This is a genomic window from Spirillospora sp. NPDC048823 (assembly GCF_043198445.1).
GTDB lineage: Bacteria > Actinomycetota > Actinomycetes > Streptosporangiales > Streptosporangiaceae > Spirillospora.
This window is the reverse complement of sequence record NZ_JBICUT010000026.1, coordinates 1-55,331: the sequence shown is the minus strand read 5'-3', so window position 1 is coordinate 55,331 and position 55,331 is coordinate 1. Positions and strand designations below refer to the sequence as shown.

At 71.7% G+C, this 55,331-nt stretch carries 55 protein-coding genes, 1 pseudogene and 1 riboswitch (1 of these 57 running past the window's edge); of the genes and pseudogenes, 25 read left to right on the top strand and 31 right to left on the bottom strand.

Annotated features, from left to right (window positions below):
- Both ACGFK0_RS36525 and fdhA read left to right on the top strand, forming a co-directional pair.
- Positions 1 to 544: the 3' portion of a response regulator gene (locus ACGFK0_RS36525; RefSeq protein WP_392913123.1), read on the top strand. The gene continues 113 nt to the left of window position 1, outside the view; 544 of the gene's 657 nt are visible here — the last part of the coding sequence; the start codon falls outside the window, past its left edge; it ends in the stop codon at positions 542 to 544.
- A gap of 89 nt (positions 545 to 633) precedes the next feature.
- On the top strand, positions 634 to 1,848 hold the full coding sequence (gene fdhA / locus ACGFK0_RS36520) for a formaldehyde dehydrogenase, glutathione-independent (protein ID WP_392913122.1): 1,215 nt from the start codon (positions 634 to 636) through the stop codon (positions 1,846 to 1,848).
- 50 nt (positions 1,849 to 1,898) lie between these two features.
- On the opposite strand, the gene ACGFK0_RS36515 is transcribed toward fdhA, so the two are convergent.
- The 5 genes from ACGFK0_RS36515 to ACGFK0_RS36495 all read right to left on the bottom strand — a co-directional run bounded on the left by ACGFK0_RS36515 (position 1,899) and on the right by ACGFK0_RS36495 (position 7,475).
- A complete protein-coding gene (locus ACGFK0_RS36515; protein WP_392913121.1) occupies positions 1,899 to 3,707 on the bottom strand; it encodes a GMC family oxidoreductase N-terminal domain-containing protein in 1,809 nt (602 codons plus the stop codon).
- On the bottom strand, positions 3,704 to 5,074 hold the full coding sequence (locus ACGFK0_RS36510; RefSeq protein WP_392913119.1) for a hypothetical protein: 1,371 nt from the start codon (positions 5,072 to 5,074) through the stop codon (positions 3,704 to 3,706). Before ACGFK0_RS36510 ends, ACGFK0_RS36515 begins: the two co-directional genes overlap by 4 nt.
- Complete coding sequence (locus ACGFK0_RS36505) at positions 5,071 to 5,775, bottom strand: FadR/GntR family transcriptional regulator (protein ID WP_392913118.1); 705 nt, start codon at positions 5,773 to 5,775, stop codon at positions 5,071 to 5,073. The genes ACGFK0_RS36510 and ACGFK0_RS36505 overlap by 4 nt, the downstream gene beginning before the upstream one ends.
- Positions 5,776 to 5,891: 116 nt before the next feature.
- A complete protein-coding gene (locus tag ACGFK0_RS36500; RefSeq protein ID WP_392913117.1) occupies positions 5,892 to 7,004 on the bottom strand; it encodes an FAD-binding protein in 1,113 nt (370 codons plus the stop codon).
- 9 nt (positions 7,005 to 7,013) lie between these two features.
- Positions 7,014 to 7,475, bottom strand: a complete 462-nt coding sequence (locus ACGFK0_RS36495; RefSeq protein WP_392913116.1) for a MarR family winged helix-turn-helix transcriptional regulator — start codon at positions 7,473 to 7,475, stop codon at positions 7,014 to 7,016.
- Positions 7,476 to 7,601: 126 nt separating this feature from the next.
- On the opposite strand from ACGFK0_RS36495, the gene ACGFK0_RS36490 reads away from it, so the two are divergent.
- Both ACGFK0_RS36490 and ACGFK0_RS36485 read left to right on the top strand, forming a co-directional pair.
- On the top strand, positions 7,602 to 8,057 hold the full coding sequence (locus tag ACGFK0_RS36490; protein WP_392913115.1) for a DoxX family protein: 456 nt from the start codon (positions 7,602 to 7,604) through the stop codon (positions 8,055 to 8,057).
- A 257-nt stretch (positions 8,058 to 8,314) separates the two neighbouring features.
- Positions 8,315 to 9,748, top strand: coding sequence for a trehalose-6-phosphate synthase (locus ACGFK0_RS36485; protein WP_392913114.1), 1,434 nt, complete (start codon positions 8,315 to 8,317; stop codon positions 9,746 to 9,748).
- On the opposite strand, the gene ACGFK0_RS36480 is transcribed toward ACGFK0_RS36485, so the two are convergent.
- Positions 9,681 to 10,364: an ATP-binding protein gene (locus tag ACGFK0_RS36480; protein WP_392913113.1), complete on the bottom strand. Its 684-nt coding sequence runs from the start codon at positions 10,362 to 10,364 to the stop codon at positions 9,681 to 9,683. The two genes, ACGFK0_RS36485 and ACGFK0_RS36480, sit on opposite strands and share 68 nt — an antisense overlap.
- 194 nt (positions 10,365 to 10,558) lie before the next feature.
- Here ACGFK0_RS36480 and ACGFK0_RS36475 point away from each other — a divergent pair, with 194 nt between their 5' ends.
- Positions 10,559 to 10,789: a DUF397 domain-containing protein gene (locus ACGFK0_RS36475; protein WP_392913112.1), complete on the top strand. Its 231-nt coding sequence runs from the start codon at positions 10,559 to 10,561 to the stop codon at positions 10,787 to 10,789.
- Positions 10,790 to 10,862: 73 nt separating this feature from the next.
- Positions 10,863 to 12,398, top strand: a complete 1,536-nt coding sequence (locus ACGFK0_RS36470; RefSeq protein ID WP_392913111.1) for an acyl-CoA synthetase — start codon at positions 10,863 to 10,865, stop codon at positions 12,396 to 12,398.
- A 100-nt stretch (positions 12,399 to 12,498) separates the two neighbouring features.
- Here ACGFK0_RS36470 and ACGFK0_RS36465 read toward each other — a convergent pair whose 3' ends face one another.
- Positions 12,499 to 14,034 (bottom strand): DHA2 family efflux MFS transporter permease subunit, encoded by a 1,536-nt coding sequence (locus ACGFK0_RS36465; RefSeq protein ID WP_392913110.1) that lies wholly within the window; start codon positions 14,032 to 14,034, stop codon positions 12,499 to 12,501.
- Positions 14,035 to 14,404: 370 nt separating this feature from the next.
- Between ACGFK0_RS36465 and ACGFK0_RS36460 the strand changes: the two genes are divergently transcribed.
- Positions 14,405 to 15,430 (top strand): methyltransferase, encoded by a 1,026-nt coding sequence (locus ACGFK0_RS36460; protein WP_392913109.1) that lies wholly within the window; start codon positions 14,405 to 14,407, stop codon positions 15,428 to 15,430.
- Here the strand turns inward: ACGFK0_RS36460 and ACGFK0_RS36455 are convergent.
- On the bottom strand, positions 15,427 to 16,062 hold the full coding sequence (locus ACGFK0_RS36455) for a hypothetical protein (protein WP_392913108.1): 636 nt from the start codon (positions 16,060 to 16,062) through the stop codon (positions 15,427 to 15,429). The genes ACGFK0_RS36460 and ACGFK0_RS36455 overlap by 4 nt on opposite strands.
- 460 nt (positions 16,063 to 16,522) lie before the next feature.
- On the opposite strand from ACGFK0_RS36455, the gene ACGFK0_RS36450 reads away from it, so the two are divergent.
- Positions 16,523 to 17,395: a helix-turn-helix domain-containing protein gene (locus ACGFK0_RS36450; protein ID WP_392913107.1), complete on the top strand. Its 873-nt coding sequence runs from the start codon at positions 16,523 to 16,525 to the stop codon at positions 17,393 to 17,395.
- Between the two features lie 27 nt (positions 17,396 to 17,422).
- Here ACGFK0_RS36450 and ACGFK0_RS36445 read toward each other — a convergent pair whose 3' ends face one another.
- Both ACGFK0_RS36445 and ACGFK0_RS36440 read right to left on the bottom strand, forming a co-directional pair.
- Positions 17,423 to 17,623 carry a DUF397 domain-containing protein gene (locus ACGFK0_RS36445; RefSeq protein WP_392913106.1) on the bottom strand — a complete coding sequence of 67 codons (201 nt, stop codon included), beginning with the start codon at positions 17,621 to 17,623 and terminating at the stop codon, positions 17,423 to 17,425.
- A gap of 349 nt (positions 17,624 to 17,972) precedes the next feature.
- Positions 17,973 to 18,107, bottom strand: a complete 135-nt coding sequence (locus ACGFK0_RS36440) for a hypothetical protein (RefSeq protein WP_392913105.1) — start codon at positions 18,105 to 18,107, stop codon at positions 17,973 to 17,975.
- A gap of 120 nt (positions 18,108 to 18,227) precedes the next feature.
- Between ACGFK0_RS36440 and ACGFK0_RS36435 the strand changes: the two genes are divergently transcribed.
- Together ACGFK0_RS36435 and ACGFK0_RS36430 are read left to right on the top strand one after the other, a co-directional pair.
- Positions 18,228 to 19,028 carry an MBL fold metallo-hydrolase gene (locus tag ACGFK0_RS36435; protein WP_392913104.1) on the top strand — a complete coding sequence of 267 codons (801 nt, stop codon included), beginning with the start codon at positions 18,228 to 18,230 and terminating at the stop codon, positions 19,026 to 19,028.
- Between the two features lie 226 nt (positions 19,029 to 19,254).
- A pseudogene (locus ACGFK0_RS36430) lies at positions 19,255 to 19,475 on the top strand (VOC family protein).
- Positions 19,476 to 19,481: 6 nt separating this feature from the next.
- Here the strand turns inward: ACGFK0_RS36430 and ACGFK0_RS36425 are convergent.
- Positions 19,482 to 19,877 (bottom strand): ATP-binding protein, encoded by a 396-nt coding sequence (locus ACGFK0_RS36425; protein WP_392913103.1) that lies wholly within the window; start codon positions 19,875 to 19,877, stop codon positions 19,482 to 19,484.
- A 187-nt stretch (positions 19,878 to 20,064) separates the two neighbouring features.
- Between ACGFK0_RS36425 and ACGFK0_RS36420 the strand changes: the two genes are divergently transcribed.
- From ACGFK0_RS36420 to ACGFK0_RS36400, 5 genes are all read left to right on the top strand, one after another.
- Positions 20,065 to 20,913, top strand: coding sequence for a helix-turn-helix domain-containing protein (locus ACGFK0_RS36420; protein WP_392913102.1), 849 nt, complete (start codon positions 20,065 to 20,067; stop codon positions 20,911 to 20,913).
- Positions 20,910 to 21,125 (top strand): DUF397 domain-containing protein, encoded by a 216-nt coding sequence (locus ACGFK0_RS36415; RefSeq protein WP_392913101.1) that lies wholly within the window; start codon positions 20,910 to 20,912, stop codon positions 21,123 to 21,125. The genes ACGFK0_RS36420 and ACGFK0_RS36415 overlap by 4 nt, the downstream gene beginning before the upstream one ends.
- A 97-nt stretch (positions 21,126 to 21,222) precedes the next feature.
- On the top strand, positions 21,223 to 21,705 hold the full coding sequence (locus tag ACGFK0_RS36410; RefSeq protein WP_392913100.1) for a MarR family winged helix-turn-helix transcriptional regulator: 483 nt from the start codon (positions 21,223 to 21,225) through the stop codon (positions 21,703 to 21,705).
- Between the two features lie 126 nt (positions 21,706 to 21,831).
- Positions 21,832 to 22,746: an LLM class flavin-dependent oxidoreductase gene (locus ACGFK0_RS36405; RefSeq protein WP_392913099.1), complete on the top strand. Its 915-nt coding sequence runs from the start codon at positions 21,832 to 21,834 to the stop codon at positions 22,744 to 22,746.
- 87 nt (positions 22,747 to 22,833) lie between these two features.
- A complete protein-coding gene (locus ACGFK0_RS36400) occupies positions 22,834 to 23,427 on the top strand; it encodes a class I SAM-dependent methyltransferase (protein ID WP_392913098.1) in 594 nt (197 codons plus the stop codon).
- A 248-nt stretch (positions 23,428 to 23,675) separates the two neighbouring features.
- Here ACGFK0_RS36400 and ACGFK0_RS36395 read toward each other — a convergent pair whose 3' ends face one another.
- Positions 23,676 to 24,023, bottom strand: coding sequence for a hypothetical protein (locus tag ACGFK0_RS36395; RefSeq protein WP_392913097.1), 348 nt, complete (start codon positions 24,021 to 24,023; stop codon positions 23,676 to 23,678).
- Positions 24,024 to 24,032: 9 nt separating this feature from the next.
- On the bottom strand, positions 24,033 to 24,818 hold the full coding sequence (locus ACGFK0_RS36390) for an FkbM family methyltransferase (protein ID WP_392913096.1): 786 nt from the start codon (positions 24,816 to 24,818) through the stop codon (positions 24,033 to 24,035).
- 88 nt (positions 24,819 to 24,906) lie between these two features.
- Here ACGFK0_RS36390 and ACGFK0_RS36385 point away from each other — a divergent pair, with 88 nt between their 5' ends.
- Both ACGFK0_RS36385 and ACGFK0_RS36380 read left to right on the top strand, forming a co-directional pair.
- Positions 24,907 to 25,422 (top strand): SigE family RNA polymerase sigma factor, encoded by a 516-nt coding sequence (locus ACGFK0_RS36385; RefSeq protein WP_392913095.1) that lies wholly within the window; start codon positions 24,907 to 24,909, stop codon positions 25,420 to 25,422.
- Positions 25,412 to 26,647, top strand: coding sequence for a hypothetical protein (locus ACGFK0_RS36380; protein WP_392913094.1), 1,236 nt, complete (start codon positions 25,412 to 25,414; stop codon positions 26,645 to 26,647). Before ACGFK0_RS36385 ends, ACGFK0_RS36380 begins: the two co-directional genes overlap by 11 nt.
- A 70-nt stretch (positions 26,648 to 26,717) precedes the next feature.
- Here ACGFK0_RS36380 and ACGFK0_RS36375 read toward each other — a convergent pair whose 3' ends face one another.
- The 4 genes from ACGFK0_RS36375 to ACGFK0_RS36360 are packed head-to-tail and all read right to left on the bottom strand — an operon-like array spanning position 26,718 to position 32,375.
- Positions 26,718 to 27,866: an acyl-CoA dehydrogenase family protein gene (locus ACGFK0_RS36375; protein ID WP_392913093.1), complete on the bottom strand. Its 1,149-nt coding sequence runs from the start codon at positions 27,864 to 27,866 to the stop codon at positions 26,718 to 26,720.
- A 2-nt stretch (positions 27,867 to 27,868) separates the two neighbouring features.
- On the bottom strand, positions 27,869 to 28,813 hold the full coding sequence (locus ACGFK0_RS36370) for a hydroxymethylglutaryl-CoA lyase (protein ID WP_392913092.1): 945 nt from the start codon (positions 28,811 to 28,813) through the stop codon (positions 27,869 to 27,871).
- A gap of 2 nt (positions 28,814 to 28,815) precedes the next feature.
- On the bottom strand, positions 28,816 to 30,753 hold the full coding sequence (locus tag ACGFK0_RS36365) for an acetyl/propionyl/methylcrotonyl-CoA carboxylase subunit alpha (RefSeq protein ID WP_392913091.1): 1,938 nt from the start codon (positions 30,751 to 30,753) through the stop codon (positions 28,816 to 28,818).
- A gap of 8 nt (positions 30,754 to 30,761) precedes the next feature.
- Positions 30,762 to 32,375, bottom strand: coding sequence for a carboxyl transferase domain-containing protein (locus tag ACGFK0_RS36360; protein WP_392913090.1), 1,614 nt, complete (start codon positions 32,373 to 32,375; stop codon positions 30,762 to 30,764).
- A gap of 78 nt (positions 32,376 to 32,453) precedes the next feature.
- On the opposite strand from ACGFK0_RS36360, the gene ACGFK0_RS36355 reads away from it, so the two are divergent.
- Positions 32,454 to 33,080, top strand: a complete 627-nt coding sequence (locus ACGFK0_RS36355; RefSeq protein ID WP_392913089.1) for a TetR/AcrR family transcriptional regulator — start codon at positions 32,454 to 32,456, stop codon at positions 33,078 to 33,080.
- On the opposite strand, the gene ACGFK0_RS36350 is transcribed toward ACGFK0_RS36355, so the two are convergent.
- A complete protein-coding gene (locus tag ACGFK0_RS36350; RefSeq protein WP_392913088.1) occupies positions 33,077 to 34,447 on the bottom strand; it encodes an extracellular solute-binding protein in 1,371 nt (456 codons plus the stop codon). The genes ACGFK0_RS36355 and ACGFK0_RS36350 overlap by 4 nt on opposite strands.
- Before the next feature lie 11 nt (positions 34,448 to 34,458).
- Complete coding sequence (locus tag ACGFK0_RS36345) at positions 34,459 to 36,546, bottom strand: hypothetical protein (protein ID WP_392913086.1); 2,088 nt, start codon at positions 36,544 to 36,546, stop codon at positions 34,459 to 34,461.
- A gap of 224 nt (positions 36,547 to 36,770) precedes the next feature.
- Between ACGFK0_RS36345 and ACGFK0_RS36340 the strand changes: the two genes are divergently transcribed.
- Positions 36,771 to 38,318 (top strand): AMP-binding protein, encoded by a 1,548-nt coding sequence (locus ACGFK0_RS36340; protein WP_392913085.1) that lies wholly within the window; start codon positions 36,771 to 36,773, stop codon positions 38,316 to 38,318.
- 88 nt (positions 38,319 to 38,406) lie between these two features.
- Positions 38,407 to 39,678 carry a chromosome segregation ATPase gene (locus ACGFK0_RS36335; RefSeq protein ID WP_392913083.1) on the top strand — a complete coding sequence of 424 codons (1,272 nt, stop codon included), beginning with the start codon at positions 38,407 to 38,409 and terminating at the stop codon, positions 39,676 to 39,678.
- A 107-nt stretch (positions 39,679 to 39,785) separates the two neighbouring features.
- Here the strand turns inward: ACGFK0_RS36335 and ACGFK0_RS36330 are convergent, their stop codons facing one another.
- The 7 genes from ACGFK0_RS36330 to ACGFK0_RS36300 all read right to left on the bottom strand — a co-directional run bounded on the left by ACGFK0_RS36330 (position 39,786) and on the right by ACGFK0_RS36300 (position 45,723).
- A complete protein-coding gene (locus ACGFK0_RS36330) occupies positions 39,786 to 40,508 on the bottom strand; it encodes an adenosylcobinamide amidohydrolase (protein WP_392913082.1) in 723 nt (240 codons plus the stop codon).
- Positions 40,505 to 41,275 carry an ABC transporter ATP-binding protein gene (locus ACGFK0_RS36325; protein WP_392913081.1) on the bottom strand — a complete coding sequence of 257 codons (771 nt, stop codon included), beginning with the start codon at positions 41,273 to 41,275 and terminating at the stop codon, positions 40,505 to 40,507. Before ACGFK0_RS36325 ends, ACGFK0_RS36330 begins: the two co-directional genes overlap by 4 nt.
- Complete coding sequence (locus ACGFK0_RS36320) at positions 41,272 to 42,330, bottom strand: FecCD family ABC transporter permease (RefSeq protein ID WP_392913080.1); 1,059 nt, start codon at positions 42,328 to 42,330, stop codon at positions 41,272 to 41,274. The genes ACGFK0_RS36325 and ACGFK0_RS36320 overlap by 4 nt, the downstream gene beginning before the upstream one ends.
- A 58-nt stretch (positions 42,331 to 42,388) precedes the next feature.
- On the bottom strand, positions 42,389 to 43,303 hold the full coding sequence (locus ACGFK0_RS36315) for an ABC transporter substrate-binding protein (protein ID WP_392913079.1): 915 nt from the start codon (positions 43,301 to 43,303) through the stop codon (positions 42,389 to 42,391).
- A 75-nt stretch (positions 43,304 to 43,378) separates the two neighbouring features.
- Positions 43,379 to 43,501, bottom strand: a riboswitch (cobalamin riboswitch).
- 175 nt (positions 43,502 to 43,676) lie between these two features.
- Positions 43,677 to 44,588, bottom strand: coding sequence for an LLM class F420-dependent oxidoreductase (locus ACGFK0_RS36310; protein WP_392913078.1), 912 nt, complete (start codon positions 44,586 to 44,588; stop codon positions 43,677 to 43,679).
- 113 nt (positions 44,589 to 44,701) lie between these two features.
- Entirely contained in the window at positions 44,702 to 45,334 is a 633-nt protein-coding gene (locus tag ACGFK0_RS36305; protein ID WP_392913077.1) for a hypothetical protein, read from the bottom strand.
- Between the two features lie 56 nt (positions 45,335 to 45,390).
- Positions 45,391 to 45,723 (bottom strand): hypothetical protein, encoded by a 333-nt coding sequence (locus ACGFK0_RS36300; RefSeq protein WP_392913076.1) that lies wholly within the window; start codon positions 45,721 to 45,723, stop codon positions 45,391 to 45,393.
- A 299-nt stretch (positions 45,724 to 46,022) separates the two neighbouring features.
- On the opposite strand from ACGFK0_RS36300, the gene ACGFK0_RS36295 reads away from it, so the two are divergent.
- Positions 46,023 to 46,766, top strand: a complete 744-nt coding sequence (locus ACGFK0_RS36295) for an alpha/beta hydrolase (protein ID WP_392913075.1) — start codon at positions 46,023 to 46,025, stop codon at positions 46,764 to 46,766.
- A gap of 219 nt (positions 46,767 to 46,985) precedes the next feature.
- Here the strand turns inward: ACGFK0_RS36295 and ACGFK0_RS36290 are convergent, their stop codons facing one another.
- Positions 46,986 to 47,339 (bottom strand): hypothetical protein, encoded by a 354-nt coding sequence (locus ACGFK0_RS36290; RefSeq protein ID WP_392913074.1) that lies wholly within the window; start codon positions 47,337 to 47,339, stop codon positions 46,986 to 46,988.
- A gap of 428 nt (positions 47,340 to 47,767) precedes the next feature.
- Here ACGFK0_RS36290 and ACGFK0_RS36285 point away from each other — a divergent pair, with 428 nt between their 5' ends.
- Together ACGFK0_RS36285 and ACGFK0_RS36280 are read left to right on the top strand one after the other, a co-directional pair.
- Positions 47,768 to 48,703, top strand: a complete 936-nt coding sequence (locus ACGFK0_RS36285; RefSeq protein ID WP_392913072.1) for a PDR/VanB family oxidoreductase — start codon at positions 47,768 to 47,770, stop codon at positions 48,701 to 48,703.
- A gap of 118 nt (positions 48,704 to 48,821) precedes the next feature.
- On the top strand, positions 48,822 to 49,391 hold the full coding sequence (locus tag ACGFK0_RS36280) for an HU family DNA-binding protein (RefSeq protein ID WP_392913071.1): 570 nt from the start codon (positions 48,822 to 48,824) through the stop codon (positions 49,389 to 49,391).
- A gap of 80 nt (positions 49,392 to 49,471) precedes the next feature.
- Here ACGFK0_RS36280 and ACGFK0_RS36275 read toward each other — a convergent pair whose 3' ends face one another.
- Entirely contained in the window at positions 49,472 to 50,068 is a 597-nt protein-coding gene (locus ACGFK0_RS36275) for a CBS domain-containing protein (RefSeq protein WP_392913070.1), read from the bottom strand.
- Between the two features lie 149 nt (positions 50,069 to 50,217).
- A complete protein-coding gene (locus ACGFK0_RS36270) occupies positions 50,218 to 51,069 on the bottom strand; it encodes a DUF72 domain-containing protein (protein ID WP_392913069.1) in 852 nt (283 codons plus the stop codon).
- Between the two features lie 145 nt (positions 51,070 to 51,214).
- Between ACGFK0_RS36270 and ACGFK0_RS36265 the strand changes: the two genes are divergently transcribed.
- Complete coding sequence (locus ACGFK0_RS36265; protein ID WP_392913068.1) at positions 51,215 to 52,318, top strand: S1 family peptidase; 1,104 nt, start codon at positions 51,215 to 51,217, stop codon at positions 52,316 to 52,318.
- Here ACGFK0_RS36265 and ACGFK0_RS36260 read toward each other — a convergent pair.
- Positions 52,315 to 52,779 carry a hemerythrin domain-containing protein gene (locus ACGFK0_RS36260; protein ID WP_392913067.1) on the bottom strand — a complete coding sequence of 155 codons (465 nt, stop codon included), beginning with the start codon at positions 52,777 to 52,779 and terminating at the stop codon, positions 52,315 to 52,317. The genes ACGFK0_RS36265 and ACGFK0_RS36260 overlap by 4 nt on opposite strands.
- A 209-nt stretch (positions 52,780 to 52,988) precedes the next feature.
- On the opposite strand from ACGFK0_RS36260, the gene ACGFK0_RS36255 reads away from it, so the two are divergent.
- Positions 52,989 to 53,870: a universal stress protein gene (locus ACGFK0_RS36255; RefSeq protein ID WP_392913066.1), complete on the top strand. Its 882-nt coding sequence runs from the start codon at positions 52,989 to 52,991 to the stop codon at positions 53,868 to 53,870.
- A gap of 87 nt (positions 53,871 to 53,957) precedes the next feature.
- Here ACGFK0_RS36255 and ACGFK0_RS36250 read toward each other — a convergent pair whose 3' ends face one another.
- Entirely contained in the window at positions 53,958 to 55,328 is a 1,371-nt protein-coding gene (locus ACGFK0_RS36250) for a wax ester/triacylglycerol synthase family O-acyltransferase (protein ID WP_392913134.1), read from the bottom strand.
- Positions 55,329 to 55,331: the final 3 nt, after the last annotated feature.

Here is a 55,331-nt window from a genome sequence, read left to right as displayed (position 1 = left end):
CGAGGCGGTCGCCGGCGGCCCGCCGGACGTCGTGGTCGTGGACGTGCGGATGCCGCCGACCCACACCGACGAGGGGCTGCGCGCCGCGCTGGAGATCCGGCGGCGGTGGCCGGACGTCGGCGTCCTCGTCCTGTCCCAGTACGTGGAGCGGCGCTACGCCACCGAGCTGATCAGCGCGGACACGACCGGGGTCGGCTACCTGCTGAAGGACCGGGTGGCGCAGGTGGACGAGTTCCTCGACGCCCTCGACCGGGTCGGTTCGGGAGGCGCCGCGTTCGACCCCGAGGTGGTGCGCCGGCTGCTGGCCGCGCACGGTACGCGGACCGACCCGCTGTCCCGGCTCACCCCCCGCGAGCGTGACGTCCTGGACAACATGGCTCAGGGGCATACCAACGCCGCGATCGGCGCGAACCTGTTCATCTCACAGAGCGCCGTGGAGAAGCACGTCAACGCGATCTTCGACAAGCTCGACCTGTCGCACACGGCCGGGTACAGCCGCCGGGTCCTCGCCGTCCTGCGGTACCTGGGGTCGGCGACCCGCTGAGCCCGACAGCCGCCGCCGTGAAATCGGACTAACGGGCACGGACGGGGTATGGGAGTCACAAGCCGACTCTCAACGTGGAGGGAGGGGTCGTGGCGGACACCAACCGAGGCGTCGTATACCAGGCACCGGGCAAGGTCACGGTCGAGGAACTGGACTTCCCCAGGCTCGAACTGGCCGAGCAGAACGGCCGCAAGCTGGAGCACGGCGTCATCCTGAAGGTACTCGCGACCAATATCTGCGGTTCCGACCAGCACATGGTGCGCGGCCGGACCACCGCACCCGCCGGGCTGACGCTCGGCCACGAGATCACAGGCGAGGTGATCGAAACCGGCAGGGACGTCGAGTTCGTCAAGACGGGCGACCTGGTCAGCGTCCCGTTCAACATCGCCTGCGGCCGCTGCCGCAACTGCAAGGAGCGCCACACCGGCGTGTGCGAGAACGTCAACCGGGACCGTCCGGGCGCGGCGTACGGGTACGTCGACATGGGCGGCTGGCACGGCGGCCAGGCCCGGTACGCCGTCGTCCCGTACGCCGACTTCAACCTGCTGAAGTTCCCCGGCGACCGGGACACCGTGATGGCGAAGCTGCCCGACCTCGCGATGCTGTCGGACATCTTCCCGACCGGCTACCACGGCGCCTACACCGCGGGCGTCACCACCGGCTCCACCGTGTACGTGGCGGGCGCGGGCCCGGTCGGCCTCGCGTGCGCCACCGCCGGCCTGCTGCTCGGCGCCGCCGTCGTGATCGTCGGCGACATGAACCCGCGGCGGCTGCAGCAGGCCCGCGGCTTCGGGTGCGAGACGATCGACCTGTCCCGGCACGGCGACGTGCCCGAGCAGATCGAGCAGATCCTCGGCACCCCGGAGGTGGACGCGGCCGTCGACTGCGTCGGGTTCGAGGCGCGCGGCCACGGCCCCGAGGGATCCGCGGGGGAGCAGCCCGCGACCGTCCTCAACACGCTGATGGACATCACCCGCGCCGCCGGCGGGCTCGGCATCCCCGGCCTGTACGTCACGGGCGACCCGGGCGCGGCGGACGAGAACGCCAAGGCGGGCCGGCTGGGCTTGGACTTCGGCACCGGCTGGGCCAAGTCGCACTACTTCGTCACAGGCCAGTGCCCGGTGATGAAGTACAACCGGCAGCTGATGATGGCCATCCTGCACGGCCGGGTGGAGATCGCGCGGAACGTCAACGCGTCGGTCCTCCCGCTCGACCAGGCGCCCGAGGGCTACGCCGAGTTCGACCGCGGCGCGGCGGAGAAGTACATCCTCGACCCGCACGGCCTGGTGGGAGCCGGGGTCTGATCCCCGGCGCGGCGAGCCCGCGGACGGGCGTGCCCGCGGGCCCGCCGCCTTTACCGGATCCCCTCGGCGATGCCGAGGGCCATCGCCATGATGGTGAGCTGCGGGTTCACCTCGGGGCAGCTCGGCAGGACGGACGCGTCCGCGACATGCACGCCGCGTACCCCGCGGAGCCGCCCGGACGGGGCGACCGGCGCCCTGTCCTCGTCCGCGCCGAGTTTCGCCGTGCCGGTGGGATGGAACGCGGCGAGGTGCAGGTCCGCGGCGGACGCCATGGCGACGGCCCGGGTCAGCTCCGCCTCGTCCCGGGCGACGGGGCGGCGGGCCAGGCCGGTGAGCACCTCCTCGGCGCCGGCGGCGAACAGCACCCGGCCCATGGCGACGAGCGCGCGGCGCAGGCGGGCCGCGTCCTCGCGGGCCAGGTCGTAGCGGAGCACCGCCCGGTGCCGGGAGCCGTGCACGCGGCCGGACGGGGCGTCCGCGATCATCGCCCCGAGGACGGCGAGCCGGTCGGCGCCCGCCAGTTCGCGCCGCAGGTTCCGGCCGAGGCCGGGCAGCGGGAACGAGCTCATGCCGGGCGGGGTGGCGGTCGCCTCGATGAGGATGCCGTCGGCGTGCAGTTCCTCGATGCCGACGCTCTGCATGACGCCGGACCACGACACGACCGGTTCGGCGAAACGGCCGGCGATGTTCGTCGCAGGGTGGACGGCCATGCCGCGCCCCAGCTCCGGATGCCCGCCGAGGCCGGAGCGCCGCAGGAGCAGGGGCGTCTGGGTGGCGCCCGCGGCGACGACGACCCGCGGTGTGAGGATCTCGAAGAACGTGCCGTCGGGGCGGCGCGCGCGCACACCGGTCGCCTTGCCGCGTTCGACCAGAATCCGTTCGGCTCTGGCCTCGGCGACGATGCGGGCACCCGCTTCGCACGCCTGCGGCAGCGCGTTCAGGTGCACGCCGTACTTGGCGTTGTGCGGGCATCCGACGGCGCACTGCGCGCTGCCCACGCAGCCCGGCGCGTTGCGGCGCAGCGGCGCGGCGCGCCAGCCGAGCCGTTCCGCGCCGGCGAGCGCGAGCAGCCCGTTGCGGCCGAGCGGTCCCATCGGCTGCGGTGCGACCCGCAGCGTGGCCTCCACCTCGTCGAGACGCGCGCCGAACCCGTCCACGGGGGCACCGGCGTCCGCCCACCGCCGCAGGACGTGCCCCGGCGTCCGGTAGCAGGTGCCGCTGTTCACCACGGTCGAGCCGCCGACCGCCCTGCCCTCGGGCAGCAGCACGGGCGGCCGGCCGAGCGCGACGGTGGCGCCGCCGTCCCGGTACAGGCCGAGGAAGCGTTCGAGCGGCGGGCGCTCCCGGAACTCGCGGGAGGTGAACCGCCGCCCCTCCTCCAGGACGATCACCGACATGCCGCGCCGGGCGAGGGTCCTGGCCGCCATCGCGCCGCCCGCGCCCGACCCGATCACGACGGCGTCGGCGGTCGTGCAGCCGGGCCACTGCGCCGAGGGCGCGCAGTCCAGCGCGGGATCGGGGCGGGCCAGGCCGTGCGGGGGCGGCGGCGCGGGCAGCAACTCGGTCCCGGCGGCCAGCAGCAGCGGGATCTTCATCAACTCGGCGATCCTGGCCGTGGACGGCCGTGCGGCCACCCGTGCGCAGAACGCGTCGCGGCCGTCGGCGTCCAGGCCGTCGAGGGCGTGCCCGGTGGTGAGACGCGCCAGCACGTCCAGCGTCCCCGCGCCGGTGCGCAGGCCGAGCCGCGCGGACGCGGGCAGCGACCCCGCGATGGTCTCGGCGCCGGCGGTGACGCGGGCGAGGTCCCCGGCGTCCTCGATGCCGAGCAGCGCCGCGACCGTCCCCGTCAGGGCGCTCATCGCAGCCCCACCTCGGCGTGCCCGGTTCCGTCCAGCCGCCATTCCCGTTCGGTCTCCCAGCCGCGCCCGGCCCGCCGGGCCAGGACGATGCGGACGTCGGCGCGCTCGGAGTTGTGGCACACGGCCGGGGCGCCGTCCGGGTCGGCGTAGTCCACGGCGACGGTCTCCTCCGGGCGCTGCGTCACCTCGACCCGGATGCCCCGGTCACCGAGGCGGCCGTGCACCGTCCAGGTCGGCAGGCCGATGTCGGCCCGCAGCCGGAGGGCCGCCAGGAGCGGATCCCCGGACGGCAGGTCGGCGCCGTCCACCCGCAGCCGGACGAACGGCAGCGGAGGCAGCCGGTTCATGCCGGGCCGGGTCGAGACCGCCGCGACGATCTCGCACACGTCGCCGCCGCCGAGATCGGCGTGCAGCCACGCCCAGCGGCGCGCGTTGCCGTGCCCGTAGATGCGGGCGGAACCGCCGGAGGCGCCGTCCAGTGCGAGGACCCGGTCACCGAACCGGACCTCTCCGTCATACGTCGCGACCGGCTTCGGGACGATCTGCGCCGCGGGCAGCAACTCCGATTCCCACGCCCAGCGCGGGAACGTGTGAATCGGCCGTCCGCCGCCCGTCTCACGCAGATCCCACGTGATGTTCCCCGCGGTGCCGGTGAGCCTGTCATCGGTCTGCGCGACCGGACCGGCCGCGAACGCGGCGTCCTCAGGACGGCTCCACCCGAAGGGGCCGAAGCGTGCGAACACCGGGGTCTCGCCCGGCGGGAAGACGGCGGCCCAGCCGTGCGTGCGCGCCCCGCCCCCTTCCGGTGCGACCAGTTCATGGTGGATCCAGACGCCCGTGCCGGTCGCCGGGTCGGTCAGCGTCGTGTACCAGACTTCGAGCCGGCCCGGTCGGCCCCGCCACCGCGACCGCATCGGATCCGGCCCCGGGAACCGGGCGCCCGCGACGAAGCGGACCAGGTCGCGGCGCAGGTCGAAGCGCAGCACGCCTTCGCCGGCCACGGTCCCGTCCTCGTCGGTCACCGTGACCGGGAGGGTCGTCATCGAGCGGACGGGCCGGCGCGGATCGACCGACTTCCAGCCGTCCAGCCGCAGCCGCCGCCCGTCGAGGGCGGTGAAGTCCATGGTGTAGCGGATGCGGCGGGCGGTGAGCGGCGCGACCCGGAGCCGTCCCGTCGCCGCCCGGTCGTCCGCCCAGCCGGGCACGTGCACCCGCCCGGCCAGATCGCCCTCGGTGTCGCGCCACGGCCGCAGCACCTCCGGCAGGTCGACCGACAGCTCCAGCCGCAGCCGGCGTTCGCCGTCCTCCCCGGCGAGCCGGAACGCGCCCTCCATGACCTCGTCGAACACCGTGCGCCGCGCGCTCATCGCGTCCTCCCCGGCTCCGCGAGCATGATCGCCTCGGTCTCGGCGAAGTACGCGGCCGCCACCGCGTGCGCCCGTGCGGCGTCGCCGGCGCACACCGCGTCGATCAGCGGCGCCATGCGGTCCGCCGCCGCGGCGGGGTCGGCGAACGCGTGCGTGAACCCCTCCCGGACGGCCATGTAGGCGTTCAGCAGGGCGTTGACCATGAACCCGTACACGCGGTTGCCGGTCGCGCGGCCGATGACGCGGTGGATCTCGCACTCCACCAGCTGCGCCGCGTCGGCGCCGCCCGCGTCCCGCAGCTGGGCCGCCAGCTCCCGCAGCCGGTCGCGCTGCCCGGGTGTGGCGTTCGCCGCCGCCTTGGCCGCCACCTGCGCGCCCACCTCCCGCCGCGCCTCGAAGATCTCCCGCATCCAGGCCGGTCCGACCGTGCTGACCAGCATCGGCAGCAGTTCGGGGCCGCCGAGCCGCTCGTAGTCGCGGACCCGGGTCCCGACGCCGTGCCGCGTCTCCAGCAGCCCCGCCTGGGCGAGCCGGACGATCGCGTGCTTCAGCGACGTCCGGGTGACCTCGTAGCCGGCGGCCAGCTCCCGCTCGGGCGGCAGGTAGGTGCCGGGCGGATAGCGGCCGCCCAGCACGTCGTCGCGCAGCCGGTCGACGAGGGAGTCCACCACGGTGTCGCGGGGGATCGGCGAGGACGTCATCGGAACTCCTCTGTGGACTAGTGGATGAGCCACTGGACCACGTCCGGTCCGTCGACGTCAAGACCCTGTGGCAGGGGTGGGGAAGGGAACACGGCGACGCTCTGACCGGCGGCCGTTCAGGCAGGGATCGAGCCGGCGGCGTAGGGGGTGCCGCCCACGGCGCGGGCGCGGTCGAGAAGGGCGCGGTTGCCGGCGAGCATCTCCGGCACGGACGCGCAGCCCGGTGAGGCGGTCCGCAGCACGCTGAACAGGACGGGGTCTTCCGGGGCGGCCAGCACCGGGACGCGGCCGATCCGCAGGGCCTTGATCAGGATGACGCCGCTGAGCCCGAGGCCGTCCGCGGTCAGGGTCGCGAGCGTCGACTCGATCACGGCGGCGGCGCGGGACGCGGGCAGGAAGACCATCCCCCACGGATGCGGCCGCGCCCACTCGCCGAGCGCGATCAGTTCCTCCACGTCGGGACGCATGCGGTCGCAGAAGTCGAGATAGGGGAGTTCCTCGGTCTCCGCCGTCCCGGGCGGCGGCTCGCCGCCGTCCCCGTGCAGGACGGCCTTCACCTCGAAGACCCACCCGTCCTCCGACGGCTTGGCCTGGGCCGAGACATCGTCGGCCCGCACCTCGCGCTGGACGCGGAGCACGTCCTCGGCGTCGCGGCACGGAATGGTGCAGCACAGCACGCGCTCCGGAGCGGGGACGAGCCGCAGGACGGCCCCCGTGATGACGCCGTGCCGGCCGAGCCCGCCGCGGACGGCGTCGAAGAGATCGGGCCGGACGGCGGGGGAGCAGGTCACGGGCTCCCCGCCGGCGACGACGTCCAGGGCCAGGACGTTGTCCGCCTGCGTCCCGTGGACGTGCGACGTCCCGCCGACGCCGCCCGCCGAGATCGTCCCGCCGACCGTCACGTCGAGGTAGTCGGTGAGCACGGGCGGGGTCAGGCCGTGCGGCAGCGTCGCGGCGAGGACGTCCCGCCAGCTCGTCCCCGCGGCGGCGGACGCCTGCCGCGCCCCCACCTCGACGCCGGTGAGCCCGCGCAGATCGAGGGACACACCGGCGGTCAGCGACTGGCCGTACGTCGAATGCCCGAGGCCGCGCGGCACCGCGTCCAAGCCCTGCGCGGCGGCCTCGCGGACGGCGTCCGCGACCGCGCCCGCCGACCCTGGGCGGACCACGCGGACGGGCGAGCGTTCCACGATCCCGCCGAAGTCGCGCATGCCACCAGCTTCCCGCATGCCCGCCGGCTACCGCCCGCGCAGCCGGCCGGCCACGCGGCTGAGCGCGTCGCCGAGCAGGTCGATCTCCTCCGGGGTCAGCACCTCGATCAGTGCCCGCCGGACGACGCGGCGGTGCCCCGGCCGGACCCTGGCGAGCGCGGCGGCGCCCTCGTCGGTCAGTTCCGCCCACACCGACCGGCGGTCCGACTCGCAGGCGGTCCGCTTGACGAAGCCGGCCCGTTCGAGCTGGGTGACCTGGTAGGTGAGCCGGCTCTTGGACACCATCACCTCGCGCGCCAGGTCCGACATGCGCAGCCGGTTGCCCTCCGCGCCGCGCAGCTTGACCAGCACCTCGAACTCGGGGTGGGAGAGCCCGCCGTCCCGTTTGAGCTGCTGTTCGATCTCGTGGTCGATCAGGTGGCCGGCGGCCAGGAAGGCCATCCAGGCGCGCAGTTCCCGTGGTTCCAGGGCGTCGCCCACGTCGCTCATGGCGGTGATTCTAGTTGGCGTGAAAGATGGCTTGAATTTTCTAGATGGTCTGAATTTGAATCATTTCTGCCGGCGTCCGCGTTCCGCCGGTTCGAAATCGAACGCTCAACCGGAGGAGTCGAGGCAATGCTCCCACCCCGCCGCCACCCCGCCCTGCCCGACGCCGGGCTGCTGATCGGCCGGCTCGCCGTGGGCGTGATCTTCATCGCGCACGGCTGGCAGAAGCTCACCGGCACCGGGCACGCCGGGGTCGCCAGGTCCTTCGGGGAACTGGGCATTCCGCTGCCGGGCCTGGCCGCCCACTTCACCACCTGGGTCGAACTGCTCGGGGGCGCCGCGCTCATCGCCGGCGTCCTCGTCCCGATCGCGGGTGTGCTGATCGCGCTGAACATGGCGGGCGCGTTCTGGTACGTCCATATGGACAACGGCCTGTTCTCCCGCGACGGCGGCTACGAGTACGTGCTCGTCCTCGGCGCCACCACCCTGCTCTTCGCCCTCGTGGGCGCCGGTCGCTTCTCGCTGGACGCCGTCCTCCGGAGCCGCCGCGAGGAGGCCCCCGAGCGGGGCTCCGCACCCGCCTGACCCCGCCACGCGGACGGCGAGATGTGATCTGGGCAACATTTCCCGGCCCGGCCCCGCCCCTCGTGACCGCCGGGTAAACATCGGTTACCTGCCCGGAAAGGAATATGGCCCGCTCCAATCCCCGTGAGATGCCGCCCCGCACCCCTGACATCGCCCTTTGCGGGTCACCCGCCTTAACGTCGAAGTGACAAGATGTTCCCGATGACCGTTTCTGGGCATGAGTGATCGCTGAGGGTTCCTGGAGAGGCGGGTCGCAGGTGTCGCGCGGTAGTGAGTTCGTTGTGGTGGCCAATCGGCTTCCGGTCGACCGGACCGTCGGAGCGGACGGGGTTCCGCGCTGGCGACGCAGTCCGGGCGGCCTGGTCAGCGCCATCGCCCCGGTGATGCGGCGCAGGAAGGGCACCTGGATCGGCTGGACCGGCGCGCCCGACGAGGAACTGGAGCCGTTCGAGGAGGACGGCATGTCGCTCCACCCCATCGCGCAGTCCGCGCAGGAGGTGGAGCTCTACTACGAGGGCTTCTCGAACGCCACGCTCTGGCCCCTCTACCACGACGTCATCGCCCCGCCCGTCTACGACCGCGCGATGTGGGACGCCTACGTCCGCGTGAACAGGCGGTTCGCGCAGGCCGCGGCGAAGGTCGCGGCCGAGGGCGCGATCGTCTGGGTGCAGGACTACCAGCTCCAGCTCGTTCCGCGGATGCTGCGCGAGCTGCGCCCCGACCTGCGCATCGGCTTCTTCCTGCACATCCCGTTCCCGCCGCTGGAGCTGTTCTGGCAGCTGCCGTGGCGGCGGCAGATCCTGGAGGGGCTGCTCGGCGCCGACCTGGTCGGCTTCCAGCTCCCCGGCGCGGCGGCCAACTTCGTGCGGCTCTGCCGGCGGCTCCTGGACGCCCGGTACGTCAAGCAGGACGTCTTCTGGGACGACCGGACCGTGCGGGCCCGCGCGTTCCCGATCTCGGTGGACGTGGGCGAGCTGAACGATCTGGTCGGGCGTCCGGAGGTCCAGGAGCGGGCACAGGAGATCCGGACCGACCTCGGGGACGCGACCGTCCTGCTGGGCGTGGACCGGCTCGACTACACCAAGGGCATCACGCAGCGGCTGCAGGCGTTCGGGGAGCTGTTCGAGGACGGGCACCTCAAGCCGGGGCAGGCCGTGTTCGTGCAGATCGCCACGCCGAGCCGCGAGCGGGTCGAGCAGTACCAGCTGCTCCGGGAGGAGATCGAGCAGCAGGTCGGGCGGATCAACGGGGAATACGGCGAGATCGGATTTCCGGTCGTCCACTATTTGCACAGTTCGTACGACCGCCCCGAGCTGACCGCGCTGTACCTGGCGGCGGACGTGATGGTGGTGACCCCCCTGCGGGACGGCATGAACCTGGTCGCCAAGGAGTACGTGGCGTGCCGCAAGGACCTGCGCGGGGCGCTCGTGCTCAGCGAGTTCACCGGTGCCGCGGCAGAGCTCAAGCGGGGCGCGTTCCAGGTCAACCCCTACGACATCGACGGCCTGAAGGGCACGCTGCTGTCCGCGCTGGCCGCCGAGCCCGCCGAGCAGGCGCGGCGGATGCGCTCGATGCGCCGCCGCGTGATCGAGAACGACGTGGACCGCTGGGCCCACGCGTTCCTCAGCGAGCTGGAGCGTCCGGAGCGCCAGGTCCAGGTTCGGCCGGTTCCCGCGGCGACGGAGGGCTGACCCGCCGGTCGAAGGCCGCCCAGACGGCCTTGCCGCCGGTGGCGAGCCGCGCCCAGCCCCACGCGTCGCTGACCGCGCCGACGACGAGGAGGCCGCGGCCGCCCTCGATGAAGCGGTCCGGGTCGCTCGGGAGGGCCTCGGGAGGCCGTCCGCCCGGGTCGGTCACCGAGACGACCAGGCGCCTGGGGTGCCCGATGAGGACGAGCTGGATCGGGCACAGGGGCAGCGGCTGGGGGAGTCCCTCCATGCCGTGCCGGAGCGCGTTCGTGGCCAGTTCCGACACCGTGATCACGACGTCCTCGACGCCCCCGGTCAGACCCCAGCCGCCGAGCGTGGCCTCGGTGAACTCACGCGCCGACCGGGGCGTGGTGATCTCCGCCGGGAACACGCGCCGCGCCATGCGCGGGGTGCCGGCGTGCGGCGCGGGCCAGAGCCCGGCCAGGCCCGGTGCGACCACCGGGACGGTCGCGGGCCCGTTCGCGGGGCCGTGCGGGACGTCGGGGCCGTCAGGCGCCGGAGGCGCGTCCGGCCAGGGATGAAGGGCCGCGGCGTGCCGCGGCCTGCCGCCTCCCATGGCGGCGGGAGCTGCGACTTCGTCTGCCTGGTCAACGGTCATGGTCAAACCTCAGAGGCGTGCGGGGTCGGTCACCGGCGAGCGTTCGCTATCTTGCTCCCCAAGTCGTGCAGATGCAAGACCGTCTGCATGAACGAATGCAAGAACGAATGCACGTGCATCTCGTACCATTGTGTGGGGTGGGGCGAGATCGCGGCCTTCCTTCGGGGAGGCTGAGACGCCTAGAGGGGGCAACGATGGACGGCCAACCGATGTCGGACGTCTGGCGCAACGGGCTCGTCTGGCAGAAGAGCCGGCGCAGCAATCCGTCCGGGAACTGCGTCGAGATGGCGGAACTCCCCAGCGGGGAGATCGCCGTGCGCAACTCCCGGGACCCCGAGGGGGCGGTGCTCGTCTACACGCGCGAGGAGGTGGAGGCCTTCGTGGGAGGAGCCAAGGACGGCGACTTCGACCACATGCTCGTCTGACCACGGCTGATGACCATGGCGGATGAAACCGAACGGGATTCCATTCCGTCGTCCGGCCCGGTAGCGTGCGGCCATGCACCTGGGGCAGATCGCCGCACAGACGCCCGACAAGCCCGCCGTCGTCATGGCGGGCTCCGGGCGTGTCGTCACTTATCGGGAACTGAACGAGGAGTCCAACCGGCTCGCGCAGCTGCTCCACGCGGAGGGGCTGCGTCCGGGGGACCACATCGCCTTCATGCTGGAGAACCATCCGCTGTACCTGGCCATCGCCTGGGCGGCCCAGCGTTCGGGGCTCTACTACACCGCCATCAGCACGCGGCTCCAGCATGAGGAGCTCGCCTACATCGTGGAGAACTGCGAGGCCAAGGCCTTCATCACCAGCGAGTCGATGGAGACCGCCACGCAGAACCCGCCGGACGTGCCGCTGCGCCTCATGCTCGGCGGCACGGCACCGGGCTACGACTCGTACGAGGAGCGCGTCGCCCAGCACCCGCCCACGCCGATCGAGGACGAGTGCGAGGGCGTGGACATGCTCTACTCGTCCGGTACGACGGGCCGCCCCAAGGGGGTGAAACCGGCCCTGTCCAAGGCGGCGATGGGTGAGCCCGGGCCGCTTTACCAGCTGCTGTCGCTGCTCTTCCAGCCCGACGCCGGCTCGGTCTACCTGTCCCCGGCGCCGCTCTACCACGCCGCGCCGCTGCGCTACTGCATCACCATGCACCGCTTCGGCGCGACCGTCGTGGTGATGGACAGGTTCGACCCGGAGCAGGCCCTCGCCGCGATCGAGAAGTACGGCGTCACGCACAGCCAGTGGGTGCCGACCATGTTCATCCGGATGCTCAAGCTCCCGGACGAGACACGCGCCCGCTACGACGTGTCCAGCCTGCGCGCCGCCGTGCACGCCGCCGCGCCCTGTCCCATCCCGATCAAGGAGCGGATGATCGAGTGGTGGGGCCCGATCCTGCACGAGTACTACGCCGGCACCGAGGGCAACTGCTTCGTCTACACCAACTCGGAGGACTGGCTCGCCCACAAGGGCACCGTCGGACGCTGCGTCCTGGGCGAGGTCCACGTCTGCGACGAAGAGGGCAACGAACTGCCGCCCGGTGAGCCCGGAACGCTCTACTTCGGCAACGGCCCCCAGTTCGAATACCACGACGACGAGGCGAAGACCGCCGCGTCCCGGGACCCGAAGGGCCGCGGCTGGAGCACTCTCGGCGACGTCGGCTACGTGGACGGGGACGGCTTCCTCTACCTCACCGACCGCCGCGCCTACATGATCATCAGCGGCGGGGTGAACATCTACCCGCAGGAGGCCGAGAACGTCCTCGCCGTGCACCCCAGGGTCGCCGACGTCGCCGTCTTCGGCGTCCCGGACGCGGAGATGGGCGAGGCGGTGAAGGCCGTCGTCCAGCCCCTGTCCATGGACGAGGCCGGGCCCGAGCTGGAGGCCGAGCTCGTCGCGTACTGCCGCGACCAGCTCGCCCACTACAAATGCCCGCGCTCGATCGACTTCCGGCCCGAGCTTCCCCGGCACCCCACCGGCAAGCTCTACAAGCGGCTGCTGAAGGACGAGTACTGGGCGGACGAGCGTTCCGCGACGGCCTGAGACGGCCCTGAACGGCCGAAACCCCGGCCGGGTCCTCGGGATCCCGGCCGGGATCGGACGTGCGCCAGCGGCGCGCTCAGTGCACCGGCACCGGCGTGCCTCAGTGCATCGGCATCGGCGCGTCGACGGCGGCGGTCTCCGGCTTCTTGCGCGGCAGCAGCAGCGCCGGGATGAACGCCAGGGCGATCAGCGCGGCGCCGTACCAGTAGGTGTGCTGGAACGCGTCCGCCATCGGACCGGCGATCTTCTCCATCACCGCGGGCGGCACCTCCTCGGTGCCGCCGATCTCGCCGCCGGCCCCGCCGCCGAGCTCGGCCGTCAGCTGGCGGGCCAGCAGGACCGCCATCATCGCGGTGCCGATGGACGCCGACACCTGCTGGATGATGTTCAGCATCGTGCTGGCGCGCGGCACCTCGTCGTGCGCGAGGGTCTGGATGGCGGCGGCCATGACCGGCATCATCGTCATGCCCATGCCGAGGCCCATCGTGAACAGCACCGCGCCGAGCGCCCAGTAGGACGTGTCGGCCTCCAGGATCGCGGCGAAGCCCACCACCGACAGCACGACGACGACCAGGCCGCTCAGCACGACCCGCCCGGGCCCGATCCGGTCGACGAGCTTCCCGCCGATCGGCATGGTGATCATCGCGCCGAGGCCCTGCGGCGCCAGCAGCAGGCCGGAGGCCATCGCGCCCTCGCCGCGCACCGTCTGGTAGTACAGCGGCAGCAGCAGCATCGCGCCCATGAACGCGGTCACGAACAGCACCATCGTGCCGGACGCCGCCGCCACGGACCGGCGCTTCAGCAGCCGCAGGTCGATCAGCGGGCTCTCGGCGGACAGGGCCCGGAACACGAACCCGACCACCAGCACCGCGCCGGCGACCGTGAAGGCGAGCGGCTCGGTCTCCAGGAAGTCCCGGCCCTCGGCGCCCTTGGCCACACCGTAGATCAGCGAGGCCAGGCCGGGGGACAGCAGGAGAAGCCCGATGAGGTCGAGCCGTTCGGCCGGCTTCGGCTCGTCCGGCTTGAGGATCCGGCCGGCCAGCACCAGCGCGACGATGCCGATCGGCAGGTTGATGAAGAAGATCCACCGCCACGAGACGTCGTCGACGAGCCAGCCGCCGAGGATCGGGCCCATGATGGGGCCGAGCAGCATCGGGACGCCGATGATGCTCATCACCTGGCCGACCCGCTGCGGGCCCGCCGCCTGAGTCATGATCGTCATGCCGGCCGGCATGATCATGCCGCCGCCCAGGCCCTGCAGGACCCGGAAGAAGATCAGGGATTCGGCCGACCACGCCAGCCCGGCGAGCGTCGAACCGAGCACGAACAGCACCAGCGAGATCATGTACAGCCGCTTGGTGCCGAACCTCGCGGAGGCCCATCCGGTGATCGGGATCACCGTGGCCAGCGCCAGGGTGTAACCCGTCGCCACCCACTGGATCGTCGCCAGCGAGGTGTTGAACTCCTTGGCGAGGTCGTTGATGGCGACGTTGACGACGGTCACGTCGAGAATCGACATGATCGCGCCGAGGACGACGACCCCGGCCACGGCGAGCACGCCGCGGTCGAGCCCGTCGCCGGCGCCCGATTCCTCCCGTGGGCCGTCCGCCATCTTGGGGGATGCGGGAGCGGTCAACTCTTGTCCAATCGTCAGGGCCGCATGCGGGCACGCAGGGACCGTCGGGCACGTTCTTCGGGATGTCGCAGCAAAATACTGCAGCGACTGACACTTCCGCGAACGGTTAACCTTCGCGGGCTCCGGGAGTATTCCAGCGGAGTACGACGAATTCGCGCTGCTCCACGACGTCCAGCCTCCGACCTCGACCGCGCTCGAGGTCAACCCGGTGTGACCGACGCGACATCGGAACCCCTTCGCCTCCACACGACAGGCAGACCACCTGCACCACGTGAACTCATCGGTGCGCGCAGGGAAAAATTCCGCCGCGCTATAGCCACTCTTCGTACGTATATGAATACTTAGAGTGGTCGAGTCATTTGGAGGCGTGATGTCAACCGAGGTAACCGAGAACCCGCTCGCCGTGTCGATGATGGGCCTGCTCACCGGCGGCTGGGTCGCCCAGGCCGTCGGCGTGGCCGCCCGCCTGAAGATCGCCGACCAGCTGGTGTCCGGTCCCCGCTCCGCCGACGACATCGCCCGCGCCGTGGACGCGCACCCGCCCACTTTGCACCGCCTGCTCCGCGCCCTGTCCGACGTCGGCGTCGTCCAGGAACGCGAGGACGGCCTCTTCAGCGGGACGCCGCTCGGCGAACTCCTCCGCAGCGACGTGCCGTCCCTGCGCGGCTACGCCCTGCTGACCGGGTCCTCCTTCCACCGGGAGGCCTGGAGCGCCCTGGAGTACAGCGTCCGTACCGGCGAACCGACCTTCGCGCACGTCCACGGCCAGGAACTCTTCGACCATCTCCGCGACAACCCCGCCGACGGCGCCGTCATGAACGAGGCCATGATCGCCCTCTCCGGCGAGTTCATCGCCCCCGTCGTCGCCGCATGCGACTTCGAGCGCGGCCACACGATCGTGGACGTCGGCGGCGGCCACGGCGCCGTCCTCGCCGAAATCCTCACCGCCAACGCCGGCACGAAGGGCGTCCTGTACGACCTGCCGGGCGTCGTCGACGACGCCGAAGACGGCCCGCTCCGCCCGGCCCTCGACGACGGCCGCTGCCGGGTGATCGCCGGATCCTTCTTCGAGTCCGTCCCGTCCGGTTGCGACACCTACGTCCTCTGCCACATCGTCCACGACTGGGACGACGACCGCGCCGTCCGGATCCTCACCAACTGCCGCAAGGCCATGAGGCCCGACAGCCGCCTCCTCCTCGGCGAAGGCCTCCTCCACGAAGGCCCGAGCCCGTCTCGTATGAAGTGGCTCGACCTCGAAATGCTCGTGATGACCTGCGGCGGCCTGCAACGCACCCAGTCCCAGTACGAGGGCCTCTTCCAGCGCGCGGGCCTGCGCCCCACCGGCATCCCCGCCCAAGGCCCCACCTTCAGCGTCCTGGAAGCCCGTCCCGGCTAGGCGACGTGTTCCTGCAACGCAGCCGCGTCCGCCGTCCTGAGCTGCAGCACGGAAGGCACATGCACGTATCCCTGACGACGGCGCCCGCCGACGGAGATCCTCAGATCCGGCCGGTACGCGCTGGGACAGATCCCGTCGTATCCGTGCCTCACGATCCCCCAGTAGATGTCCTCCGACACCACGAGAACCAGCGGGGCCGGGCTCTCCCGCAGCCCCTGCTTCAGCTTCGGCGAGTCCAGAAGCCGGCACGCCAGATCGACGGCCTCCCCGAAGCACCCGTTCTCGTCACGGTGGACCTCCCCCGCATGCACGACGACCCGCACCCGCAGCCCGAGCCGGGGACGTTCGGCGGACGCCAGCCCCGCGTTGTATTCGACGAGCTGATGCGCGAGCTTCGGCACCAGCCTCGACAGCAACAGCGTCTTGGGCAGCTCGTCCACCGGATGCAACAGCACGAGCACCCCGTCGCCCCGGTCCTCGAACGGATCACACCAGCGCGCGTCTATCCCCGCGTGGCCCATCGCCACACCGAGCATGCGGTAGACCTGCGACCGCAGCTCCTGCCTGATCGGGTTCGTCCGCGCGGCCGCCGTCGATCCCTCGATGTCGATGACAAGGATGCTCCTGTGCACTGGCTGACAACTCACCGGTGCGACCCCAATCCCGCACGGCCCGTCCGCCGGTACGCCCGCATCCCGGATGACTCGGGGATGTTCGGCCGCGCGAATAACAGCTGGAATACGTCCGTACCGAGACGCGACCGCCTCAGCGGACCTGAACGCGCAGACCATTCGAGTGCGGGGAACCCGGACGGTGGTCCACGAACGGTCGATCTCCTAAGAGGCCGACCGGTCCCAGTCTGCATTCCACAGGGACGGTCTGCAAGATGCACGGCTACGTGCATCACGGCGGTGTATCCGTGAGGGAAGTGTGTCGGCTCCCTTGCGGAACAGGACGATTTCAGTGGGACAAATTCGTCCTGTGCGAGGGCTGGTGGCTCCCGTTTCATGGATATACGCTTGCCCTGCAACTTGCATCATCAGTGAACGTCCGGGCTCTGGGGAGCCGACAGCGAATCCGCTGGGAGGCAAGGTGGCGATAGCGCCGACCGTCCGCCGGCGCCGGCTCGGGGTCGAGCTGCGGCGTCTGAGGGAGCGACTCGGTTCGACGGTCGACGAGATCGCGGCGCGGCTCGACTGGTCGGCCTCCAAACTGAGCCGGATCGAGAACGCCCGCATCGGCGTCCGCGTCTCCGACGTACGCCTGCTTCTCGAGCTGTACGGGGTGGACGAGGCTCACATGGGCGAGATCCTGGCTCTCGCCCAAGCGGCGACGCAGCAGGGGTGGTGGGGAGGCTTCCGGGACGTTCTGCCCGGGAAGTTCGGCACCTTCGTCGCGTTGGAGGACGAGGCCAGTGCCGCGCTGACCTTCGCGACCTATTCCATCCCGGGGCTTCTCCAAAACGGGGAGTACGCGCAACGTGTGCTGGAAAGCGGCCGGGCGATCGCCGTCTCCAGCCCACGCCAGGTCGCGCGTCGGCTGGAATTGCGGTTGCGCCGTCAGGAACTGCTGCTCCGGGACGCCCCCCTCTCCCTCTCCGCCGTGATGGACGAATCAGTGCTACTGAGGGTGGTGGGCGATTCCGGTGTCATGCGGCGGCAGATGCTCAGCCTGTTAGAACTGGCCGCACTCCCACATGTGCAGATCCATGTACTTCCATTAGACGTGCCAAGGGAACCAATATTCTCGGAGTCCTTCACCCTCCTTGAATTCGCTTCGGCCTATGATGTGAACTTCCCGGACGTGGTCTATGTGGACAATCTGTCGACCATGGCAGAATTGCAGGACGACGGCATCACCCATATGTACCGCATGTGCTGGGACGCGCTGAAGTCGATCTCGCTGCCGACGGACGAGTCGATGCGCCGGGTATCCCGTATGGCCGATGAATGGGCGCGCCGCTAGCCGCTCCCGGTTGCGCTGACCTGGCGGTCAAGGATGGCCGACGGGCCGCCTCCCGGTCAGTGCCATGAAGTTCCGACGGGAAATCAGAATGACGTCGGCGGGATTCGCGGAATCCCGCACCACGAGCTCGCCTCCGGGGGTGCGAGCCACTTCCACGCAGTTCGACTCGTTCATGCACGGTGAGCTCCGACGCCATATGAGCGCCTCTTCACCTGTTGATGCGGGCATGCCGGATGTCCTTCGAGGCGATGGGGGTCTGCCGGATGAACTCATCCTGCCCGACCATGTTGGAGCCGTAGTCAGGTGGATGTCCAGCATTTCTGGCAAGTTACTGACTGTCCAAGAAAGCAAGTGTCGGGAAGATTGTTGCCTAATGTCCGTTTTGGTGTACGCGAGGTCACTGGATGTCAATGCCCTGGGCTTTCGGAACGTCCCGCTTGCCGGGCCTCCTGAGCGAGCCGCACGGGGAAGAAGGAAATTCTATGCGGTGATGTCGCATATGGCGAGAATCTCGGATCCACGTCCAGAGGATTCGCGGCCCGGCTCACGTCGGTCAGGCGACCTGTTCGAAGGTGGGCTATTCGGTGCGCGGGCCTGTGTCCGCGTCGGCGTCGTCGCCCTCACGGGACCGACCGGCCCGGAACCGGTGCCAGGTCTTGGGCGGGCCGCCGCGATGGACGGGCACGACCGGGCTGGAAAGCTCGCGGATCATCGGGCAAGGCTGATCCCATGTCCGCTCTCAGGAAGAGGGTTTTGCCGGGGGTTGGTCCGGTTGTGACGGTGAGGGGCGGCGAGTTGGGCATATCACCCCGAATCGACCATTGGGGGGATCATGTACATCTCTCGTCCGGCGCCGGACGTCGTCGCGCTGACGGACGCCGTTCCGGTTCCCGGGATCGGGTTCCTGCCCGTCAACGCCTACGTCCTGTACGCCAAGGAACCGGTTCTCATCGATACGGGGCTGCGGGCGTCGACCCCGGAGTTCCTGGAAGAGGTCTGGTCCCTGGTCGAGCCGGCGGACCTGCGGTGGGTCTGCCTGACGCATCCCGGCCACGCCGAGAGCGTCCTGGAGATCCTTGAGGCCGCGCCGGACGCGCTGCTGGTGACGACGTTCCTCGGCGAGAGGCTGCTGTCGCTTGAGCGTCGGATCCCGCCCGATCGGGTGTTCCTGCTCAACCCCGGCGAATGGCTGGACGTGGGGGACCGGCGGCTGAAATCGTTCCGGCTGCCCGTCTACGACAGTCCGGCGACGACGGGCCTCTTCGATGAGCTCACCGGCACGTACTTCAGCTCCGACTGCTTCGGGGCGCCGATGACCACGGGCGATCTCGTCCAGAGCGACGACATCGGGGCGGTTCCGTCCTCCGATCTGGTCGCGGGCCAGCGGCTCTGGGCGGCGGTGGACTGCCCGGAGCTCGTCAACGTGGACCGGGACGCGTTCCTGTCCCGGCTGGCACTGCTGAGTGATCTCGACCCGCCCGTGGTTCTCGCCTCGCATCTGCCGTCGGCGCACCACAAGACCGAAACCCTGCTCGACACCCTTGCGAACGCGCAGGATGCGCCGTCGTACGCCGGCCCCGGCCAAGCAGCGTTCGAGAGGATGCTCCACGAGATGGAGCCGACGCGCGCCTGAACGGACCGGCCGCCGGCTCTGCCGTGGACCTGCGGGCACTCGCGGCGTGAGCCGTGCTGCACCGCCCCCGGATGTCCACGTGCTCGGCCTCCGCGGCCTGCGGACGTGCCGGGCTGATCACCCGGACGAGGCACTCAATCGGTACGGGATTCCCGTTCCACTACATCAACACCGCGCCGCTCGAACCCATAGTCGAGCGGTGGCTCAAGGGCGGGAGAGGATCACCGTGAGAATCAACCTGGCCAGCGTCCTCGTTGACGACCAGCACAAGGCGCTGCGGTTCTACACCGAGGTCCTCGGCTTCAAGGAGAAGACCAATGTCCCGGTAGGGGGCGAGGCCTCGGGGTGCGCTTCACCCAGGAGCCCGCGGACATGGGGCCGGTCACCACGGCCGTGCTCGACGACACCTGCGGCAAGCTGATCCAGATCGCCCACCAGACCGGTTGACGCCGCCTAACCGTGGTTGATCTCGAACCACACCGCGTGGCCTTTGTCCCGATGGGCGACGCCCCACGAGGTGGTCAGGAAGGCCACGATCCGCAGGCCTCGGCCGCAGACGTCCGTCTCGTCCACCGCGGCCAGGTGCGGGACGGACGTCGCGCCGCCGTCATCGATGACCTCGACGCGGACCGCGTCTTCCGAGTGGCTCACCTCCACGCGGACCTGCCCGTCCCGCCCGGACTCGGTGTACCGCAGCGCGTTGGTCACGAGTTCGCTCAGGCAGAGCGCGGCGTCGTCCAGCGCAGGGTGTTCGCCGAGCACGTCACGCAGCCATCGCCGCGCGTGCCCGGCCGCCCGGTCCATCCCCGGCAACAGAAGCGCGTCGAACCTCAAGGTCGGCACCGTCACTACTCCACTCCTTCCGGATCACCGTGTCCGAAAAGAATGGGCTGGACGTGTCACCCCGAGCGATACGTTCGCCGGCCTCGTCCCGAGGTCCCCGGTCAGGATGTCCCCAGTCACTTTTGACTGAGTCACTTTGGCCAACCTGGGAGACATCCCGCACGGTCACACGCTGTCAGGTAATGATTACGTCATGGACGACCCGCAGCGCCCGACCATGCGAAGCCGCAAGCTCGGCGCAATGCTGCGCGAGTTGCGGGAGAGTCGCGACCTCACCCTGCAGAAGGCCGCACGCCTGCTGAACCGCACGCCGTCCTCCCTGAGCAAGCTGGAGACCGGCAAGCGCGGCATCCGCCGTCCCGCCCTGGAGCACATGCTCGACCGCTACGAACTCACCGACCCCGACCAGCGCAGGGCCCTCTACGACTTGGCTCGTCACGCCACCGAGAAGGGCTGGTGGCACCGGTACGAAGGGAGACTCTCCCCCTCGATGCTCGACTACATCTCCCTGGAGGCGGAAGCCACGTCCATCCGTGACTTCCAACTTCATCTCATCCCCGGGCTTTTGCAGAGCGATGAGTACGCCCGGGCAGTCATCGCGTCTGGCGTCTCCCAGGGCAAGGCGCCGGACATCGACGGGCTGGCGGAGATCCGCATGCGCCGCCAGCGGGTCCTCATAGGCGAGAACCCGCCCCACCTGTGGGCAATCGTCAGCGAGGCCGCCCTTCGCCAGCAGTTCGGCGGCCCGGAGGTGATGAAGGTGCAGCTCAGCCGATTGGTCGAACTCTCGGAGCAACCGAATGTGACTCTGCAAGTCCTTCCGTTCTCTGCCGGAGCGCATCCAGGACTCAACGGTTCGTTCATGACGCTGACGACGAACGAACTCTCCGTGGTCGTGGTCGAGAATCTGACCAGTGGCTGGTACTTGGAGCACGTGGACGACATCCGCCGTCACAACGTGGTCTTCGACCATCTCAGGGCTGTCGCGCTGCCCCCAGCCGATTCCCGATCGCTGATCGAACGTCTAGTGTCAGAGTCATGACCAGTCGGCAGTTCGTCTTCTCCCCGTGGCGCAAGAGCAGCCACAGCAGCGGTAGTGAAGGCCAGTGCGTAGAAGTAGCCGCTCTGGCCAGCCAAATGGTGGCGATGCGGGACTCCAAGGATCCGGATGGGCCGATGCTCTCCATCGCTCCATCCGCGTGGGTCTCCCTGCTCAGGGGAATCAGGACGGGGTCGTTCGACCTCCCCCGCTGACGACACGCACCCGCCGTTCCGTATCGCGCCCCAGTCCGGATGGCGGCGTATAGTTCGGGTTGCGAATTTATTGGCTGCTCGGATGTAGCCTGGTCGCGTGGGTGAGCAGCGGGATGAGGGACAGATCGGTGTTGTGGCCGCGTTGGTGCGGGCCTCGTTCTTGGTGAATGCCGTGTACACCGAGTCGGCTCGGGAGCATGGCATCACCTCGCAGCAGGGGCAGTTGCTGTGCGTTCTGATGGCGCAGCCTTACGGCATGGGCGAGTTGGGGGCGGTGCTGGGGCTCGCCAAGTCGAGCCTCACCGGCCTGGTGGACCGCAGCGAGCGCAACGGCCTCGTCCGGCGCGAACCAGATCCGAGGGACATGCGTGCGGTGCGGGTCGTGCTGACATCGCAGGGCAGTGGGCTTGCGGAGGAGTTCTATACCGAGACCTGCCGGCGGGTCGAGAAGTTGCCGGAGGGGCTTGGCGCTGCCGAACGCGATGTGCTCGCGGGTCTCCTCGGCCGCGTCGTGCTGGACAACAAGGTTCCGGTGGTCTTCATGGAGCCGGACGAAGGGACCGCTGCCGGCAAGCACTGAGGCATCGCATCTCGCGGAGGGATTGAAGTTCGTAGTACGAACTAATATGGTTCGTACTACGAACTCTCTGGCGGGCGGTCGTCATGGCGCTGACCGCCCGGGTGTCCTCCAATGAAGGGCAGAACGATGCCGGTACAAGATGTCGTCTTCGGCTTCGGCGCGCATACGGGCGTCGGCGACGCCCCCGAGCTGCTGCGCATGGCTCAGCAGGCCGACGATGACGGCCTTGACATCTTTTCCCTGTCGGACCATCCGTACATAGGCGCGCGTCTGGACGCCTACGCCGCCATCGGCTTCATCCTCGGACGTACGCGGCACATCACCGGATTCGCCAACGTCACCAATCTGCCGACCCGGCCCGCCCCCATGCTGGCGCGGACGGTGACGTCGCTGTCGGCGCTGTCCGGCGGCCGCATCGTGCTCGGCATGGGTGCGGGCGGGCTCTGGGATCGGATCGCCGACATGGGGGTGCCGCGGCTCTCCCGGGGTGACGCCGTGGACGCGTTCGAGGAGGCGATCGTGCTGGTCAAGTCGCTGTCGGGTGGCGGCCCGCCGGTCACCCGCCGAGGCCGCCACTACAGGGTGGACGACATCGAACCCGCGCCCGTGCCCGCGCCGCCGGTGTGGACCGGGTCGGTCGGCCCCAAGTCCCTGGCCGTGACGGGCCGGGTGGCGGATGGCTGGATTCCCGGCCATGCGGCGGACTGGCTCAGTGAGCGATACCGGACGTCACGGCAGGTCATCGACGAAGCGGCGGCCGCCGCCGGACGCGATCCGCGTGAGATCCGCACGGTGTTCAACTTTCCCGGACGCATCACCGACCGCCCGCCGGCCGCGACGCGGGACCGCGCCGGCCGCTGGATCGGCGGTTCCGTCGGCGAGTGGACCGAGGAACTGACCGGGGCGGTCCTGGAGCACGGCGCGTCGGGTTTCACGCTCTTCCCGGCCGGTGGCGGTGAGCACGATGCCGTCTCCCTCGGCCGCTGGGCCCGGGAGATCGTCCCCGCCGTCCGGGAGGCGATCGCGAAAGAGAACGGCTGAGCGGGCGACCACGGCATCCCAGGCTCCGTATCCTTCGACGCGTTACCGGCTGGATTCCAAGTGCGACGCCGGGGAACGTTCTCCCAGGTGGAGACGACGCCATGGACCTCGGGCAAAGCCACCCGCTCGGCCTTCGTCCTGCCGGGCGGGTTGCGCGGACGGCTTGCCGGACTCCTCATGCTGCGCACGAACAAGCAGGACGAGATAGCGGACCTGCTCGACATCCGGGCGGGCGAGCACGTGCTGGAGGTCGGATACGGTCCGGGCGGCCTGATCCGCCGCCTCACCCGGACGCCCGCGGGACGTGTCTGCGGCGTCGATCCGTCGCCGGACATGCGTGACATGGCCGTCGAACAGGGGACGGACGCGGACCTCCGGCTGGGAACCGCCGAGAACACCGGCTTCGCCGACGCCGAGTTCGACTGTGTGGTCTCGGTCAACACCGTGGGCGTCTGGCCGAGCCTGGAGGCCGGGCTGGACGAACTGCACCGCGTCACACGTCCCGGCGGGCGCGTGGTGATCGCCTGGCATGGCGGCAGCCGCCCGTCCAGGGTCACCCGGCGCCTGACCTTGCCGGACGACCAACTGGACCGCATCCAAAACGAGATGCGCAGCCGCTTCCCGGCCGTGACCCGGCGGGAACTTTCCGAACTGACCGTCTTCACGGCCCGCCGCCCCTGAATCGGGCCGGGGCCGTCGGCAGGAGGGCGGTCTTCATGCCACCAGATCGGAGAGGAGGCCCCTCACGCGCTCTCGCCGGTAGGACGGAATCACCTGGTCCCGTTCACGCCGCGCGATGAGAACCGCGTCGAAGAAGCGAGCCGCACGCGCGACCTCGACGGCAGCGGGGTCGACGTTGCCGAGCCTCTTGTCTTGAAGCCACCGCGACACCTGTGACCAGGCCCAGAGACTCCCGCGCCTACGCTCGATCACCGGCTCGGGGAACCCGCCGCCGCCGCGTGCGCCGGACGTCCAGTGGGACACCGCCGCAGAGCTGACGCGGCCCGGTCGGCGATGTTCTCGATGTCCACGAGGTCTTCGGTCACACCGACGACGTCCAGACCGGCGGCCTCGACCTGCTCGATCGTCGACATGATCGCGACGACGGCGTCTTCCGCCTCACGGGAGAACTCGACCTCACCGCCGCGCTCGTCCCCGGCGATCAGCGCGTCGACCCCACCGCCGCCCTCCAGGATGCCGTACAGCTTGTTCGAGATGCCGGCCGGCTCCCGCTCAGGGAAGCCGCTCGTCTTGACGGTGAACCAGTAGGTGTTCATCAGGCCCCCTCATCGGCTCGGGTGATCGCCCGGCATTTGGTCAGGGGTGCGGAGGCGGGCGTAGATGTCGCCGGAGCGGCCTCGGGGGCGGATGCGGTCCAGCCGGCGCTCCAGGGTGGCCGCGTCGAGCCAGCGGGGGGCGGCGAACCTCATCGTTTCGATGGGGGAGTAGTTGTAGAGGTAGCCGCCCGCGTCCTTGCCGAGTCGCTCGACGTGGCGGAGGGCTTCCAGGGTCGCGTCGTGGGCCGACGGTATGTACTCGAACGACAGGGCGGGGAGGGGCCGGGTGAGCCCGGCGAGGACGTCGGCCTCGAAGCCCTCGACGTCGATCTTGCAGAAGGCCGGTACGCCGTGCGCGGCGATGAGGTCGTCCAAGGTGGTCACCTCGATCTCGACCGAGCTGTCCCAGCGGACGCTGGCGAAGCTGCTGTCCGCCGTGACCGACTTGATCCAGTCGGGTGACATCGAGGAGACCGTGGGCGTCGCGGTGGACACCTCCAGTTGCGCCCGCCCCGGCTTGGCTCCGGCGGCCCCGGGGACGATGGTGACGTCATGGGCGCGGCCGTAGAGGAGCCGCAGGACGCGCAGGCAGTCGGGCTGCGGCTCGACCGCGATCACACGCGCTCCGAGGTGCCGCCACACGCGCACCCGGCCGCCGACGTGCGCGCCGATGTCGAAGGCGAGATCGCCGGGCTTGAGGAACTCGCCGTAGAGGCGCGACGCGCGCCGGTGCTTACCCGGAACCCCGTAGTACATGAACAGGGATCGGGCGATCCCGTATGCGCGCAGCAGCATCCGCCGACTGTACCGCGCGCCGTTCCGGCGGACCGTGCAACAGATCCGGGTGGTGGGGCGTCCTGGGTGTGATGGGAAGGACGGCCTCTTGACCGATGACGTGACGTACGAGGAATTCGTGACGACCCGTGCGCAGGCTCTGCTCCGCTACGGCTATGTGCTCACCGGCAACGCCGACGATGCGGCGGACCTGGTGCAGGACGGGCTGGTCAGGCTTCGCGGCACCTGGGAACGGGTCGTCAACAAAGATGATCCCGAGGGGTACGTGCGCACGATCATGGCGCGTCAGCACATCAGCCTGTGGCGGCGGCGACGACGGGAGCATCTGGTCGGCAGCGTGCCGGAAGCCCGGTACGACGACCGCGGTATCGAGCGGGCCGAGCACGATCCGCGGCTGTGGGAGGCGCTGACGTCGCTGCCGCCGCGGCAGCGGGCGGTGCTCGTCCTGCGGTACTACGAGGACCTTTCGGACGAGGAGATCGCCGGGATGCTCGGCATCTCGCGCGGCACGGTCCGCAGCCAGGCGGCCCGCGCGCTCGGCAAGCTCCGCGCGGACTGGCGCCCGGCCGCCGCGTCCACGATGGGAGGGCACCATGAACGATGATCTGGACCTGGCGCTGCGCGGCATGCTCACGACCGCGGCGCGGGAGGCGCCGGAGGTGGAGCCGGACCTGCTGGAGCGGGTGGAGAGGCGGCACCGCAGGAGGCGGCGCCGCCGGACGTCGGCCGCCGCGCTGGCCGTCGCGGTGATCCTCGGCGGGACGGGCGCGGCCGGTGTGGCGGCGCGCTCCGGTGAGGAACCGCCCCCCGCCGCCACGGCCGGCGACCTGAGACCGGTGTCGCGCTCCGACCTCGGCGTGCCCGTCAAGGTGCGCGAACGGTGGCCCGACGCCGTCCGGAGCGTCCCAGGCGAACTGCCGAACGGGCGCACACTGCACCCCGCCACGCTCCTGGACGGCGGCACGCTGGTGGGGGCGACCTGGTCGTCCCTCCAACTCCCGGACCGGCTGTGGTCCTACGACCTCGACACCCGCAAGGCCACCGTGATCACCGACGTGGTGGTCCCGGAAGGCTCGAAGATCTACGCGTCCGATATCACCGTCGGGCAAGGCCAGGTCATCTGGTGGCTGTCGTACCGGGTGGACGGCCGCGACACCGTGGAGATCTGGGGGGCGCCGGTCGCCGGCGGCGCCGCACACAAGATCATCGGGATGCCGGGGGCGTCGCTGTCCACACTGCTGATCGACGGCGGCACCATCGTCTGGGGCATGGGCGACGGCGTATACGAGGCGCCGCTGTCGGGCGGGGCGCCGGAGAAGATCCCCGGCACCGGCGGTTTCGACATCGTCTCCTGGCCCTGGATCGGATCACTTGCGTCCCACGAGGACAAGGTCGGGGGCATCAGGTACCGGTCGCTGTGGAACGTCCGGACGGGGGAGCGCCGCGAGGCCGGTCTCACGCCGTTCAAGGGAGCATGGTCGTGCGGGGTGACGTGGTGCGTCGGCGACCCGGCGGCCGGTGTCACCGACCGCGGGGACATGGTGACCGCCGTGCAGCGCAGGGACGGGAAGGCCGGCAGGACGCTGCCCTTCGACGAGTTCCCGGCGCCGGCACGGGGCGTCGTCTACGGGCGGTTCGTCCCCTACTTCCCGGACGGGCACACGACGAAGAACCACGTGCTGTACGACGTCAAGACCGGCAGGCTGCTCGACACCGGGATACGGCGGTACAACGAGGTGATGGGGCAGGCGCGCAATGACCGCGACCCGCAGCATTTCTTCACGAACAAGGGCGGGACGACGCTGCTCGACCTCTCGAAGATCCGCTGAAGGTCCGGCGCGTGAGCGCCGCCGTCGCCGGCCGGCCCGCGTTCGCAGGCCGGCCGGCGACAGGCCGTGATCAGGACGGGGGCAGGCCGAGGGCGCGGGCGATCAACATGCGCTGGACCTCCGAGGTGCCCTCGCCCACTTCGAGGATCTTGGCGTCGCGGTAGAAGCGGCCGACGGCGTACTCGTTCATGAAGCCGTAGCCGCCGAAGACCTGGGTGGCGTCGCGGGCGTTGTCCATCGCGGCGTTGGACGCGACCAGCTTGGCGATCGCGGCCTCCTTCTTGAACTCCTCGCCGGCGAGGAGTTTCGCGGCCGCCGCGTAGTAGGCGAGGCGGGCGGTGTGGGCGCGCATCTCCATGTCGGCGATCTTGAACTGCATCGCCTGGTAGCGGCCGATCTCCTTGCCGAACGCCTCCCGCTCGCGGGCGTAGCGGAGGGACTCGTCCACGCAGCCCTGGGCGAGACCCACGGAGAGGGCGGCGATCGCGATGCGGCCCTCGTCCAGGATGCGGAGGAACTGGGCGTAGCCGCGGCCGCGCTCCCCGACGAGGTTCTCGGCGGGGACCCGCACGTCGTCGAAGGACAGCTCGCGGGTGTCGGACGCCGACCAGCCGACCTTGGAGTACTTGCGGCCGACCGTGAAGCCGGGCGTGCCGTTCGGGACGATGATCGTGGAGATCTCGCCGTCGCCGGTGAAGGCGGTGACGGTCACGAACGCGGTGATGTCGGTGCCGGAGTTGGTGATGAACGCCTTGGACCCGTTGATGACCCAGGTGTCGCCGTCCAGGCGGGCGGTGGTGCGCATGCCGCCGGGGACGTCGGAGCCGCCGCCCGGCTCGGTGAGACCGAAACCCGCCAGCTTCTCACCGGACGTGAGCAGCGGCAGCCACCGCTTCTTCTGCTCGGGCGAGCCGAACCGGTGGATCGGCATCGCGCCCAGGGAGACGCCGGCCTCCAGGGTGATCGCCACGGACGAGTCGACGCGGGCGAGCTCCTCCAGGGCCAGGCAGAGCGCGAAGTAGTCGCCGCCCATGCCGCCGTGCTCCTCGGGGAACGGCAGCCCGAACAGGCCCATCCTGCCCATCGCGGCGACGATCTCGTACGGGAACTCGCCGCGCTCGTACAGGTCCCCGATCACCGGGGCGACGGTCTCGCGGGCGAACCGCTCCACCGTGCGCCGCAGTTCCTCCTGCTCGTCGGTGAGCGTGAAGTCGATCATTGCTACTCCTGCCTATGGTCGCGCCTCCGGCGCTCCGGTTCGAGGGCCTGGACTACGCGGGACGGGCTGGGCCGGCCCAGGTGACCGGCCATCCACAGGCTCGTGGCGACGAGCTCGCCGAGGTCGACGCCGGTGTCGATGCCGAGGCCGTGCAGCATCCAGACGAGGTCCTCGGTGGGCAGGTTGCCGGTGGCGCTCTCGGCGTACGGGCAGCCGCCGAGGCCGCCCGCGGAGGCGTCGACGACGGTGACGCCGGCCTGGAGGGCGGCGAGGGTGTTGGCGAGGGCCTGCCCGTAGGTGTCGTGGAAGTGGACGGCGAGCCGCTCGGTGCCGATGCCCGCGGCGCCGAGCGCCTCGATGAGGGCGGTGACGTGGCCGGGCGTGCCGACGCCGATGGTGTCGCCGAGGCTGAGCTGGGAGCAGCCGAGGTCCATCATGCGGGAGGCGACGGACACGACCTGCTCGATCGGCACGTCGCCCTCCCACGGGTCGCCGCACACCATCGAGATGTAGGCGCGCACCCAGAGCCCCTCGGCGTGGGCGCGTTCGATGACGGGCGCGAACATCGCGAGCGACTCGTCCACGGTGCGGTTGAGGTTGCGGCGGGCGAACGACTCGGTGGCGCTGCCGAAGACCGCGATCTCGGTGACGCCGTTGGCGAGCGCCCGGTCGAGGCCCCGCTCGTTCGGGACGAGGACGGGGTAGCGCAGGTCGGGGGAGCGCGGCAGGACGTCGAGGAGGTCTTCGGCGTCGGCGAGCTGCGGGACCCACTTCGGGTGGACGAAGCTGGTCGTCTCGATCGTGCGCAGGCCCGCGCCGGCCAGCCGGGTCACGAACTCGGCCTTGACGTCCACGGGGACGACGGCCTTCTCGTTCTGCAGCCCGTCCCGCGGCCCGACCTCGTAGATCGTGACCCGCCCGGGGAGCCCGGAAAGCGGTACCCGCATCGTCATGCCTCCTCGATCACGGCCAGGACCGCGTCCAGCGCGACCTGCGCGCCCGCGCGGACCGGCAGTTTCGCCACGACGCCGGTGAGCGGCGCGGTGACGGTGTGCTCCATCTTCATCGCCTCGACGACCACGAGCGGCTGCCCCTCCGCCACCCGGTCGCCCTCGGCCGCCTTGACGGCGAGGACCGTACCCGGCATCGGGCTGCGCAGCACCCCGTCGCCGGCGGCGGCGGACGCGGCGCCCGCCTCGGCGCGGACGTGCTCGCTCAGCGCCCACGCGTGCCCGTCGCGGCCGAGCCACAGCGTGTGCCCGTCGCGAGCCGCCTCGAACGAGGTCGTCCTCCCAGCGTAGGTCAGCGTGAACGGCTCGCCGAGCGAGGCCGTGACCGGGGGGTCATCGCCGATGGCGACGCGGGCGGACCCGGCGCGGCCCTGGACGCGGACCTCCACCGGGTCGCCGCCGGACGGGGTGATGATCCACGGCGTCCAGGCGTGGGCGCCGGGACGCCAGCCGTCGGGGACGTCCCACGGGTCGTCGCCGGATTCGAGCGCCCGCATCCGTTCGAGCGCGGCGGCGGCGAACACCTCGGGCGGGACGGAGGTTCCGGAGACAAGGCCGTCCAGTTCGCGTTCGACGAGGCCCGTGTCGAGGTCGCCCGACACGACGGACGGGTGGCGGAGCAGCGACCGCAGGAACGCGACGTTCGTCGGGACGCCCAGCAGCGTGTACGCGGCGAGCGCGCGGTCGAGGCGGCGCAGGGCCTCGGCGCGGCCGGAGCCGTGGACGACGACCTTGGCGAGCATGGGGTCGTAGGCGCCGCCGACCTCGGTGCCGGCGTCGAGACCGGAGTCGACGCGGGCGTCGCCGGGTTCGGTCAGGGCGAGGACGCGGCCGCCGGTGGGCAGGAATCCCCGTGCGGGATCCTCGGCGTAGACGCGGGCCTCGATCGAGTGCCCGTCGAGGCGGACGTCGCCCTGGGTGAGCGGCAGCGGTTCGCCCGCCGCCACCCGGAGCTGGAGTTCGACCAGGTCGAGGCCGGTGACGAGCTCGGTGACCGGGTGCTCCACCTGGAGGCGGGTGTTCATCTCCATGAAGAAGAACTCGTCCGGGCGGTCCGCCGGGACGATGTACTCGACCGTCCCTGCGCCCACGTAGCCGACGGCCTGCGCGGCGGCGACGGCGGCGGCGCCCATCCGCTCCCGGGCGGCGGCGTCCAGCAGCGGGGACGGCGCCTCCTCGACGATCTTCTGATGCCGGCGTTGCAGGCTGCACTCGCGTTCGCCCAGGTGGACGGCGTTGCCGTGCCCGTCGGCGAAGACCTGGATCTCGATGTGCCGGGGGTTGTCGACGAACCGCTCGGCGAGCAGCGTGTCGTCGCCGAACGAACCGCGCGCCTCGCGGCGGGCGGACGCGATGGCCTCCGGCAGTTCCGCGGCGTTCCGGACGAGCCGCATGCCCTTGCCGCCGCCGCCCGCGGACGGCTTCAGCAGCACCGGCAGACCGACCTCCAGCGCGGCGGCCTTCAGCTCGGCGTCCGAGAGGCCCGGTTCATCCCTTCCGGGGACGACGGGGACACCGGCCGCCGCGACGGTCCGCTTCGCGCGGATCTTGTCGCCCATCGCCTCGATCGCCTCGGCCGGCGGGCCGATGAACACCAGCCCCGCCTCGCCGCACGCCCGCGCGAACGCCGTGTTCTCCGCGAGGAAGCCGTACCCGGGGTGGACGGCCGGCGCTCCGGAGTCGCGCGCCGCCGTGATGACGGCCTCGATGTCCAGGTACGACGGGATCAGCAGGGCCTCGTCCGCCTCCCGCACGTGGCGCGCCAGGGCGTCGGCGCCGGTGTGGACGGCCACCGAGCGGACGCCGAGCCGCCGCAGCGTGCGGAAGACGCGGACGGCGATCTCCCCGCGGTTGGCGACCAGGACGCTGTCGAACATCAACACCCTCACATCCGGAAGACGCCGTAGCCGACCGGCTCCAGCGGTGCGTTGGCCGCGACCGACAGCCCGAGCCCCAGCACGCGCCGGGTGTCGAGCGGGTCGATCACCCCGTCGTCCCACAGCCGCGCCGTCGAGTAGTACGGGTTGCCCTGGGCCTCGTACTGCTCGCGGATCGGTGACTTGAAGTCCTCCTCGTCCCGCGCGGGCCACTCCTCGCCGCGCGCCTCCATCTGGTCGCGGCGGACGGTGGCCAGGACGCTCGCGGCCTGCTCGCCGCCCATCACCGAGATCCGGGCGTTCGGCCACATCCACAGGAAGCGCGGCGAGTACGCCCGGCCGCACATCGCGTAGTTCCCGGCGCCGAACGAGCCGCCGATGACGACGGTGAACTTCGGGACGCGGGCGCAGGCGACGGCGGTGACCATCTTCGCGCCGTGCTTGGCGATGCCGCCCGCCTCGTACTCGCGCCCGACCATGAACCCGGTGATGTTCTGCAGGAACACCAGCGGGACGCTGCGCCGGTCGCACAGCTCGATGAAGTGCGCGCCCTTCTGCGCCGACTCGCCGAACAGGATGCCGTTGTTGGCGACGATCCCGACCGGATGCCCGTGGACGCGGGCGAAGCCGGTGACGAGCGTGGGCCCGTACTCCTTCTTGAACTCCTGGAAGCGGCTGCCGTCCACGATCCGGGCGATGACCTCGCGCACGTCGTAGGGGGTGCGCGGGTCGGGCGGGACGACCCCGTACAGCTCGGCCGGGTCGACGGCGGGCTCCTCGGGCGCGGTGACGTCCCACGGTCGCGGCTCGCGCGGGCCGAGCGTCGCGACGATGTCGCGGACGGTCCGCAGCGCGTGCGCGTCGTCCTCGGCGAGATGGTCGGTGACGCCGGACGTGCGGGAGTGCAGCTCGCCGCCGCCCAGTTCCTCGGCCGTGACGACCTCGCCGGTGGCGGCCTTCACCAGCGGCGGCCCGCCCAGGAAGATCGTCCCCTGGTTCCGGACGATGACGGCCTCGTCGCTCATCGCCGGGACGTACGCGCCGCCCGCCGTGCACGAGCCCATCACCGCCGCGATCTGCGGGATCCCCAGGCCCGACATCGTCGCCTGGTTGTAGAAGATGCGGCCGAAGTGCTCGCGGTCGGGGAACACCTCGTCCTGCCGGGGCAGGAACGCGCCGCCGGAGTCGACCAGGTACACGCAGGGGAGGCGGTTGTGCAGCGCCACCTCCTGGGCGCGCAGATGCTTCTTCACCGTGACGGGGTAGTAGGTGCCGCCCTTGACGGTGGCGTCGTTGGCGACGACGACGCACTCGCGGCCGGAGATGCGCCCGACCCCGGTGATGATCCCGGCGCCGGGGGCCTCGTCCCCGTACATCCCGGTCGCGGCCAGCGGCGACAGCTCCAGGAAGGGCGAGCCGGGGTCGAGGAGCGTGTCGACCCGGTCGCGGGGGAGCAGCTTGCCGCGCGCGACATGGCGCTCGCGGGCCCGCTCGGAACCACCGCGCCCGGCGCGGTCGACATGGTCGCGCAGCTCCGCGACGAGGGCCTCGTTGTGCGCGGCGCTCGCCTTGAACCCCTCGCTCGCCACGTCGGCGCCGGAGCCGATCCCGGGTCCGCTCATGACCCCCCTTCCCGGTTAACGATCGTTAACAATGCCGATGTTAATCGTCATTAACAACTCTAGTCTAGACTGGCCGCCATGACGTCCCAACCCGCCGAGGCGGCCCCCGGGCCCGATTCCCCGGCAGGCCCGCCCAACCCGCGCCGGGCCGAGATCCTCGGCGCCGCGGCCGAGCTGTTCGCCCGCCGCGGCTACCACGGGACGTCCATCGGCGACCTCGGACGGGCCGTCGGGCTCACCGGCCCCGCCCTGTACCGGCACTTCAGCGGCAAAGAGGCCGTCCTCGCCGAGATGCTCCTCGACATCAGCGAACGCCTGCTCGCCGAAGGCGTCCGCCGCGCCGCGGGCCCCGACCCGGGCCGCGCCCTCGATGCGCTGCTGCGCTGGCACATCGCGTTCGCCCTCGACAACCCCGCGCTGATCACCGTCCACGAACGGGAACTCGACAACGTCCCCGAGCCGGGGCGCCACCGCATCCGCCGGCTCCAGCGCGCCTACGTGGAGGAATGGGTCGCCGTCCTGCGCCGCCTGAGCCCCGGCCTGCCGGACGACCGGACCCGCGCGGCCGTCCACGCGTGCTTCGGCCTCCTCAACTCGACGCCGCACAGCGCCACCGGCCTCGGCCGCGACGCGATGGGCGACCTCCTGCACACCATGGCCCGCGCCGCCCTCGACGCCGCCGCCCGGCCCGAAGGCGCCGCCTAGCAGGACGCCGCGCGGCCGTCCAGGGAGTCCTCGACGGCCCCGGCGAACGTCTCGGCGTCCGTCCCGGCCCGGTCGAAGATCTTCTGGACGCAGCCGCGGAACGTGCTGGAGAACGTGCTGTAGTGCGGCGTCACCGGGCGGGGCTCGGCGCGGCCGAGCGCGGTCACCACGGCACGTCCCAGCTGGGTGAGCTCCTCGCGGCCGGGCAGCTCGGCCTCACCGGGGCCCGGCGTCTCCCCGGTGAGGGACGAGCACGTCCGCACCCGCACATCGGCGGGGGAGTCGCGCTCCGGCGCCAGCCCGAGCGCCGAGTACCGCCCGGGCGCGAAGCCGCCGCACGAGAACAGCAGGCGCTGGCTCCGCGTCCCGCTCAGGAACTCCACGAGATCGGCGGCCGCCCCGGGACTGGGGGAGTGCGCGGACACCGCGAGGTTCTGCCCGCCGAGGACGGTGCGGCCGGGCAGCGCCGCCACCCCGAACCGCAGCCGGTCGCCGTCCCGCATCCGCGGCTCCGACGCGAGCGCCGAGAAGACGTAGGGCCAGTTGCGCATCAGCCGGGTCCCGGACGCGAACGCCTCGATGCTCTCCCGCTCCCCGTACCGCCGCGACGCGGCCAGCGAGTCCCGCACGTGCGGGGCGAGCCGGGTGAGCGCCGGATACACCTCGTCACGCAGTTCCGCCGTGCTCGGAGGATCCTCACCGGTGAGCAGGCCGGCGCCGCCGTCGTTCCACACCGCCTCCAGCGCGTTGACGGTCAGGCCCTCGTAGTCGGACAGCTGCACCGCGACGCCGGAGACCAGCAGCCCCGGCCACGCCTCCGGCGGCGCCACGCCCTCGTGGTGGTAGAGGAGACCGACGTCCACGTTGAACGGGACGGCGTACTGCTCGCCCTCCCATTCGCCCGTCCGCAGCGCAGCCGGGAAGAAGTCGCCCCGCCCGTCGACGCCTTCGAGGGGACGCAGGTAGCCGGCGTCGGCGAACTGCGCCGTCCACGTATTGTCCATGATGAGGACGTCGTAGGCGCAGCCTCCCGACTCCACGACGGCCTTGATCTGGCTGTGCTGCAGATCGGTGGACTCCGACACCTCCACGAGCGTGGCGTGCGGGTGCGGGCGGCCGTCCGCGTACTGTCCCTCGTTCCACTGCCGGATCAGCGCCCGGCGCTGGTTCTTCAGGCTGACGTCCGTGCCGCCGACGACGAACAGCTCCTTGCGCTCGCAGTCGGCCGTCATCGACGGATACGAGGAGTCCGGCCACAGCACCACGATGCCCAGCCAGGCGAGCAGGACCAGTGCCGCGCCGCACAGGGCGCCGATCCACGCCGCCCGGCCGCCCGGCGGTGACCGCCGCCGCCCTCCAGTGCGCATCGGGTTCTCCGTCATCTCAGGTCCGACAGCAGTTCGGCGGCCTGCTCCGCTTCGGGAGCGCCGGTCAGCGTCACGCAGTCCGCGCCGTCCCCGGGGGCGAGCGCGTCCACGATCTCCTCGACGGGCGAGGACCCGCAGGTCGCCGGTCCCGTCAGCACGACGGTCAGCCGCAGGTCGGGATGCCGATCGCGGAACTCACCCGACAGCCACCCGGCCCGTGCGGCGAGGCGGGGATTGGTCGCGGGGCTCTGCCCGTCGGTGACGAGGATGAGGTTCGGACGGCCCGGCCCGAGGTCGGCCGCGGCGATCGCGTCGGCGAGCGGGCGGTCGGCCCCGCCGGACGCGACCGCCTGCAGACGGCTCGTGACCGCGTTCTTGTGGTCGGGGGACGCCGCGTCCTGGGGCACGTTCCCGAACGTGCCGGGCTCGCCCGGCGAAGCCGTCGACGACGACACCTGAAGGCCGGCGCGGTCGTTGCTCTGCAGCTGCGACACGAGGCTCCGCAGGAACGACGCGCCGCGGGCGAGGCGCGCACCGCCGCGCGCCCGGGCCGCACCGCCCATCGACCCGGACACGTCCAACATCAGCGACACCGAGATCCTCGGACGTGCGGCCCCGATGCGGTCGAGCGTCTTCTGCACGTCCTCCGGCGGCGTCAATCCGACGTTCGCCGGCATCACGCGGTTGCCCACCATGCCCTGGAGCCGCGACAGGTAGAAATGGCGGGTGTCGCCCTCGCGTCCGGGAGGGACGACTCCGCGGTCGTCCCGGAAGCCCTGCAGGGTGAGGGGATGGCCGTCCAGCCAGCGGCGGAACGCGGTGACGGCCGCGTCCCGCTCCCTGGTGTCCTGCCCGCGCCACCGCACCTGGATGAACGGGTGGTCGAGCGTCGGCAGGTCCGTCGCGTAGTAGGGGTGCAGGCGCCATCGCGCGTGCGGGGCGGCGCCGGGGTCGACGGCGCCGCAGCGGTCGCCGAGCGGCCGTCCCGTGTCGTAGTCGTGCAGCACCTGCTCGGGGACGGCGACCGCGATGTCGTCCGGGGGACGGGAGTCCCGCTCGGCGGCGCGTTCACGGAACCGGCACAGCAGCGACACCGCGTCCGGCGCGACCAGGTCGGCGGGCTCGGCGAACCGCTCGTCCTCCGCGTCGCCGCCGGGCCGCGCGTCGTACAGGGCGGGCGTGACGGCCAGCGCCGCCGACGACGTCTCCGGGACGGGACGGGCGATCGCGCGCAGCCGGACGCCCGCGTCCTCGACGCGGTTCAGCAGGTCGGCCGTGCTCGGTGCGATCGGCGCCGCGATCGGGTCGGCGACGGACTCGTGGGCGTCGGTGAACAGCGCCAGCACCAGCGGAGACGACGCGAGCGAACCGCGGTGCCGGAACCTCGGGTCGCCCGTGCCGTCCGCGCCCGCCGCCGCGCCGCCCGCCCGCCCGGCCGGGGCGGCGTCACCGGGGTCCTTCGGGATGAAGTCGTACTCCGCCGTCGACGCCGGGATCCAGATGTCGGGCTGCGGGCCGAACAGCTCCTCGCCGTCCGCGCGGCGCGCGTCGGCGGGTTCGCTGCGCCGCCACAGAAGCCTGAACCCGTCGTACAGCGTGACGGGCCCCGCCTGCGGGACGACCGTGACGCCGTACTGGCTGCAGCCGCGGTCCTCGCTGTCGTTCTCGAACTCGGCCGCCGCGGCGCGCAGCGGCGTGAGCGTCTCGGGGGTCGTCAGGACCCTCAGTTCCAGCGGCTGCTCACACGGGCCGGTGCGCTCCGCCAGCCACTGGACGCCGCTGCCCGCGAGCAGGACCAGCGCCATGAGCGAGGCTCCGGCGGCGCCCCCCGCGGCGGCCGCCACACCCTTCCTCGGCAGGCTCCCGGAGATCCGCCTCACCGCGCCGATCACCGGCGGCCGGGTGACGAGCCAGGCCAGCAGGACGATGGCCAGCAGCGTCACGGCGGCCGTGACCAGCGTCCTCAACCATGCGAACGCGTAGACGTACTTCATCGCCACGGTGACGATGACGCCGGACGACACGCCGGGGATGAGCGCCAGCGGCCAGGGCGCCGCCCCCTTCCCTCCGCCGCTTCCCCCGCCGCCGGAATCAGTCATGCAGGTCCCATCGCCGCGTCGCTCCCGGCCAGCCGGCTCCCCGGAATCCGGGCCCCCATGATATTTCCGCGAAAGACCAAGGTCAGGAAAACCGCTGACCTGGATCGGCCGATTCGTCCCGCCCTCGCTGGCGGACCGGCCGTGTTCTTGACGTCACCGTCGAGCACTGGGTCAGATGTACCGAGGGCCACCCGGCCAACCGACTCCGGACAGGGGAGCGCCGCATGGGCGTCGAGGGCATCGGCTTCTACGAGATCGCACGGAACCACCCGGACCGCCCGGCCATTCCGGCCCCCGGCGAACCGGTGTCCTACGGCGAACTGCACGCCGAGGTGAATCGCCTGTCGAACGCGCTGGGCGGTCTCGGGCTGCGTCCCGGCGACTCACTGGCGACCGTGCTCGGCAATCGGCGCGAATTCCTCACCGTCCTGCTCGCCACGATGCAGTCGGGCCTCTACCTCGTCCCGGTGAGCCGCCACCTGACCGCGCCCGAGGTGGGATACATCCTGGCCGACAGCGGCGCCAAGGCGGTCGTGACCGAAAGCGCGTTCGCCGGCGTCGTGTCGGGGGCGGCCGACGAGGCGGGCATTCCCGCCGAAGGGCGGGTGAGCGTCGACCCCGCCGAGGGCTACGGCTCGCTGGCCGCGCTGTGCGCCACGGGCGGCGCCGAGCCGCCCGGTAAGCGGCAGATGGGCTCGATCATGCTCTACACGTCCGGGACGACGGGCCGGCCGAAGGGCGTCCAGCGGCCGCTGTTCGACATCCCGCCGGAGGTGGTGCTCGACCTCATGCGGCAGACGCTGATGCGGAACCTCGGCCTCGAACCCGGCGACGAGGTCCACCTCGCCATCGGCCCGCTCTACCACTCCGCGCCGTGCGTGCACGCGCTGATGTCGCTCAACCTCGGCCACGCCGTCGTGGTCGTCCCGCACTTCCGGCCCGAGGACACCCTTGAGCTGATCGAACGGTACGGCGTCACGAACTCGTTCATGGTGCCGACGATGTTCCACCGCATGCTCGCGCTGCCCGACGACGTCCGGTCCCGCCACGACCTGTCGACGCTGCGGCAGGTGTACCACAGCGCCGCGCCCATCCCCGTCGAGACCAAGCAGCGGATGATGGACTGGTGGGGGCCCGTCCTCTACGAGTACTACGGCTCCACCGAGAGCGGACCCGTCGTCGTCGCCACCCCGGAGCAGTGGCTCGCCCACCCCGGCACGGTCGGGCGCGCGGTCGACGGCGTCCAGATCAAGATCCTCGACCCGGAGGGCGCCGAACTGCCGCCGGGGGAGACCGGCCTCATCTACGCCGGCGGGCAGCCCGGGTTCGAGTACCACGACGACCCGGAGAAGACCGCCTCCGCCATGCGCGGCGACCTCTACACGCCCGGCGACCTCGGCCACCTCGACGAGGACGGCTGGCTCTACATGAGCGACCGCCGCACCGACCTCATCATCGCCGGCGGCGTCAACATCTACCCGGCGGAGATCGAGAACGCCCTGCTGCAGCACCCGGCGGTCGGCGACGTCGCCGTCATCGGCGTCCCGGACGACGACTGGGGGCAGATCGTGGTCGCGCTCGTGGAGCCCGCCGAGGACGCCGCCGCCGGCGACGACCTGGCCGCGGACCTCCTCGCGCACTGCGGGCCCCGGCTGTCGAAACTGAAGCATCCGCGCCGCATCGAGTTCCGCGAGACGCTGCCGCGCACCCCGTCCGGCAAACTCAGCCGGCGCCGCGTGCGGGAGGACTACCTGGGAGAACACGCCGGCTGAACGCGTCCGGGGCGCCGCCGGGAGGACGCGTCCGAAGTCGTTGCGGTGAACGTCGAACGCCTCCGGGGACTCCTGCGTACAACGGCACATGAAGGACCAGAAGGTCGCCCCGCTCGACGACGTCGCCCCGACCCCCGCCCCGACGATGACCGACCTTCCCGTCGTCACCGACAACGCCGCCTACGCCGAGGCCGCCGCCTCCGCGGAGTCCGCGTCCCGGACACAGGACGACGACCACCGCGCCGGGATCGCACGCCTCGGCGACCCGGCCGCGGTCTGGCCGTGCGCCGGCTGCGGACGGCCCGTGCCGCAGCCGGTGCGCGGTGCCCGCACCGTCCGCTACTGCCATGACAACGACGGGGAGTGCGAGCGGTCCGCGCGGGAGAACCGCGAGCGCGGCCGGCAGTCCCCGGGACTCACCGGGCAGGTCGCGTGGGCGTGGGAGATGGTCGAGCGGCTGGAAGGCGCCGCCGACCGGCTCGCCGGCTCCCTGATGTCCGAGCTGAGCGTCGCCGGCGTCGAACGGCGGGTCGCCGACGTCCACGCCGACGCCGCCGGGCACATCGCGATCGCGCAGCGGGAACGTGACGCGTCCCAGCGGCAGGCCGAGGCCGCCTGGCGGGAGACCGCCACCGCCCGCGCCCGCGCCGACGCCGCCGAGCAGGAGGCCGCGTCCACCCGCACCCAGGCCGAACGCCTCACCGCCGAACGCGACGCCGCCAGGCGCGAATGCCGGGAGGCCGGGGACGAGGCCGAAGGCGCGCAGGCCGCCCGGCTGGCCGCCGAACGCGACCGCGACCGCGTCGCGTCCCGCGAGGGCGAACTGCTCGCCTCGCTGGAGAGCGCCCGCGCGGAACTCGTCTCCCTGCACGGGCGGCTGTCGGAGGCCGAGACCCTCGTCGAGGGGCAGCGCGTCGAGGCCGACGCGGCCAAACGCGCCGCCGAGGATCTGCGTTCCGCCGTCCGCGACGCCGAGGCCAAACGCGGCCAGGCCGTCGCCGACCGCGACCAGATGCAGGCACGGGCACGCGAATCCGAACAGCACAACTGGCAGCTGTCGCGCACCGCCGAGGAACTGCGCGCCGCGGTGACGGCGCTGACCGCCGAACGCGACGCCGCCCGCGCCGAGGCCGAACGCGCCCGCCGCCGCGTCGACGCCCTCACCGGCCTCGCGGACGGACGCCGCGACGGCGGCCCGCGCCCGGTCGTCGACCGGGAACCGCCGACCGGGCTGCATCCCGTGCCGCAGGTGAACGGCTCGTCCCTGGACGGCGGCGACCCGCTCGCCACCGACCCCATGAGGCGCACCGGCCATCACGACGGACAGCGCAACGGACAGCGCCTTCCCCACGCCGGCTGACCGTCACGCCGGCCGATCGACGCACCGCGAGGAGGTGAGGCTCTTCCCCCACTGCACTGGCCCTGAACCGGCCGCCGTATCGCACCGGGGTGGTACGGCGGCCGGTGCTAGCCGTGCCGGCCCCGGTCCGGACCCGGGTTCCGGGCCTTCAGATAGGCGGTGTAGTCGACGGCGCCGGCATGGACGGCGGCGTGCACCGCGCGGGCGATCCTGGAACCCCACGTGGAACGAGGACCCGCGAACGGCTCCGCCGCCCCGCCGCCGACCGCGGCAGCGACGCAGACGGCGTCGGACGCGGTCCCCGTGCACGGATATCCCGCTTCGAGGAGCGCCTGGGTCTTGGCCTCGGTCGCGGTGACGACCGCGTTCACCAGCGCCGCGTCGCTCAACGCGACGGGAACGGCGACGACGATGTTCACGGTCCCCGGGCTCCACGCGGGCGGAAAGGCCCCGTCCAGGCGGATCGGCGCCAGCTCGGGATCGGGCGTCCCGGCGGGGGAGGCCGCCCACGTCGGGACCCGCAGCCCCACCGTCGCCGAGACGCTCACGCCCTCGTCGTCCCGCCGCATGGTACGGGAGACCGACGCGGCGGTGAGCATCCCGACGCCCGGCCCGTCCAGGCCGTACGACCCGGCGAGCTCCTCCAGATGGACGACCGGGTCGGTGCGCGAGTAGCCGCCCGCGACCTGCGCGTTCAGCACCCACCCGGCCGGGCCGATCCCGCCGCCCAGCATCGCCGACGAGATCATCCGGTGCCCGGGGCCCGCCCGCCACACGGTCGAGGCGAGCCGCGCCCCGTCCTCCTCACGCCACACCGTCTCGATTCTCATGGACGCTCCAACGACAGGATCGGCCGGCCGCCGGGGCCGGTGGTGACGTGCACGCGCGCGTCGAAATGCGCCTCGACGGCGGAACGTGTGAGGACCCGCGCGGGCGCTCCCGCGGCGGCGACCCGTCCATCCGAGACGAGGACCAGGTCGTCGGCGTACTGCCCGGCCAGCGTCAGGTCGTGGATCGTCGTCACCACGGTCAGCTCGTCGGACAGCCGCAACTGGTCGACCAGCTCCATCACCTGCTGCTGGTGCCCGATGTCGAGCGCCGTGGTCGGCTCGTCCAGAAGCAGCACCGGCGTCTGCTGCGCCAGCGCCCGCGCCAGCACCACCCGCTGCCGCTCACCGCCGGAGAGATGGTCGAGGGGGCGGGTCGCGAAAGCGGTGAGGTCCAGCCGGTCGAGGACCTCCGCGGTGATCGCCCGGTCCCGCGCGCTCTCCCGGCCCAGGTGCGGGACGTACGGCGACCGGCCGAGGAGCGTGTAGTCGAACACCGTCATCCCCACCGGGAGGTTCGGGCTCTGCGGCGCGTAGGCGATCAGCCGGGCCCGCTGCCTCGGCTTCAGCGTCCCCAGGTCCACGCCCGCCACGGTGATCTCGCCGTGCGAGGGCACGAGCCCCAGGACCGCGCGCATCAGCGTCGACTTCCCCGCCCCGTTCGGCCCGATGATCGCCGTCCACGACCCGGCCGGGACGTCCAGCGACACCCCCTTCAGCACGGGCCGCCCGCCCAGCGCCACGTCCAGGCCCCGCACCAGTACCGTCACGTGTCCACCTGCCTGCGGCTCGCGCGCAGCACCGCGACGAAGAACGGCCCGCCGACGAACGCCGTCACGACGCCGAGCGGAAGCTCGCCCGGCTCGATCACCGTCCGCGCCACCAGGTCCGCCACCTCCAGGAACGCCGCCCCGCCCAGCAGCGACAGCGGCAGCACGATCCGGTACGAGCCGCCCGCCAGCCGCCGCACCACATGCGGCACCACGATCCCGACGAACCCGATCAGCCCGCTCACCGCGACCGCGCACGCCGTCGCCAGCGACGCCGCGACCAGCACCGTCAGCCGCACCCGCGCCGCGGACAGGCCGAGCGACGCCGCCTCCTCGTCCCCGACGCTCAGCACGTCCAGCAGCCGGCCGTGCGCGAGCAGGACCACCGTCGACACCAGCGAGTACGGGGCGATCAGCGCCAGCTGGTTCCAGTCGGCCGCCCCGACCCCGCCGAGCAGCCACGAGAAGATCCGCTGCAGCTCCTCCGCCTTCAATTGCTGCAGGAACGTCTGGATCGCCGCCAGGAACGACGACACCGCGACTCCGGCCAGCACCAGCGTCGCGGCCCCGTTCCCGCGTCCCGCCGTGTTGCCCAGCGCGTACGCCAGGAACACGCCGCCGATCGCGCCCGCGAACGCGGCGAGCGGCACCGCGTATCCGGGGTCGCCCGGCAACAGCACGATCACCGTCGTGGCGCCGACCCCGGCGCCCGCCGCCGCGCCCAGCAGATACGGATCGGCGAGCGGATTGCGGAACACGCCCTGATAGCCGGCGCCCGCCATGGCGAGCATCCCCCCGACCAGCGCCGCCATCAGCGCCCTCGGCACCCGCAACTCGAAGAGGATGTTCTCGTCGATGACATCGAGCCCCGAGTCGATGTGCACGAACGGAACCCGGTCGGCCAGCGCCAGCAGCACCCCGCCGACGGGCAGCCCCGCCGCCCCCACCAGCACCCCGGCCAGCAGGGTCGCGGCCAGGAGCGCGACGGCCAGGCCGAGCGACAGCGGCCGCAGCCTGGCCTGCCCCGCCGTCTCCGGCGACCCCTTCCGCACCATCACGCGCCACCCCCGGTGGGGCCGGGGGGTCATGGGCGGGCGTCCATGAGGGCGGTGATCACTGGATCTTCTGCACCGCGTCACCGATCGCCTTGACGAACTCGGGCAGGCGGGGACCCCAGCGGGAGGCGATGTCGTCGTCGAGTTCGACCACGCCCTTGTTCTTGACCGCGTCCAGATCCGACCAGCCGGGGCGCTCGGCGAGAGTGGAGGCGTTCTGGCCGCAGCACTTGGTGTCGGCCAGGAAGATCAGGTCGGGGTCCTGCTTGAGGAGGTACTCGCGTGACAGCTGCGGGTACTCGCCGCTCGCCTTGTCCGCCTCGTCGGCGATGTTGCGGAGGCCGAACAGCCCGTACACCTGGCCGACGAACGTCCTGGACGTCACGGAGTGGAGCTGGTTGTCGAGCTCGTGGTAGTAGCCGAGGCCCTTCGCCTTGGAGGACGCGGCGACCGTCTTCTGGATGCTCGCCCGCATGTCGCCGGTGAGCTTCTCGGCCTCGGCCGCGTGCCCGGTGGCCAGCCCGAGGTCGTTGATCTCGTCGTAGGCCTCGTCCACGTTGGTCGCCGCGGGCTCCAGCAGGACGGGGATCTCGACCTTCTCCAGCGCCTTGACGATGCCGTTCAGGTCGTCGGAGACGACGACGAGGTCGGGCTTGTACTCGATGACCGCCTCGGCGTTCGGCTTGAACCCCGACAACTTCGTCCGCGGCGCGTTGGGCGGGTGGTTGGAGTAGTCGTCCACGGCGACCACCTGCGGTCCCGCGCCGATGGCGAACAGCGTCTCGGTGTGGGTGGGGGAGAGCGACACGATCCGCTCGGGCCGGGCCGGGACGGTCACCGCGCCGTTGGCGGCCTGGACGGTGACGGCCTTCGCGCCTGAGGCCGCATCGCCGGTCTCGCCGTCGCCGCATCCGGCCGCGAACGTGACGGCGACGATCGCCATCACCGCGCCGAGGGTACGTACGGGTCTCACAGGAGCCTCCTGGGGTCCAGGGAAGCCGCGGCCCGCTCATCCATGACGGATCGCCCTTCCACGAGGTCGAGAATCGTCGGCGCGCGAGGAGGCGACCTGGCTCGGCCACATCGAGAGGGGCACCACAGTTGCGGGACAGCGCCGGATTCACACCGGACTTCGCTCCTGGCGCGCAGCATCGCAACGGTATCAGGCGCCGAATCCGGACCTGTCCCCCTATCGGAGCGGGCACCCGCCCCGCCGTCTCACGGCGGCGAACCCGCCCACGCCGGCGCCGAACCCGCCCACGCCGGCGACGGGCGGATCGACCACGCCCATCCGGACTGCGGCCCGGGGGGCCGCGTCTCCGGCGCCGGCGGCGATCCCTACGAGCTCATCTCGCCGTGAAGGACTTGAGGAACTCCCGGGTCCGGCCCCGGCCTTCGCCCGGAATGAACTCCGCGGCGACGAAATCGGTGACGCCCGCCTCGGACAACTCCTCCAGCTTCGCCGCGACCGTGTCCTCGTCCCCGACGACGGCCAGGTCCGCCGGGCCGTCCACTCCTTCGCGGTCCATCATCGCCCGATAGGACGGCAACATCCCGTACATCTCGAATGTCTGGCCTGCCTGCTCCCGCGCGCGCTCGGCATCGTCCGTGACGCACACGGGCAGCACGCACACGATCCGTGGTTCCGGGCGCCCCGCCGCCTTGGCCGCCGCCGTGATGGTCGGCGCGATGTGCTCGCGGACGGTCACGGGGCCGGTCATCCACAGCACCGTCCCGTCGGTCCGCTCCGCCGCGAGCTTGAGCATCTTGGGCCCCAGCGCCGCGAGCAGCACGGGCACCCGCCCCTCGTTCGGGACGCTCAGCCCCACGTCGCCCTGCACGGTCTCGCCCTTGAACGACGCGTTCTCCCCGGCCAGCAGAGGCAACAGCACCGACAGGTACTCGTCCATGTGGCGCAGCGGCCGGCCGAAGTCGTACCCGTACATGTCCTCGATGACGATCTTGTGTGACAGCCCGATGCCGAGGGTGAACCGCCCCTGGAGCGCCAGCGCCGTCGTCCTCGCCTGCTGCGCCATCACGGCCGGATGCCGCGGATACGTCGGCACCACCGCGGTCCCCAGCTCGATGCCCGGCACCCCGCCCCCGGCCACGGCCAGGGCGGTCTGCGCGTCCACCCCGAAGATCTGCGAGATCCACGCCGAGGAGAAGCCGTCGTCCGCGGCACGCCGCACATCGTCCGCCAGCCTGCCGAGCGCCTCGGCCCCGCCGCGTTCGGTCAGTAGAACTCCAAGACGCACAACGACCTCCCAGTCACCGATCTCACGCGATCCTTACACACCCCCGCCCCGACTCATCCCCGGCCGGCCCGATACGCCGCCCACCACAGCGGTCACCCCCGAACCACCCGTCCTCAACTGCGGGCGGCACGGTCCTTCGCCTCCATGAAGAAGTCGAGCATCGCCGTGGCGCCGGGCAGCTGACGCGCCGGACGCGCCGCCCCGAAGGGGGTGTTCCAGAATGACCCCTGACGCGGCTCCCAGGGCCCGGCATACGCATACGGCTCGCCCAGGAAGGCGTCCCCCGCGGACACTCCGTAGTTGACCTCGTCGAGGCTCATGCCCAGATCGAAGTGTTCCGGCCACAGAACCGGCGTGGTTTCCGGCGCGAACCTCGTCAGCGCTTCGAGGCCCCGGCCGAAGACTTCTTCGATGTGCCGCGCGGCCTCTGCGTCGATGCTGAGGACGTCGTCCAGGCCGACTCCGCTGCCGTCCTTGTAGAGACCTTCCGCGGCTCCGGCCTCGATGCCCGCCGCCGCAGCGAGCTCCCTGCAGGTGGCGCCGTTCAGCGGGATCTCCCGGTCACCCGCCACGAGCTCCGCCCCGTTCACCCGCAGCGCCGGCTCCTGAACGGTTCCGAAGCCGCCGTCGGTCACCGTCAGCCGTATCGTTCCGCTCTGCCTGTACTGCGGCCCGGCGAGCACGAGTTCGGCAACCCCGTGCAACGAGCGCCGTGCCGTTTCCAGAGTTCCCCGATCGACGGTCATCCTCCACCCTCCGCTTGAGCTGCGCCCGCCTCACTCCGCGTCGCCGGCAGGTCTGATCACGAACCGTCCGGGTCGCCGCCGCGGGGGCCGTACTCTTCCGCGAGTCTCCGGTCGTTCTCGGCCCACATGCGGTGGCGGGTGGCCGACTGCAGATGCGATTCGGCCTCCTCAGGATGGGCGATGGCCATCCGCTCCAGCAACATCGCGGCCCGATCATGGGCTTGCGCCGAGGAGACCATCGCCTGACGCGCGTACCCCTCGCCCTCACGCCCGTGCTCGACGTACGGCTCACCGAGCGCGGAACCGCCGGGCAACGCGGCGGCGCGATCCTCCGCGTTGCGGCGGCTCCCGCGCGCCCTCACCCGATGCGAACGGTTCTCGCTGCCCATACCAGCCAACCCGACGCCCGAGTCCGTCGATCAACCAGCCCTCCGGACACGTTCGACTACCTACCCCGCGCCCCCTCCGTTCAGCCCATCCACGGGCGAAGTCGTCGAGACCGGGCCCGAAGGGTTTCGGCATACCCCCATGTCAAGCGGCGGCCGGCAGCGACGCACCCCACGCGGGGACGCGGGCCGGCCATGACGTCCGGACGTGTTTCCCCTGGCCACGAAGGTGGTACAGCCGGACACACCGACGGCGGCCACCATCAGGTCGCCGGGGGCCATGCCCGATCATGGAGACCGTGGTGACATCCGAACCTCTCACGCTCTACACCGCCGATGACGTGCGGATCGACGCAGGTCACCTGCGGGGCGGCGGCGATCTCTGCTTCGTCCTGGCACACGGCTTCACATGCTCGTGGCGGCAGCCCGTGCTGCGCCGCATCGCCGGTGTCCTCAACCGGTACGGCGGGGTCATCGGGCTGGACTTCCGCGGCCACGGCAGGTCCGGCGGGCGTTCCACCGTCGGCGACCGTGAGGTGCTGGACATCGACGCGGTGGTCATGGCGGCGCGCCGCAGAGGCTACAAGCGGATCGCCGTCACAGGCTTCTCCATGGGCGGTGCGGTCGCCGTCCGGCATGCGGCATTGCACGGTGGGGTGGACGCGGTGGTCTCCGTCAGCGCGCCGGCCCGCTGGTACTACCGCGACACGGTGCCGATGCGGCGCGTGCACTGGGCGATCGAACGACGCGTCGGGCGGTTGGCCGTGCGCCTGGCCCGCGGCACCCGGATCGCTCCCGGCGGGTGGGATCCCGTGCCAGAGGCACCGCACGAGGTCATCGGGCGGATCGCCCCGGTCCCGCTGCTGGTCGTCCATGGGGACGCCGACGCGTTCTTCCCGCTCGAACACGGCCGGCAGTTGTACGAGGCGGCGCGCGATCCACGGGAACTGTGGGTCGAGCCCGCGTTCGGCCATGCGGAAGTCGCCGCGACACCTGACTTGATCAAACGCATCGGTGCCTGGGCCGCGGTCGCCGTCAGGAAGTGAGGACCCAAAAGCCGCGCCGGTTCGACGTTATCCACATTGCGGCGGCCGCGCCTCGGCCGGCCGGCCGAGCATCACCGCCACCCGGCTCGACCCGCCGGTGCCGTGCACGCGTTCGGCAATCATAGGCGCGGACCGGTGTTCCGGTGGGAGGCGACCAGGACGGCCGGGCGGGATGGACGCGGCCCTGGGAAGCGCGGGCCGCGTCCATCCCCGGACCGGTCAGGAAGTGAGAGAGAGCGCGGCGAACGTGTGGTCCGCCCAGAGCGCGGCGAACGTGTGGTCCGCCCAGAGCGCGCGCGACGTTTCCTCCGGGTACGGGGCGACGGCGCAAGTGGTGTCGAGGATGCGGGTGAGGCGCCGGGACGGCTCGTAGGCGGGCCAGCCCGGGTCACCGGACCTCGCGAACCCCGTCCAGGCGGGACGTATCTTCTCCGACAGTTCCTCGGCGGCGGTCCGGTCGCCGATGAGCAGGTCGGCCATGCCGCCCACGAGGTTGCCCCATACGAGCGGGACGTCCAGGGCGTGACAGGCGCCCAGAGCGGAAGGGGACCAGGCCAGTTCGTAAAGGTGCACGCGGCCCCCGCGGCGGTTTACGCCTCCGCGAGGTGAAGTGTCGGCATGCGGAAGAGCCAGTCGGAATGGACGAGATGGGCCACCTGCCTGGGCGCGACAACACATGCCCGCGATCCTTCCCGGCGGGCGTGACCGCCGGCCACCGGTTCTTCCGCTCGATGGAAGCCGTGCTGACGGATCCTTGGACGAGCGGCGATGGTCGTGGCGAACGCAGCAGCGACCGCTGTTGCGGACATCCGGCATCGTGACGCGGCCGCCACCGCGGAACGGCCGAACACACCGGCCGCGGCCCGGACGGCCGGCCGGCCGGCCATAAGGCGCAGGGGCCTGGACGGCGGGCGGGCCGGACACGTGGGCACGGGCCGGGCGGAGGGTCGGCTGAAGATGTGGCGCGGGCCTGGACGGTGGGTGAGTTCGAGGGTGGGGCTGTGAGCACGGGAACCGAGACGGAGGTCGTCGTCGACGGCAGGACGGATCTCGCCGACGGCGTTGTGGGCTTGACCCTGCGTGCCGCGAGTGGGGGAGACCTGCCGTCCTGGCGTCCCGGCGCGCACATCGACGTGGTCCTCGGCGATGACCTCGTCCGGCAGTACTCGCTGTGCGGCGACCCGGCCGACTCGCGGACGTGGCGGGTGGGCGTGCTGAAGGAGGGGCCCGGTTCGACGGCCGTGCACGAGCGGGTGCGTCCGGGGGACAAGCTCGTGACGCGCGGGCCGCGCAACAACTTCGGGTTGGAGGACGCGCCCCGCTACCTGTTCCTCGCCGGCGGGATCGGTATCACGCCGATCCTGCCGATGGTGGCCGCCGCCGACGCGGCGGGGGCCGACTGGCGGCTCCTGTACGGCGGACGCCGGCGCTCCGCGATGGCCTTCCTGGACGAGCTGTCCGGCTACGGGGACCGGGTCGGCGTCCGTCCCCAGGACGAGTGCGGCCTGCTCGACCTCGACGGTGCCCTGACGGCGGCCGGGCCCGGCACGCTCGTCTACTGCTGCGGGCCGGAGCCGATGCTGGCGGCGGCCGAGGAACGTTGCGCCGCCCTGCTCCCGGGGGCGCTGCGCACGGAGCGCTTCGCCCCGAAACCCGTCACCGGCCCGGACGACGCGTTCGAGGTCGAGCTCGCGGTGAGCGGCCGCACCCTGGAGGTCGAGCGGGGCTGCTCGATCTTGGAAACCGTGGAGAAGGCGGGGGTGAGCGTCCTGTCGTCCTGCCGCGAGGGGACGTGCGGGACATGTGAGACGCCCGTCCTGGAAGGCGAGCCCGACCACCGTGACTCGGTGCTGACCGAGGAGGAGCGCGCGGACGGAGGCTTCATGATGATCTGCGTCTCCCGGGCCCGCGGGCCGCGTCTCGTCCTGGAGCTTTAGGGGCCAGGGGACGGCGCCGGCCGCAACACACGCCGACCACCTGGGCCGATCTGCGGGCCGGAGCGGACGCGCCCGGCTAGGCTGTCGGCACATATCGCCTGAGTGAAGGGCATGGCGCATGAACCGCAGCGAACTGGTCAGGGCCGTGGCGGAACGCGCGGGGAGCGACGAGGCCGTGGCCCGCCTGCATGTGGACGCCGTGGTCGATACCGTGATGGAACGGGTGTCCGCCGGGGAACGCGTCATCGTCACCGGGTTCGGGACGTTCGACAGGCTGTCCCGCCCGGCCCGCAGCGCACGCAACCCGCGCACGGGCGTCCCGGTCGAGGTGCCCGCCGCGGAGGTCCCGCGATTCCGGTCCGGGCAGACGTTCCGCAACCGTGTCGCCGGGAACGGCTCCGCGGCCGCCGGGGAGCAGGTCGCGACACCGGCCACCCCGGCTGACGCGGCGGCCGGCGTCGTGGTCGAGGAGCCGAGCCCGAGGAAGCCCAAGGCCGCCAAGGCCGCCAAGAACGGCAAGAGCACCAAGGCCGCCGAAGACGTGAAGCACGAGAAGAGCGCCGGGAAGGCGAAGAAGGCCAAGAAGGGCGCGGACGCGAAGAAGGGCAAGGCGAGCAAGGCGGACCTCTCCGTGTCCCCGAAGAAGAAGCAGGGCAAGGCGAAGGCCCGCGCCAAGGCCGGAAGGTAACCACACGCCGCTCAGCCCGCCCGCCGGGGCGATGTGCCCCGGCCCGCCTCAGACACCGGTCGGTGCGAGGTCCGGGGGCCTCAGCCGTGGATGGAGACGCGGGTGACACCGGGCACGGTCCGGGCGAGGACGTCGGCGATCCGCTGCGCCGACTCGTCCGCGCGGCCGAGCAGTTCGACGGCGCCGTCTCGGACCGACACGTCCCAGTGCGCGCCGCCCGCCCCGTACTCCGCGATCGCGGCCAGCACGTCGTCGCGGATGCGGGCGTCGCCGCGGGCCAGGATCGCGATGAGGTCGCGGCGGCTGACGATGCCGACGATGGCGGAACCGTCCAGCACGGGGACGCTCTTGATCTTCGTCTTCATCATCGTCTCGGCGAGCACGGCGACGTCGGTGTTGGGACGGGCGGTCTCCACATCGCGGGTCATGACCTCCTCCACCAGACGCGGCGACGGGCTCGCGGTGGTGGCGACGGGCCGGGCGAAGGCCCTCGGGTCGTGCTCGAACACGCCTTGCAGCAGGTCCATCTCGCTGACGATGCCGGCCAGCCGCCCCGGCTCGTCCACGACGGGCAGCGCGGTGACGCAGTGCTCGTGCAGGATGCGGATGGCCTGACGGACGGTGGCCGACCGCGGAATCGTCACGACGGGCGAGGTCATCGCCTCCCGGACCAGCATGGCGTGTTCTCCTTCCGGCGAGGACGCCGTTCACCTACCCGGGCAGGACGTTCCTGACCCATGTGTCCAGCATCGCCCGGCTGCCGCCGCAGGCCCAGGGCCGTTGGTCCTGGACCTCGGCGACCTGGACCGGGTCCGGCGGCGAGGCGTCAGAAGAGGGTCGGCGGCTCCGCCGGTTCCGGCTCGGGCAGCGGATCGAGTTCGGGGACGCCGCCCCGCACCTCGTCGTAGAACCGGCGGGCGAGCATCAGCGCCTCCGCGTTGTCCGGAGTGTGGACGAAGACCGTCGGCGAACGCCCTTCCCGCAGCCATCCGGCGACCTTCCCGGCCCAGTACCGCCACCCCTCGATCGTCGTCGCAGTGTCGTCCCGTCCGAGGTAGCGGACAATCGGACGGCCGGTCAGCGCCGCCGACCTGCGCGGTACGCGCGGCTTCTTCGTCCAGGCGTCCCGTTCGGCGTCGCTGGCCGGGCGGCTCCGGAAGAACACGGTGGTGTCGAAGGGGACCCATTCGGCGTCCACCCCGGCGAGAACCCGTTCGAGGTCGCGCTCGCACCGCGGCTCCTCGAAGAACGCGCGGTGACGCACTTCGACGGCGTACCTGTGCGCCTTGGGCAGCCGGCGGAGAAAACCCGCCAGCGTCCCGAGATCCCCGGGACCGAACGACGCCGGCAGCTGCACCCACAGCGCGTGGGTCCGCGACTCCAGCGGCTCGATCGCCGCCAGGAAGGCCCCGAGCTCCTCGTCGAACCCGGCGAGCCGCCGCTCATGCGTGACCGACTTCGGCAGTTTGAGGACGAACCGGAAGTCGGGCGAGGTCTGCTCCGCCCACGACTCCACCGTGCTCCGCGACGGCGTCGCGTAGAAGGTCGTGTTGCCCTCCACCGCGTTGCACCAGCCCGCGTAGGCCCTCAGCCGGGCGCCGGGAGGGAGCGGATGGGGGACGAACCGCCCCTGCCACGACGGGTGCGTCCACATCGCGCACCCCACATGAAGCCGCATGATCCCGACGCTACCGAACCGCGTGCCTCCGGCGCCCCGCCGTCACGACCCCTCGGCCTGCCGGTTCCTCCGGGACTTGAACGCCGGCCGCCCGAGCCGCGTACCTCCACCCGTAGATCGGGACGTCGGACCTTGGAGGACCCCCATGAGGGCCAGAAAGAATCGTCTGCGCACGGCGGTCACGTGGACCGCGGTGGCCGCCGGATCCGCCGGCCTCGTGGCCGGCACGCTGTACGTGGTGCGGACGCCGGACGAGTCCGCCGGCCGGCAGGCCACGCTGACCGGCGAGCAGGCGTCGAACACCCCGCGAAGTTCGGCCGGGGCCCTGGCGGCGAGGCTGACCGACCGGCTCGGCACCCGCACGGCCGGCGCCTACCTCGACTCCGCGGGCCGGCCGGTCGTCACCGTCACCAGCGCCGACGACGCCGCCATGGTCCGCGCGGCCGGCGCCGTGCCCAAGATGACGCAGCGGAGCCCGGCATCACTGAACAGGATCACCGCCACGCTCCGCCGGTCGTTCGCGAGCGTGCCGGGCACCGGCTGGGCCGTCGACCCCGCCACCTCCCGTGTCACGGTCTGGACCGACGACTCGGTCGGCGGGACGCGGATGGCCGCCGTCCGCCGGATGGCCCAGCGGATGGGGCCGGCGATCCGGATGGTCCACATCGACGGACGCCTGCGCACCTTCGCGCTCGGCGGCGACGCGATCTTCGGGCAGGGCTCGCGCTGCTCCCTCGGCTTCAACGTCACGGTGGGGCAGCAGGACTTCTTCCTCACCGCGGGGCACTGCGGCAACGCGGTCCGCGACTGGACCGCCGACCAGCAGGGCAACCAGTTCCTCGGCAGCACGGTGCGCAGCAGTTTCCCCGGGGACGACTTCGCGCTCGTCCGGTCCGAGCAGCCGGGGGAGGGCGCGGTCAACCTCTACAACGGCCAGGCCCAGGACATCACCCAGGCCGGCGAGGCCGTCGTCGGGCAGCGGGTCGCGCGCAGCGGCAGCACCACCGGCCTGGCCACCGGCCGCGTCATCGCCACCAACGCCACGGTGAACTTCCCCGAGGGCACGGTCACCGGCATGATCCAGACCACCGTCTGCGCGGAGCCGGGCGACAGCGGAGGCCCGCTCTTCAGCGGGAACACCGCCCTCGGCCTCACCTCGGGCGGCTCGGGTGACTGCCGGGTCGGCGGCGTCACCTTCTTCCAGCCGGTCGCCGAACCCCTGCAGGCGTTCGGCGCCGAGGTCTCCTAGGCCGCCGGCGGCGAAGCCTCGTCCGGGCCGGCCGTGTCCGGGGCCGGCCCCACGCCCTGAACACCGCGCTCGGGGGTGATGCGATCCCAGGCGGCGATCGGCAGCATGATGATCGACGAGGGGAACAGGCCGTGCTCCTCATGGTCGATGTGCTCACGCAGCTTCCCCAGGGCCTCCAGCACGGCGGGCCAGTCCGGGTCCGCGCGGTCGATCCCGCCGAGCACCGCGTGGATGTCGTCGTGCTCCGCGCAGAGCCGCTCCACCTCCTCGGCGAGCGAGCCCTCGGCGCGGAGCTCCGCGAACAGCCCGTTCTCCTCGGTGGCGGTGTGGGGCAGCAACCGGGCGAGCAGTTCGTCCAGCATCGTCGCGGCGGCGCCGTACCGGCCCTGGACGATGGCCCGCCGCAGCCCGCCGGCGGTCTCCCCGATCTCCCAGTGCTCCTGTGACAGCTGGCCGATCAAGGGGAAGTCCCGGCAACCACAGTAATTGCACATGGCGTCCCTTTGGCTCGCGTTTCATGCCGTGACTCTCATGGTGCCGCGCGCCCGGAGCGCCTCGACCGGGCCGAAGGTCCCTCCGGTCCCGGACCGAAGCCCCTGAACGGAAAGCGGTGGTGCGAGCAAGGCTGGTGGTGTCCGAACGAGCGGATATGCACCAGGTGGGAGAAGCCATGAGCACAGAGCCGATCACTGGCGTCGTCGTCGGTTATGACGGCTCCCCGGAGGGGGCCCGCGCGCTGGACTGGGCCGCCGACGAGGCACAGGCCCGGGGCCTGCCGCTGACCGTGATCCACGTGTGGGACATCTACGTCGGGGGTCCGGTGGCCATGCCCATGGTCGATCTCGGCGCCGTGGCGCAGGAGGTGCTGGACGGCGGCGTCGAGCATGTCCGGAAGGCGGCCCCGGACCTGCCGGTGCGGGGTGTGCTCACACGCGGACAGGCGGCCGCCAGGTTGGTCGAGGTGGGCAAGAGCGCCGACGTGATCGTGCTGGGGCCGCGGGGCCTCGGCGGGTTCGTCGGGCTGGTGCTCGGCTCGGTCAGCGCTCAGGTGGCCGCGCACGCCTCCTGCCCGGTCGTGATCGCCCGGGGCGACCTTGATCCGCATCTGGACGGCGGGCCGGGACGGGTCGTGGTCGGCGTGGACGGTTCACCGGCGTCCCGTACCGCATTGGCGATGGCGTTCACCGAGGCCGAGCTGCATGGATTCGCGGTGCACGCCGTGGTCGCCTGGGAGTCGGTGCCGGTGAAGGACCTGCCGCCTCTGGCCGACGAAGCCGGCATGCGCGAAGCGGCCGAGGCGCGGCTGACCCGCCTGATGATCCCCCTGCGAGAGCTTCATCCCGGAGTGGATGCGCAAGCGGAGGTCGTATCCGGGCCACCGCGGGAGGTCCTGATGAACGCCTCGGACGACGCGCGACTCCTCGTCGTCGGCTCGCGTGGACTGGGCGGCTTCCGCGGCATGCTGCTCGGATCGGTCAGCCACGCCCTGGTAGAGCACGCGCCCTGCCCGGTGGCGGTCGTCCACGCACCCCGCCAGGACACCGGGGACTAACTAGCCAGGTCCAGAGCGAGATCAGGCGGGATCCGGCCGGACGTGGTCCGCCGCCGAACCGGCGGCGGACCAGCCGCGTCCGGCCGTTCAGAGTGCGCCTGGTGCGGCCTGCGCCGCCTCTTTAAGCAGTTCGTCGATGCCGTCCCGGATTCCGGCGCACAGCGTCTCCAGGTCGGGGACGGCGTCGCGGTCGCCGGTGAGCCCGAACGACAGGGCGCCGTTGTAGGAGACGATCCCGATGGAGATGCGCAGGCCCGCCGCGATCGGGATGTAGGGGCCGATCTCCAGCATGCGGCGGCCCATCGAGTAGAGCGGGACCGCCGGGCCCGGGACGTTGGTGACGATCGTATGGATCAGCGGCTGGCGCAGCCGCAGCGCCGTGTGGGCGGCCGCGGCGAGCAGGCCCGGGGCCCCGCCGGCGAGTCTGACGAAGGCGTCCAGCCCGGCGGCCTGGTTACCGCTCTTCACGCTGTCCATCTGCTGCCGGATGAGACGCAGTCGGCGCAACGGATCGGCCTCCCCGCACGGCAGGTCCACCGGCACCGCCGACACCCGGTTCGACGGGACCCCGCGCTCGTCCTCCGACCGGACGGAGACGGGAACCATGGCGCGGACGATCGACTCCTCCGTGAGGACGCCCCGGGCCTCCAGAAGGTCACGGAACCCGCGGGCGGCCGCGGCCAGGACCACGTCGTTGACCGAACCCCCGAACGTACGCCGGATCCGGTCGACCTCGTCCATCCCGGCATGGAGCCGGGACCAGCGCCGGTGCGGGCCGGTCGGGCCGTTGAGCGAAGACGTGCCGGAACCCGTGAGCCGCGTCGCGTAACCGGGTACCGCGCCCGCGACGGAGATCGAGTCGCGCAGGACGGGCAGGAACAGCCGGGTGGCCTGCCGGCCGAAGCCCCTCAGCCGGTCCACGACACCGTCGCGTACGACGGCCATGGCGGCCGGTTCGGGTTCGGGCATCCACACCCGGGGCGGCGCGGGCGTCCAGGCGGGGCCGGTGTCCAGGAGCACCGCCATCAGGTCGATGCCGGCCAGCCCGTCCACCATGCAGTGGTGCACCTTGCAGATCATCGCCCAGCGGCCGTCCGCCAGCCCGTCGACCAGCCACACCTCCCACGGTGACCGGCTGAGATCCAGCGGCGGTGCCAGGATGCGGCCCGCCAGCTCACTCAGCTCGTCCGGGCCGCCGGGCTCCGGCGCGGCCGCGTGCCGGACGTGATCGCCGATCGCGAACCGCTGGTCGTCCACCCAGACCGGGTGCGCGAGGTTGAACGGGACGGTCCGGACGCGCTGCAGGCAGCGCGGCGCGAGCCGGAGCCTGGCGAACACCTGCCGCACGAGGTCCGGGTAATCGGGTTGAGGCGCCCCGGATCTTCCGGACAGGTCCCCAACTAGGGTTGGGGAGAACCGGAAGGGAAGGTCGTTGGCACGACAGAGGCGGCATTTCACCCA

Coding starts and splice junctions, on each gene's coding strand:
- ACGFK0_RS36515 (WP_392913121.1), bottom strand. CDS start 3,707: ATGAGCGCCCTGACGGGGACGGTCGCGGCGCTGCTCGGCATCGAGGAC.
- ACGFK0_RS36510 (WP_392913119.1), bottom strand. CDS start 5,074: ATGAGCGCGCGGCGCACGGTGTTCGACGAGGTCATGGAGGGCGCGTTC.
- ACGFK0_RS36505 (WP_392913118.1), bottom strand. CDS start 5,775: ATGACGTCCTCGCCGATCCCCCGCGACACCGTGGTGGACTCCCTCGTC.
- ACGFK0_RS36500 (WP_392913117.1), bottom strand. CDS start 7,004: ATGCGGGAAGCTGGTGGCATGCGCGACTTCGGCGGGATCGTGGAACGC.
- ACGFK0_RS36495 (WP_392913116.1), bottom strand. CDS start 7,475: ATGAGCGACGTGGGCGACGCCCTGGAACCACGGGAACTGCGCGCCTGG.
- ACGFK0_RS36490 (WP_392913115.1), top strand. CDS start 7,602: ATGCTCCCACCCCGCCGCCACCCCGCCCTGCCCGACGCCGGGCTGCTG.
- ACGFK0_RS36480 (WP_392913113.1), bottom strand. CDS start 10,364: ATGACCGTTGACCAGGCAGACGAAGTCGCAGCTCCCGCCGCCATGGGA.
- ACGFK0_RS36475 (WP_392913112.1), top strand. CDS start 10,559: ATGGACGGCCAACCGATGTCGGACGTCTGGCGCAACGGGCTCGTCTGG.
- ACGFK0_RS36470 (WP_392913111.1), top strand. CDS start 10,863: ATGCACCTGGGGCAGATCGCCGCACAGACGCCCGACAAGCCCGCCGTC.
- ACGFK0_RS36460 (WP_392913109.1), top strand. CDS start 14,405: ATGTCAACCGAGGTAACCGAGAACCCGCTCGCCGTGTCGATGATGGGC.
- ACGFK0_RS36445 (WP_392913106.1), bottom strand. CDS start 17,623: ATGCCCGCATCAACAGGTGAAGAGGCGCTCATATGGCGTCGGAGCTCA.
- ACGFK0_RS36440 (WP_392913105.1), bottom strand. CDS start 18,107: ATGATCCGCGAGCTTTCCAGCCCGGTCGTGCCCGTCCATCGCGGCGGC.
- ACGFK0_RS36435 (WP_392913104.1), top strand. CDS start 18,228: ATGTACATCTCTCGTCCGGCGCCGGACGTCGTCGCGCTGACGGACGCC.
- ACGFK0_RS36420 (WP_392913102.1), top strand. CDS start 20,065: ATGGACGACCCGCAGCGCCCGACCATGCGAAGCCGCAAGCTCGGCGCA.
- ACGFK0_RS36415 (WP_392913101.1), top strand. CDS start 20,910: ATGACCAGTCGGCAGTTCGTCTTCTCCCCGTGGCGCAAGAGCAGCCAC.
- ACGFK0_RS36405 (WP_392913099.1), top strand. CDS start 21,832: ATGCCGGTACAAGATGTCGTCTTCGGCTTCGGCGCGCATACGGGCGTC.
- ACGFK0_RS36395 (WP_392913097.1), bottom strand. CDS start 24,023: ATGAACACCTACTGGTTCACCGTCAAGACGAGCGGCTTCCCTGAGCGG.
- ACGFK0_RS36390 (WP_392913096.1), bottom strand. CDS start 24,818: ATGCTGCTGCGCGCATACGGGATCGCCCGATCCCTGTTCATGTACTAC.
- ACGFK0_RS36380 (WP_392913094.1), top strand. CDS start 25,412: ATGAACGATGATCTGGACCTGGCGCTGCGCGGCATGCTCACGACCGCG.
- ACGFK0_RS36375 (WP_392913093.1), bottom strand. CDS start 27,866: ATGATCGACTTCACGCTCACCGACGAGCAGGAGGAACTGCGGCGCACG.
- ACGFK0_RS36370 (WP_392913092.1), bottom strand. CDS start 28,813: ATGCGGGTACCGCTTTCCGGGCTCCCCGGGCGGGTCACGATCTACGAG.
- ACGFK0_RS36365 (WP_392913091.1), bottom strand. CDS start 30,753: ATGTTCGACAGCGTCCTGGTCGCCAACCGCGGGGAGATCGCCGTCCGC.
- ACGFK0_RS36360 (WP_392913090.1), bottom strand. CDS start 32,375: ATGAGCGGACCCGGGATCGGCTCCGGCGCCGACGTGGCGAGCGAGGGG.
- ACGFK0_RS36355 (WP_392913089.1), top strand. CDS start 32,454: ATGACGTCCCAACCCGCCGAGGCGGCCCCCGGGCCCGATTCCCCGGCA.
- ACGFK0_RS36350 (WP_392913088.1), bottom strand. CDS start 34,447: ATGCGCACTGGAGGGCGGCGGCGGTCACCGCCGGGCGGCCGGGCGGCG.
- ACGFK0_RS36345 (WP_392913086.1), bottom strand. CDS start 36,546: ATGACTGATTCCGGCGGCGGGGGAAGCGGCGGAGGGAAGGGGGCGGCG.
- ACGFK0_RS36340 (WP_392913085.1), top strand. CDS start 36,771: ATGGGCGTCGAGGGCATCGGCTTCTACGAGATCGCACGGAACCACCCG.
- ACGFK0_RS36335 (WP_392913083.1), top strand. CDS start 38,407: ATGAAGGACCAGAAGGTCGCCCCGCTCGACGACGTCGCCCCGACCCCC.
- ACGFK0_RS36330 (WP_392913082.1), bottom strand. CDS start 40,508: ATGAGAATCGAGACGGTGTGGCGTGAGGAGGACGGGGCGCGGCTCGCC.
- ACGFK0_RS36320 (WP_392913080.1), bottom strand. CDS start 42,330: ATGGTGCGGAAGGGGTCGCCGGAGACGGCGGGGCAGGCCAGGCTGCGG.
- ACGFK0_RS36305 (WP_392913077.1), bottom strand. CDS start 45,334: ATGACCGTCGATCGGGGAACTCTGGAAACGGCACGGCGCTCGTTGCAC.
- ACGFK0_RS36300 (WP_392913076.1), bottom strand. CDS start 45,723: ATGGGCAGCGAGAACCGTTCGCATCGGGTGAGGGCGCGCGGGAGCCGC.
- ACGFK0_RS36280 (WP_392913071.1), top strand. CDS start 48,822: ATGAACCGCAGCGAACTGGTCAGGGCCGTGGCGGAACGCGCGGGGAGC.
- ACGFK0_RS36275 (WP_392913070.1), bottom strand. CDS start 50,068: ATGCTGGTCCGGGAGGCGATGACCTCGCCCGTCGTGACGATTCCGCGG.
- ACGFK0_RS36270 (WP_392913069.1), bottom strand. CDS start 51,069: ATGCGGCTTCATGTGGGGTGCGCGATGTGGACGCACCCGTCGTGGCAG.
- ACGFK0_RS36265 (WP_392913068.1), top strand. CDS start 51,215: ATGAGGGCCAGAAAGAATCGTCTGCGCACGGCGGTCACGTGGACCGCG.
- ACGFK0_RS36255 (WP_392913066.1), top strand. CDS start 52,989: ATGAGCACAGAGCCGATCACTGGCGTCGTCGTCGGTTATGACGGCTCC.